At 60.6% G+C, this 55,697-nt stretch carries 57 protein-coding genes (1 of these 57 cut by a window edge); 26 read left to right on the top strand and 31 right to left on the bottom strand.

What is annotated here, in order from left to right:
• A protein-coding gene (locus K5Q02_RS12070; RefSeq protein WP_225839534.1) for a TonB-dependent siderophore receptor crosses the window boundary here: on the top strand, positions 1-866 show its end. 1,573 nt of this gene lie to the left of the window's left edge; the window shows 866 of its 2,439 coding nt (coding positions 1,574-2,439); its start codon lies beyond the left edge, outside the window; the stop codon is at positions 864-866.
• Positions 867-1,030: 164 nt separating this feature from the next.
• Here K5Q02_RS12070 and tadA read toward each other — a convergent pair whose 3' ends face one another.
• The 4 genes from tadA to K5Q02_RS12050 all read right to left on the bottom strand — a co-directional run bounded on the left by tadA (position 1,031) and on the right by K5Q02_RS12050 (position 5,652).
• Positions 1,031-1,462, bottom strand: coding sequence for a tRNA adenosine(34) deaminase TadA (tadA, locus tag K5Q02_RS12065; protein WP_230411036.1), 432 nt, complete (start codon positions 1,460-1,462; stop codon positions 1,031-1,033).
• Between the two features lie 74 nt (positions 1,463-1,536).
• Positions 1,537-2,913, bottom strand: a complete 1,377-nt coding sequence (locus tag K5Q02_RS12060) for a multicopper oxidase family protein (protein WP_225839530.1) — start codon at positions 2,911-2,913, stop codon at positions 1,537-1,539.
• Between the two features lie 145 nt (positions 2,914-3,058).
• The gene (locus tag K5Q02_RS12055) at positions 3,059-4,633 is read right to left on the bottom strand and encodes an ABC transporter permease (RefSeq protein WP_225839528.1); all 1,575 of its coding nucleotides are present in this window, start codon (positions 4,631-4,633) and stop codon (positions 3,059-3,061) included.
• Between the two features lie 2 nt (positions 4,634-4,635).
• Positions 4,636-5,652, bottom strand: coding sequence for an extracellular solute-binding protein (locus K5Q02_RS12050; RefSeq protein ID WP_225839526.1), 1,017 nt, complete (start codon positions 5,650-5,652; stop codon positions 4,636-4,638).
• 169 nt (positions 5,653-5,821) lie between these two features.
• On the opposite strand from K5Q02_RS12050, the gene K5Q02_RS12045 reads away from it, so the two are divergent.
• The 8 genes from K5Q02_RS12045 (at position 5,822) to K5Q02_RS12010 (ending at position 12,763) form a co-directional block, all read left to right on the top strand.
• Positions 5,822-6,418, top strand: coding sequence for an NAD(P)H-dependent oxidoreductase (locus tag K5Q02_RS12045; protein ID WP_225839524.1), 597 nt, complete (start codon positions 5,822-5,824; stop codon positions 6,416-6,418).
• Between the two features lie 16 nt (positions 6,419-6,434).
• Positions 6,435-7,034: a TetR/AcrR family transcriptional regulator gene (locus K5Q02_RS12040; protein WP_225839521.1), complete on the top strand. Its 600-nt coding sequence runs from the start codon at positions 6,435-6,437 to the stop codon at positions 7,032-7,034.
• Between the two features lie 173 nt (positions 7,035-7,207).
• A complete protein-coding gene (locus K5Q02_RS12035; RefSeq protein WP_225839519.1) occupies positions 7,208-7,579 on the top strand; it encodes a PH domain-containing protein in 372 nt (123 codons plus the stop codon).
• Between the two features lie 437 nt (positions 7,580-8,016).
• Positions 8,017-8,862, top strand: coding sequence for an alpha/beta fold hydrolase (locus tag K5Q02_RS12030; protein WP_225839518.1), 846 nt, complete (start codon positions 8,017-8,019; stop codon positions 8,860-8,862).
• Positions 8,863-9,114: 252 nt separating this feature from the next.
• Positions 9,115-9,999, top strand: a complete 885-nt coding sequence (locus K5Q02_RS12025) for an alpha/beta fold hydrolase (protein ID WP_442963986.1) — start codon at positions 9,115-9,117, stop codon at positions 9,997-9,999.
• Positions 9,996-10,739 carry an SDR family NAD(P)-dependent oxidoreductase gene (locus tag K5Q02_RS12020; RefSeq protein ID WP_225839517.1) on the top strand — a complete coding sequence of 248 codons (744 nt, stop codon included), beginning with the start codon at positions 9,996-9,998 and terminating at the stop codon, positions 10,737-10,739. The genes K5Q02_RS12025 and K5Q02_RS12020 overlap by 4 nt, the downstream gene beginning before the upstream one ends.
• A 92-nt stretch (positions 10,740-10,831) precedes the next feature.
• Positions 10,832-11,833, top strand: coding sequence for an NADP-dependent oxidoreductase (locus tag K5Q02_RS12015; RefSeq protein ID WP_225839515.1), 1,002 nt, complete (start codon positions 10,832-10,834; stop codon positions 11,831-11,833).
• A 105-nt stretch (positions 11,834-11,938) separates the two neighbouring features.
• Positions 11,939-12,763: an SDR family NAD(P)-dependent oxidoreductase gene (locus K5Q02_RS12010; RefSeq protein ID WP_225839513.1), complete on the top strand. Its 825-nt coding sequence runs from the start codon at positions 11,939-11,941 to the stop codon at positions 12,761-12,763.
• A 271-nt stretch (positions 12,764-13,034) separates the two neighbouring features.
• Here the strand turns inward: K5Q02_RS12010 and K5Q02_RS12005 are convergent, their stop codons facing one another.
• Complete coding sequence (locus tag K5Q02_RS12005) at positions 13,035-15,179, bottom strand: TonB-dependent siderophore receptor (RefSeq protein WP_225839511.1); 2,145 nt, start codon at positions 15,177-15,179, stop codon at positions 13,035-13,037.
• 592 nt (positions 15,180-15,771) lie between these two features.
• Between K5Q02_RS12005 and K5Q02_RS12000 the strand changes: the two genes are divergently transcribed.
• Complete coding sequence (locus tag K5Q02_RS12000) at positions 15,772-17,718, top strand: putative bifunctional diguanylate cyclase/phosphodiesterase (protein ID WP_225839508.1); 1,947 nt, start codon at positions 15,772-15,774, stop codon at positions 17,716-17,718.
• A 373-nt stretch (positions 17,719-18,091) separates the two neighbouring features.
• On the opposite strand, the gene K5Q02_RS11995 is transcribed toward K5Q02_RS12000, so the two are convergent.
• From K5Q02_RS11995 to K5Q02_RS11980, 4 genes are all read right to left on the bottom strand, one after another.
• Complete coding sequence (locus K5Q02_RS11995; protein WP_225839507.1) at positions 18,092-21,736, bottom strand: YobI family P-loop NTPase; 3,645 nt, start codon at positions 21,734-21,736, stop codon at positions 18,092-18,094.
• 959 nt (positions 21,737-22,695) lie between these two features.
• Entirely contained in the window at positions 22,696-23,139 is a 444-nt protein-coding gene (locus K5Q02_RS11990; RefSeq protein ID WP_042552000.1) for a hypothetical protein, read from the bottom strand.
• Positions 23,140-23,143: 4 nt separating this feature from the next.
• A complete protein-coding gene (locus K5Q02_RS11985; protein ID WP_042552001.1) occupies positions 23,144-24,262 on the bottom strand; it encodes a hypothetical protein in 1,119 nt (372 codons plus the stop codon).
• A gap of 1 nt (position 24,263) precedes the next feature.
• Complete coding sequence (locus tag K5Q02_RS11980) at positions 24,264-24,437, bottom strand: hypothetical protein (protein ID WP_156152632.1); 174 nt, start codon at positions 24,435-24,437, stop codon at positions 24,264-24,266.
• A 475-nt stretch (positions 24,438-24,912) separates the two neighbouring features.
• On the opposite strand from K5Q02_RS11980, the gene K5Q02_RS11975 reads away from it, so the two are divergent.
• Positions 24,913-26,097, top strand: a complete 1,185-nt coding sequence (locus K5Q02_RS11975) for a hypothetical protein (protein ID WP_225839505.1) — start codon at positions 24,913-24,915, stop codon at positions 26,095-26,097.
• Positions 26,098-26,149: 52 nt separating this feature from the next.
• Here the strand turns inward: K5Q02_RS11975 and K5Q02_RS11970 are convergent, their stop codons facing one another.
• From K5Q02_RS11970 to K5Q02_RS11950, 5 genes are all read right to left on the bottom strand, one after another.
• Positions 26,150-26,722: a hypothetical protein gene (locus K5Q02_RS11970; protein ID WP_225839502.1), complete on the bottom strand. Its 573-nt coding sequence runs from the start codon at positions 26,720-26,722 to the stop codon at positions 26,150-26,152.
• Between the two features lie 624 nt (positions 26,723-27,346).
• Positions 27,347-28,924: a glutamine-hydrolyzing GMP synthase gene (gene guaA / locus K5Q02_RS11965; protein WP_225839499.1), complete on the bottom strand. Its 1,578-nt coding sequence runs from the start codon at positions 28,922-28,924 to the stop codon at positions 27,347-27,349.
• 78 nt (positions 28,925-29,002) lie between these two features.
• A complete protein-coding gene (gene guaB / locus K5Q02_RS11960) occupies positions 29,003-30,472 on the bottom strand; it encodes an IMP dehydrogenase (RefSeq protein WP_225839496.1) in 1,470 nt (489 codons plus the stop codon).
• Between the two features lie 254 nt (positions 30,473-30,726).
• Entirely contained in the window at positions 30,727-31,263 is a 537-nt protein-coding gene (locus K5Q02_RS11955) for a sugar ABC transporter ATPase (protein ID WP_225839484.1), read from the bottom strand.
• Positions 31,264-31,381: 118 nt separating this feature from the next.
• Complete coding sequence (locus K5Q02_RS11950) at positions 31,382-31,846, bottom strand: multidrug/biocide efflux PACE transporter (RefSeq protein WP_225839482.1); 465 nt, start codon at positions 31,844-31,846, stop codon at positions 31,382-31,384.
• A gap of 88 nt (positions 31,847-31,934) precedes the next feature.
• Between K5Q02_RS11950 and K5Q02_RS11945 the strand changes: the two genes are divergently transcribed.
• From K5Q02_RS11945 to K5Q02_RS11935, 3 genes are all read left to right on the top strand, one after another.
• Positions 31,935-32,810: a LysR family transcriptional regulator gene (locus K5Q02_RS11945; protein ID WP_225839480.1), complete on the top strand. Its 876-nt coding sequence runs from the start codon at positions 31,935-31,937 to the stop codon at positions 32,808-32,810.
• A 61-nt stretch (positions 32,811-32,871) separates the two neighbouring features.
• Positions 32,872-33,183 carry a putative quinol monooxygenase gene (locus tag K5Q02_RS11940; protein WP_225839471.1) on the top strand — a complete coding sequence of 104 codons (312 nt, stop codon included), beginning with the start codon at positions 32,872-32,874 and terminating at the stop codon, positions 33,181-33,183.
• Between the two features lie 71 nt (positions 33,184-33,254).
• On the top strand, positions 33,255-33,569 hold the full coding sequence (locus K5Q02_RS11935; RefSeq protein WP_225839470.1) for an NIPSNAP family protein: 315 nt from the start codon (positions 33,255-33,257) through the stop codon (positions 33,567-33,569).
• 2 nt (positions 33,570-33,571) lie between these two features.
• Here the strand turns inward: K5Q02_RS11935 and K5Q02_RS11930 are convergent, their stop codons facing one another.
• The gene (locus K5Q02_RS11930) at positions 33,572-33,967 is read right to left on the bottom strand and encodes a DUF488 domain-containing protein (protein ID WP_225839468.1); all 396 of its coding nucleotides are present in this window, start codon (positions 33,965-33,967) and stop codon (positions 33,572-33,574) included.
• A 65-nt stretch (positions 33,968-34,032) separates the two neighbouring features.
• Here K5Q02_RS11930 and K5Q02_RS11925 point away from each other — a divergent pair, with 65 nt between their 5' ends.
• Positions 34,033-34,704 carry a COG3650 family protein gene (locus tag K5Q02_RS11925; protein ID WP_225839466.1) on the top strand — a complete coding sequence of 224 codons (672 nt, stop codon included), beginning with the start codon at positions 34,033-34,035 and terminating at the stop codon, positions 34,702-34,704.
• Between the two features lie 50 nt (positions 34,705-34,754).
• Here K5Q02_RS11925 and K5Q02_RS11920 read toward each other — a convergent pair whose 3' ends face one another.
• The 5 genes from K5Q02_RS11920 to K5Q02_RS11900 all read right to left on the bottom strand — a co-directional run bounded on the left by K5Q02_RS11920 (position 34,755) and on the right by K5Q02_RS11900 (position 37,973).
• Positions 34,755-34,946, bottom strand: a complete 192-nt coding sequence (locus K5Q02_RS11920; RefSeq protein ID WP_225839457.1) for a DUF1289 domain-containing protein — start codon at positions 34,944-34,946, stop codon at positions 34,755-34,757.
• Positions 34,946-35,470: a gamma carbonic anhydrase family protein gene (locus K5Q02_RS11915; RefSeq protein ID WP_225839455.1), complete on the bottom strand. Its 525-nt coding sequence runs from the start codon at positions 35,468-35,470 to the stop codon at positions 34,946-34,948. Before K5Q02_RS11915 ends, K5Q02_RS11920 begins: the two co-directional genes overlap by 1 nt.
• Positions 35,471-35,492: 22 nt before the next feature.
• The gene (locus K5Q02_RS11910) at positions 35,493-36,095 is read right to left on the bottom strand and encodes a CoA pyrophosphatase (RefSeq protein ID WP_225839453.1); all 603 of its coding nucleotides are present in this window, start codon (positions 36,093-36,095) and stop codon (positions 35,493-35,495) included.
• Between the two features lie 193 nt (positions 36,096-36,288).
• Positions 36,289-37,050, bottom strand: coding sequence for an ABC transporter permease (locus K5Q02_RS11905; RefSeq protein ID WP_225839451.1), 762 nt, complete (start codon positions 37,048-37,050; stop codon positions 36,289-36,291).
• On the bottom strand, positions 37,047-37,973 hold the full coding sequence (locus K5Q02_RS11900) for an ABC transporter ATP-binding protein (protein WP_225839671.1): 927 nt from the start codon (positions 37,971-37,973) through the stop codon (positions 37,047-37,049). The genes K5Q02_RS11905 and K5Q02_RS11900 overlap by 4 nt, the downstream gene beginning before the upstream one ends.
• 214 nt (positions 37,974-38,187) lie before the next feature.
• Here K5Q02_RS11900 and K5Q02_RS11895 point away from each other — a divergent pair, with 214 nt between their 5' ends.
• Both K5Q02_RS11895 and K5Q02_RS11890 read left to right on the top strand, forming a co-directional pair.
• Positions 38,188-38,499 carry an I78 family peptidase inhibitor gene (locus K5Q02_RS11895; protein WP_225839449.1) on the top strand — a complete coding sequence of 104 codons (312 nt, stop codon included), beginning with the start codon at positions 38,188-38,190 and terminating at the stop codon, positions 38,497-38,499.
• Between the two features lie 69 nt (positions 38,500-38,568).
• Positions 38,569-39,486: a LysR family transcriptional regulator gene (locus tag K5Q02_RS11890; RefSeq protein WP_225839447.1), complete on the top strand. Its 918-nt coding sequence runs from the start codon at positions 38,569-38,571 to the stop codon at positions 39,484-39,486.
• 15 nt (positions 39,487-39,501) lie between these two features.
• Here K5Q02_RS11890 and K5Q02_RS11885 read toward each other — a convergent pair whose 3' ends face one another.
• The 8 genes from K5Q02_RS11885 to mdcA all read right to left on the bottom strand — a co-directional run bounded on the left by K5Q02_RS11885 (position 39,502) and on the right by mdcA (position 47,217).
• Positions 39,502-40,848: an SLC13 family permease gene (locus K5Q02_RS11885; RefSeq protein ID WP_225839445.1), complete on the bottom strand. Its 1,347-nt coding sequence runs from the start codon at positions 40,846-40,848 to the stop codon at positions 39,502-39,504.
• 254 nt (positions 40,849-41,102) lie between these two features.
• The gene (gene mdcH, locus K5Q02_RS11880) at positions 41,103-42,038 is read right to left on the bottom strand and encodes a malonate decarboxylase subunit epsilon (RefSeq protein WP_225839443.1); all 936 of its coding nucleotides are present in this window, start codon (positions 42,036-42,038) and stop codon (positions 41,103-41,105) included.
• Positions 42,035-42,682 (bottom strand): malonate decarboxylase holo-ACP synthase, encoded by a 648-nt coding sequence (locus tag K5Q02_RS11875; RefSeq protein WP_225839441.1) that lies wholly within the window; start codon positions 42,680-42,682, stop codon positions 42,035-42,037. The genes mdcH and K5Q02_RS11875 overlap by 4 nt, the downstream gene beginning before the upstream one ends.
• A 40-nt stretch (positions 42,683-42,722) precedes the next feature.
• The gene (mdcE, locus tag K5Q02_RS11870) at positions 42,723-43,529 is read right to left on the bottom strand and encodes a biotin-independent malonate decarboxylase subunit gamma (RefSeq protein WP_225839439.1); all 807 of its coding nucleotides are present in this window, start codon (positions 43,527-43,529) and stop codon (positions 42,723-42,725) included.
• Positions 43,526-44,383 (bottom strand): biotin-independent malonate decarboxylase subunit beta, encoded by an 858-nt coding sequence (locus tag K5Q02_RS11865; RefSeq protein ID WP_225839437.1) that lies wholly within the window; start codon positions 44,381-44,383, stop codon positions 43,526-43,528. Before K5Q02_RS11865 ends, mdcE begins: the two co-directional genes overlap by 4 nt.
• Entirely contained in the window at positions 44,376-44,675 is a 300-nt protein-coding gene (locus K5Q02_RS11860) for a malonate decarboxylase subunit delta (protein WP_225839435.1), read from the bottom strand. The genes K5Q02_RS11865 and K5Q02_RS11860 overlap by 8 nt, the downstream gene beginning before the upstream one ends.
• A gap of 2 nt (positions 44,676-44,677) precedes the next feature.
• Positions 44,678-45,556: a triphosphoribosyl-dephospho-CoA synthase gene (locus K5Q02_RS11855; protein ID WP_225839433.1), complete on the bottom strand. Its 879-nt coding sequence runs from the start codon at positions 45,554-45,556 to the stop codon at positions 44,678-44,680.
• On the bottom strand, positions 45,556-47,217 hold the full coding sequence (mdcA, locus tag K5Q02_RS11850; protein WP_225839431.1) for a malonate decarboxylase subunit alpha: 1,662 nt from the start codon (positions 47,215-47,217) through the stop codon (positions 45,556-45,558). Before mdcA ends, K5Q02_RS11855 begins: the two co-directional genes overlap by 1 nt.
• A 170-nt stretch (positions 47,218-47,387) precedes the next feature.
• Between mdcA and K5Q02_RS11845 the strand changes: the two genes are divergently transcribed.
• Positions 47,388-48,917: a sigma-54-dependent transcriptional regulator gene (locus K5Q02_RS11845; RefSeq protein WP_225839430.1), complete on the top strand. Its 1,530-nt coding sequence runs from the start codon at positions 47,388-47,390 to the stop codon at positions 48,915-48,917.
• 55 nt (positions 48,918-48,972) lie between these two features.
• Here the strand turns inward: K5Q02_RS11845 and K5Q02_RS11840 are convergent, their stop codons facing one another.
• Positions 48,973-49,239 (bottom strand): hypothetical protein, encoded by a 267-nt coding sequence (locus K5Q02_RS11840; RefSeq protein ID WP_225839428.1) that lies wholly within the window; start codon positions 49,237-49,239, stop codon positions 48,973-48,975.
• Positions 49,240-49,489: 250 nt separating this feature from the next.
• On the bottom strand, positions 49,490-49,942 hold the full coding sequence (locus tag K5Q02_RS11835; protein WP_225839426.1) for a flavodoxin: 453 nt from the start codon (positions 49,940-49,942) through the stop codon (positions 49,490-49,492).
• 139 nt (positions 49,943-50,081) lie between these two features.
• Here K5Q02_RS11835 and K5Q02_RS11830 point away from each other — a divergent pair, with 139 nt between their 5' ends.
• Positions 50,082-50,564 (top strand): PAS domain-containing protein, encoded by a 483-nt coding sequence (locus K5Q02_RS11830; RefSeq protein ID WP_225839424.1) that lies wholly within the window; start codon positions 50,082-50,084, stop codon positions 50,562-50,564.
• A gap of 63 nt (positions 50,565-50,627) precedes the next feature.
• Positions 50,628-51,197 (top strand): PilZ domain-containing protein, encoded by a 570-nt coding sequence (locus tag K5Q02_RS11825; RefSeq protein WP_225839422.1) that lies wholly within the window; start codon positions 50,628-50,630, stop codon positions 51,195-51,197.
• A 10-nt stretch (positions 51,198-51,207) separates the two neighbouring features.
• On the opposite strand, the gene K5Q02_RS11820 is transcribed toward K5Q02_RS11825, so the two are convergent.
• Entirely contained in the window at positions 51,208-52,161 is a 954-nt protein-coding gene (locus tag K5Q02_RS11820) for a MerR family transcriptional regulator (protein ID WP_442963985.1), read from the bottom strand.
• Between the two features lie 382 nt (positions 52,162-52,543).
• On the opposite strand from K5Q02_RS11820, the gene K5Q02_RS11815 reads away from it, so the two are divergent.
• The 6 genes from K5Q02_RS11815 (at position 52,544) to K5Q02_RS11790 (ending at position 55,663) form a co-directional block, all read left to right on the top strand.
• Positions 52,544-53,116 carry an antibiotic biosynthesis monooxygenase gene (locus K5Q02_RS11815; RefSeq protein WP_225839418.1) on the top strand — a complete coding sequence of 191 codons (573 nt, stop codon included), beginning with the start codon at positions 52,544-52,546 and terminating at the stop codon, positions 53,114-53,116.
• Between the two features lie 153 nt (positions 53,117-53,269).
• A complete protein-coding gene (gene folM / locus K5Q02_RS11810) occupies positions 53,270-53,980 on the top strand; it encodes a dihydromonapterin reductase (RefSeq protein WP_225839416.1) in 711 nt (236 codons plus the stop codon).
• Between the two features lie 21 nt (positions 53,981-54,001).
• Positions 54,002-54,562 (top strand): GTP cyclohydrolase I FolE, encoded by a 561-nt coding sequence (gene folE, locus K5Q02_RS11805; RefSeq protein ID WP_042552074.1) that lies wholly within the window; start codon positions 54,002-54,004, stop codon positions 54,560-54,562.
• 2 nt (positions 54,563-54,564) lie between these two features.
• The gene (gene folX, locus K5Q02_RS11800; protein WP_225839414.1) at positions 54,565-54,936 is read left to right on the top strand and encodes a dihydroneopterin triphosphate 2'-epimerase; all 372 of its coding nucleotides are present in this window, start codon (positions 54,565-54,567) and stop codon (positions 54,934-54,936) included.
• A gap of 86 nt (positions 54,937-55,022) precedes the next feature.
• Positions 55,023-55,325: a DUF1244 domain-containing protein gene (locus tag K5Q02_RS11795; protein WP_225839413.1), complete on the top strand. Its 303-nt coding sequence runs from the start codon at positions 55,023-55,025 to the stop codon at positions 55,323-55,325.
• A complete protein-coding gene (locus tag K5Q02_RS11790) occupies positions 55,322-55,663 on the top strand; it encodes a HopJ type III effector protein (protein ID WP_225839411.1) in 342 nt (113 codons plus the stop codon). Before K5Q02_RS11795 ends, K5Q02_RS11790 begins: the two co-directional genes overlap by 4 nt.
• The last annotated feature ends 34 nt before the right edge of the window (positions 55,664-55,697 follow it).

Genomic DNA, 55,697 nt, shown 5'->3' with positions numbered 1-55,697 from the left:
ATCGCGGCTCACAAATCGACACCCTGCAAAAGGGCGTTTATCTGCAGGATCAGATCAACATCGACGACCGCTGGGTTGCCGTACTCGGCGTGCGCCACGACTGGGCCGACCAGGATCAGCGTCAGCATCGCAACGGCGTACGCACCAGCCAGAACAATGAAGCCACCACCTACCGCGCCGGGCTGGTGTACAAGTTCGATAACGGCCTGGCACCGTACCTGAGCTACAGCGAATCGTTCTTCCCGGTGTCAGTGGCCGTTGCCGGCGGGCAGAGCTTCGTGCCCACAGAAGGCAAGCAATACGAGGCGGGGATTCGCTACCAGCCCGACGGCCGCAACCTGCTGCTCAGTGCGGCGGTTTTCGAGCTGACCCAGCAGAACGTGTTCAAGCAGAACCCTGCCACCAACATCGCCTCGCAGACTGGCGAAGTGCGCTCGCGCGGCTTCGAGGCGGAAGCCAAGGCCGACCTCAGCGAAGCCCTCAGCCTGATCGCCTCCTACGCCTATATCGATGCGCGCATCACAGAGAGCGTGATCCCCGGCGAAGTTGGCCAACGCAGTGAAGACACGCCCTATCACCAGGCGGCGCTGTGGCTCGACTACAACTTCATGCGCCTCAACCTGCCGCAGCTCACCGTTGGTGCTGGCGCCCGTTACAAGGGCACCACCCAGGCCTCCGAAATGGACTCGGCGATGCCCGCCTACACCCTGTTCGATGCCATGGTCAGCTACCAGCTCGACGCGAACTGGGACGTCAGCCTCAACGCCAACAACCTCACCAACAAGCAGTACACCTACTGCGAGTTCGCCACCTGCACCTATGGCGACGAGCGCCAATTGGTCGGCTCGGTGAATTTCAGCTGGTGAGGTGAGATTCGTCAGCCGCCACCTCAGGTGTGCGGCTGAACCTGCCTTGCAGCGCTCTTGGCGTGCCGAGCAGGCCTATCGAGCCGGGATTACCAGAACCATGGTTTGGCAGCCTGTTGCGGCACACCTAGAGCGCCGCTCACAAAGACAGCAGACGAGCAGGCCTACCCCCGCCGCGCCTTGAAAAAGGTCTTCAACATCGCCCCGCACTCCTCTGCCAGCACTCCGCCTTCGACCAGCACGCGGTGGTTGAGAAAGCCCTGGTCGAAGAACTGGCCGCGACTCACGGCCATGCCCGCGCGGGGCTCGCTGGCCCCGAACACCACACGCTGCACCCGCGAGTGGACGATCAGCCCTGCGCACATGGCGCAAGGCTCCAGAGTCACGTACAGGGTGCTGCCTGGCAGGCGGTAGTTGCTGACGGCCAGGGAGGCGGCGCGGATGGCGACCATTTCGGCGTGTGCGCTGGGGTCGTTGGTGGAGATCGGGCAGTTGAAACCGCGGCCGATCACCTCGCCGTCCTGCACCAGCACGGCACCGACCGGCACTTCGCCGCGTTCGGCACCTTTCCCTGCAAGCTCCAGCGCTTCACGCATAAAGCGTTCGTCGTGGCTGCGATCGATGATCAGCGGGGCTCTCAAGTTAACGCTCCCAAGTCAGGACTCTCACGTCAGGCGATCTCGATGGCGGCCATCAGGCCGGTTTCCATATGGTCGATGACGTGGCAATGGAACATCCATACGCCAGGATTATCGGCCACGAAGGCGATGCGCGCGGTCTCGTTCTTGCCGAGCAGAAAGGTGTCGGTGTAGTACGGCTCGATCTTGCGGCGGTTGGAATCCAGCACCTTGAAGATCAGCCCGTGGAGGTGGATCGGGTGCTGATACTGGGCCATGTTGCGCAGCACGAAGATGTAGTGACCATCCTTCTTCAGGCTGGCGATGGGCCGGTCAGCGCAGGTCTTGTCGTTGATGTCCCAGGCCTGGCCGTTGATCTGCCAGTACTTGTAGCGGCCAGCGGCTTCATCGGCCGGGGATGCCAGTGACGCCGCCCACTCGAAGTTGAAGCGCAGGGTTTCGGCGCGCTGCAGATCCGGCTCGGCCACCGGGTTGGCCGGCAACGCAGGCGGCCACTCCCCCGCCGCTTCGCTGCTGGCCACCGGTTTGATGGTGGCCAGGCGCAGCGGCCCGTTGCGCAGTGACAACGCTTCGCTGCCGACGTCCGGCACCTTGAGCGCCAGGTCGATGCGCATACCCGGCCCCAGCCAGTATTCCTTGCCCAGCGGGCGCGGCTGGATCGGGTTGCCGTCCAGCGCGTAGATGCGCGCATCGCCCTTGGGCAGGTTGAGGCGGTAGGTGATGGTGCTGTCGACGTTGATCAGCCGCAGGCGTACCACCTGCCCAGCCGGCAGCTCCAGGGTCGGTAGCGAGATGCCGTTGATGGTCGACAGGCGCCCACGGGTGCCCTCGCGGGCCGCCTCACGGGGAACGCTGAATGCCGTGAAGGCCCCCTGTTCGTCCACATGCCAGCTTTTCAGGCACAGGGTGCGCTCGTGCTGGAACCCGGTGGGTTCGCGCTCTTCGATGATCAGCGGGCCGACCAGCCCACGACCCAGCTGTTTGGCACTCGACTCATGAGGGTGGTACCAGTAACTGCCGGCATCCGGGGTGACGAAACGGTAATCGAAATATTCGCCCGGGAGCACCGGCAACTGGGATACGTAGGGCACACCGTCCATCTCCAGTGGCAGGCGAATGCCGTGCCAGTGAATGGTGGTGGCTTCGGGCAGGTGATTGATGAAGCGCACACGCAACTCGTCGCCCTGACGGCAACGCAGCTCGACGCCGGGGGCCTGGCCACCGAACGTCCAGGCAGGCGTGACATGGCCGGGCACCAGCTCGATATCGTGGGGCGCGGCGATCAGCTCGTAGTCGTGGGTCTTGCGGTCGAACGGGCGCCCCAGCCAGTAACGCGCGCCACCAGCGCCCAGGCCAACGACGCCAAGGCCGACCAAACCGCCCAACACCTGTCTACGGGTGAAACTCATGAAGCCTGCTCCTGAAGCGGGACTGCGGTGACACTAATCAGGTCTGAACGACTGCGCCTCTGCGGGCGCTGGAGAGCTGCGCACGATACACCTTGAACGCGGGGGCGTTAAGCCGCGACACCGCGACATACCGCCCGGCCCGAGTTCAAGAACGCCGGTAAGCACGCGTGGTCAGCAGATACACCGGTAGCCCCGACACCAGCACGATCAGCGCGGCATAAGGCGCAGCGCCGGCGTATTCCAGGTTGCCGGTGTGCGACCAGACCTTGGTCGCCAGGGTCTCCAGACCGGTCGGGCCGAGGATCAGGGTAGCGGTCAGCTCTTTCATGCAGTCGAGAAATACCAGTACGAAGCCGGCACCGATGGCGGGCGAGATGATCGGCAAGGTGACTCTCAGAAACGTGGCAATCGGCGTATGCCCAAGGGTGCGTGCAGCCTCTTCCAGTTGCGGCGAAGCCTTCTCCAACGCCACGCGGATCGGCCCTTGAGCCATGGGCATGAACAGCAGCGCATAGGCCACCAGCAGCAGCATGCTGGTCTGGTAAAGCGCCGGCACGTAGCCGAGGGCGAAGAACACCAGCGACAGAGCGATCACCAGGCCCGGCAAGGCGTGCAGCAGGTACGGCAAGCGATCCGCCAGCGTGGCCATGCGACCGTAGTAGCGCACCACCACAAGACACACCGGCAGCGCCAGCAGGCAGCTGAGCAAGGCGCCACCAAAGGAATAGGTCAGCGACGACCACAGCGTCTCGGCGATTTCCACCACCGGGAAGCTGGCCGAGCTGCCTTCGACGATCCAGAACCCCAGCATCACCAGCGGCACACCGCAGCCGATGGCCACAAGCGCCAGCAGAAGTACCTGAGCCAGCACACTCCAGCGACCCAGGCGCACCCGTGCCGCGCTGCGTGCCACGCCCTGGCCGGTACGTGCATAGCCGCGCCCGCGCAGGCGAAACTCGCCCCACAGCAACAGCATGCACAGCGCCAGCAACAGTGCGGACAACATCGCCGCGTTGCTGCCGCTGAACTCCAGCTCGAACTGCTGGTAGATGGCGGTGGTGAAGGTCTGGTAACGCATGATCGACGGCGCGCCGAACTCGACCAACATGTGCACCGCGACCAGCAAGCTGGTGGCCATCAGCACCGGGCGCAGCAGCGGCAGCGTGACCCGCCAGAACACCTGGCGGCGACTGCAGCCGAGCATCCGCGCCGACTCTTCGAGGGCCGGGTCGAGATTGCGCAGCACCGCGACCACCGGCAGGTAGATCAGCGGGTACTTCGACAAGATCATCACCAGTACCGTGCCGCCCAGGCCTTCGAACATCGGGCTGATCGACACCCAGGTGAAGCCGCTGACGAACGAGGGAATGGCGAACGGCAGGCACAGCAGCACGTTCCAGTGCCGGCGCCAGCGCAGATCGCTGCGCTCCACCAGCCAGGCCAGCGCCAGCCCGAGCAGCGCACAGCCCAGGGTCACCAGCACCATCAGCTTCATGGTATTGGCCAGCAGGCCGAATACGAACGGCCGCCAGAGCAGCGCGAAGGCTTCGTGCAGCCCAACCTGCGCCGCACGGGCGACCACGAAGAACAGCGGCAATGCGGCGAGCAGCAGCAAGACCAGGATCGGAAGCTGCAGCCAGATCGGTGGCGCCTTGCGGCGCCGCGTGGTGACGTTCACCGGGGGTAACGGCAGTTCAGGGGTTACCGCCTGAGGCTGCATGGTCAGTTCATTCCAACTTCGCGTTGCAGCTCCAGCGCATCCTCGGCTAGGCCGATCTGCGCGGCGGTGATGGCCGGCGGCTTGAGCTGATCATAGGGTTTGAGAAGCGGATCGGCCTGCACCTTGGGGTTGACCGGGTACTCGGCGGATTTACTCAGAATGGCCTGCTGCCCTTCTTCGCTGATCATGAAGGCGAGAAATTGCTGGGCCTCTTTCGGGTGCTTGCTGGCTTTGACCACGGCCGCGCCGGACACGCTCGACAGGCCGCCGGCATCGCCATCGGCGAAGTAGTGCAGCTTGGATTTCAGCTCGCCCTTCTCTTTCTTCAACGCAGTCCAGTAGTAACTGTTGACCAGCGCGGCACCGACCTCACCGTTCTCCACGGCCTTCATGGCGATGACGTTATTGGTGTAGGTGCCACCAAAGGCCTTGAGACCAGTGAGCCATTCCTCGGCAGCCTCGCGACCATTGATCCGGATGACCGCTGCCGTCTGGCCAAGGAACTCGCCACTGCTCGGCACGAAGGCTATCTTGCCGGCCCATTCGGGGTCGGCCACCTCCAGCACGCTTTTCGGCAGCTCGGCTTCGCTGACCAGATCCGGGTTATAGGCCAGCACGCGCACGCGCGAGGTGATGCCTATCCAGTTGCCGTTGTCGTCGGAAAACTTGGAGTCGATCTGCTTGAGGGTGCTGTCATCGACCTTGGCCAATAGCCCCTGGCTGCCGAGCTTGATCAGCGGCGGCGCCTCTTCGGTGTAGATGATGTCTGCCGGCGAGCGCTCGCCCTCTTCGGCGATCTGGTTGGCCAACTGGCCGCCACCGCCCTTGCGGATCAGCACCTTGATGCCCGTCTTCTTCTCGAAGGCAGCCGCAACCGCCTTGCCGGTAGCCTCGTGCTGGCCGTTGTACAACGTCAGGGTCACGGCATCGTCAGCGTGCACGCCACCGGCGAACAGCAGGGAGGACAGAACACCCGCGGCAATCGCGCGCGCCAGACCGGTTACTCGATGAGCTGACATTGACCACTTCCTCTGAAACAAAAAGTTACCGGCGATTATACGGGCCAACTGCGGCTGATTCTCAAGCGATGCATTCATCAACCCGTACTGACGGCATGAATTATCCAACACTCGACAACCTACCAAAAGTAGGTTACCAATAGTAGGAAGTAACTATTGGAGCTAACCCATGCATGCCCTTATCGTCGTTGCACACCCGGACAAACACTCCCTGACCCACGCTATCGCTACAGGTATCGCCGATGGGCTTGTCAGCACGAAGTCCAACCACTCGACCGAGGTCGCCGATCTGGCTGCGGAAGGCTTCGACCCGCGCTTCAACGCGGCGGACATCGCCCTGTTCCAGAAAAAAGCCTCGGCACCTGCAGACGTCGCTGCCGAACACGCGCGGCTCGAGCGTGCCGATGCGCTGGTGCTGGTCTACCCGATTTACTGGTGGTCCTTCCCTGCCCTGCTCAAGGGCTGGATCGACCGCGTGTTCACCAACGGTTGGGCCTATGAAGAAGCCGATAACGGCAAGGTCGTTAAGAAGCTGCAGCGCCTGCAGGTTCACCTGGTGGCCGTTGGCGGTGCGGACGCAGGCACCTTCACGCGTCACGGTTATGACCAAGCAATGAAGACGCAGATCGACCACGGCATCTTCGACTACTGCGGCGCACCGGTAGCCACATCGCAGTTTCTACTCGCCTCGGATCCCGGCTTCCCGGAAGCGCATCTGGAGACGGCACAGGCGATTGGCCGTAAGCTGTTCGCCGAGCAATCCTGAAACGCCCGGAGTACCGATGAGTTCGCAGCCCCCCGTATCGCCACGTCGCCGCCTGCCAAGGGAGGAGCGCACGCGTCAGCTTCTCGAGGTGGCCTGGCAACTGATCGGTGATGAAGGCACCGATGCCCTGACGCTGGGCAGGCTGGCCGAAGCAGCGGGCGTGACCAAACCGGTGGTATACGACCACTTCGGCACCCGCAACGGGCTGCTGGCGGCGCTCTATCAGGATTACGACGAGCGCCAGACCAGGGTCTTCGACGCCGCAATCGAAGCCGCTGCCGCGGATCTGCAGGAGAAGAGTCGCGTCATCGCAGCCAGCTACGTCAATTGCGTACTGACTCAGGGACGAGAGATATCCGATGTCGTGGCAGCCCTCAACGGTTCCCCGGAGCTGGCAGCCGTGAAGAAGCAGTACCAGCATGCCTTCATCGAAAAATGTGCCGCGATCCTGGCGCCCTTCTGCGCCCCCAAGGGCGCTTCGTCAGCCGGCATGTGGGCCATGCTCGGCGCGGCCGACTCACTCTCGGACGCAGCCGTTGCCGGCGACATCAGCGAAGAACAGGCTCAGGATGAGCTGCAGGCGATCATTCTAGGGTTGGTCGAGCGAAGTCATTAAGTCGACCGGAGAGAGCGGGAAGCACCGGACACCTGATGAACATTCAGAGGGTCAGAGCCGACGCCCAAGTGACTCCCGCCGTGCCCCGGATTGCAGCTTGCCAAAAGCTCTCCGCGGCGGTCTTCTAGGCGGGAAGACTCAGACGTGTTCCCACCTCACAGAGATATCCCCGGATGATCGATTTCAACAACAAAGGCTTTTTCAAACTCAAACAAAACGACGAGTACGCCCAGCGCGTAAGCGCCTTGCTGCTTGAAAACGAGCACGTCATCGACGCCTACAAATCCATGCGCGACGGCGTGGTATTCACCAACAAACGCATCATCGCAGTTAACGTGCAGGGCCTCACCGGCAGCAAGAAGGATTTCACCTCCCTGCCCTACAAGAATATCGTCGCCTATTCGATCGAAACCTCCGGCACTTTCGATCTGGACTCCGAACTGGAAATCCATTTTTCGTCACTCGGCAAAGTGAAGTTCGAGTTCACCGGCAAGACCGCGATAGTGGAGATTTCCAAGCTTATTTCTGCGCATATCTTCGTCTGACATCACCGCGTAGCGCATCCGGCGAAACCACGTTCGCTATCTGTCAGGCGTGATTGAAAAGATGCAAATACAGCCTGGGCGCCTGAAAAATGGACAGCCGCTTTTTCGCGGCTTTTTACCTCCCAATCCCAGCCGCTATCCCGCGCCAGAGCGCGGTTATCCGCCTACCCCGTGACGGGGGGATTACTCGCCGAAACACAGTCCCCGCCATAGGCAAAGACTGCGCGCCACCATCACGCCCGCAAGTCTCTTCTGCGCCCGCTCGAACCAGCACAGAGACACCTCGGCAATGTGTGCCCGGCTCATACCCAGCCTTCCCCTTCGATACGCCACCAGCATCGGCGCAAATTATTGATGTCGATCTACATCTAATTGCTTGACAGCAAAAATGATGATCGACATCATTAAGACAATCCCCTCTCGGAAGGTTTCTCGACATGAACGATAGCCACCTGACCGCCTCCACCCGTTTCGTCGAAGTGGATGGAGAAAAATTCGCTTATCGTCGCTGGGGCAATGCCTCTGTCGGTCAGCCCCCTTTGTTCTTCGTCCAGCATTTCCGCGGCGGTATGGATCACTGGGATCCTCTGCTGACTGATGGCCTAGCGGCAGGTCGCGAAGTCATCCTCTACAACGGCCGCGGTATCGCCTCTTCAACCGGTACGCCGCGCAACCGCATCGAAGACATGGCAGACGACATCGCTCTGGTGATCCAAACGCTGGGCCTATCCCAGGTCGACCTGCTTGGTTTCTCGATAGGCGGCTTCCAGGTACAAGAGGTGGCGCTGCGTCATCCACACCTGGTTCGTAAACTCCTCCTGCTCGGTACCGGGCTGCGCGGCGGCGATCCGAAAATGGAACCCAGAGTGCTGGAGGTTGCGCCGAATCCGGTGCCCACGGCAGAAGACTTCCTCTACCTGTTCTTCGGCCGCTCGGAGGCCGCGAAGCAGGCTGGTCTGGCTTTCTGGAAGCGTCGTCACCTGCGCGCAGACCAAGACCCACCCAGTTCGCTGGCAGTCGCTCAAGCCCAGGCCAAAGCGCACGCCGCTTACCTGCAGCCGTTGCCAGGTGCGAACCCCTATGCCTTCCTGGGCGCCCTCACGCAGCCGACCCTGGTACTCAATGGTGTCGACGACATCATGATTCCCACGATCAACTCCTGGCATCTGCTGCAGAACATTCCCAACGCGCAGTTGCTGATCTACCCCGATGCCGGTCACGGCGCGCAGTTCCAGTATCCCGAGCGTTTCGTTAAGCACGCGATCCAGTTCCTGGAGGAGTGATGTCGTTGCTCGCCTGATGCGTGCCGACATTGCGGAGATCGGCACGCTTGGGCGAACCCGCAAGGGAATTGGCTTGGCGCAGGTTTCTGGAGTCGCCAATCAGGTTCTCGCAGGAAAAATCCAAGGCCGCACCCTTGTCGATGTGAATGGGTGACCGCCAATTCGGCGACACCTCATTCCCCGCGCATCTGCGCACCCAACAAACACAGTGAAGAGACGATGATCCCTACCCACAACCCTAAAGGGTCGAGCATGCCCTACATCGACTCCCCCACCCGGTCTGTCGATGTCGACGGGACGGCATTCGCGTACCGCGATCTCGGGCCGCGTGATGGCAGGCCGCTGATCCTACTCAACCACTGGGGCGCGGTTCTCGATAATTTCGACCCGCGTATCGTCGATGGGCTTGCCCACAAGCATCGCATCATCGCCATCGACTACCGAGGGATCGGCGCTTCTGATGGAGCGGCACCGGTGACCGTCGATGCAATGGCGCGGGACGTGATCGCATTGATCCACGCACTGAGTCTGGATAGGGTCGATCTGCTCGGTTTCTCCCTCGGTGGGTTCGTCGCACAGGACATCGTGCTGAAAGCTCCCGAACTGGTACGCAGGCTCATTCTGACCGGCGCGGGGCCTGCAGGCGGTATGGGTATCGAGCAGGTCGATAAGGTTTCCTGGCCGCTGATGCTTAAAGGCCTGTTGACGCTACGTGATCCCAAGACTTACCTGTTCTTCACCTCCACGGCCAACGGCCGGCAAGCCGCGAAAGCCTTTCTGAAGCGGCTGAAGGAGCGCAAGGAGAACCGAGACAAGGGGCCGACGCCCGCTGCCTTGCTGCGGCAACTGAAGGCCATCAAGGCCTGGGGTCGGCAGTCGCCTCAGGCACTCGGCAACATCCGCATCCCGGTGTTAATCGCCAATGGCGACAACGACATCATGGTGCCCACACAGAACAGCCGCGACATGGCGCGGCGCATCCCCAACTCACAACTGGTCATCTATAAAGACGCCGGGCATGGCGGGATTTTCCAGTATCACGGCGAGTTCGTCGTCACGGCGCTGGCTTTCCTCGCTGCCCAAGACGATTTCTTGGCGACAGCCCGTCCCACCCTCACAACGGAAACGATGAAATGAGTCAGCCAACAGCAATCGTGTTCGGCGTGGGATCGGTACGGGGCGTCGGTGGCGCCGTGTGCAAACGCTTCGCGCGCGAGGGCTACCACGTCATCGTGGCAGGCCGAACGCCGGCCAAGATCGAGGCGGTGGTGGCAGAGATCGCCGCGCTGGGCGTCGGCAGTGCCGAGGCATTGCCAACCGACGTGACCGATGAAGCCCAGGTGATCGCGGCATTCGACCGCGCCATGCGGCCCGGCCCAGGGCGCGAGCCCGCCGATGTCGTCATCTCCAACGCCGGCAACAACGCCATCATCGATTTCACCCAGTTGACTGCCGCACAGTTCGAGGACTTCTGGCGCGTTGGCTGTTACTCAGGCTTCCTGGTCGGTCGTGAAGCTGCACGCCGGCTGGTGCCCCTGGGGCGTGGCACCGTCATTTTCACAGGGGCCTCCGGCAGCCTGCGCGGCAAGCCCGGCTTTGCTCATTTCGCAGCCGCCAAGGCGGGGCTACGCATGATCGCGCAAAGCATGGCGCGCGAGTACGGGCCTCAGGGGATCCACGTCGCACATGTGGTCATCGACGGTGGCATCCTCGGCGACCGTCTGCAGAACGCCTTTCCCGCGCGGGTGGAGCATGCCGGCCCGGAAGGCCTGCTCAGCTATGACGCCATCGCCGAGAACTACTGGATGCTGCACCACCAGCCAAAATCAGCATGGACACAGGAACTCGACCTGCGGCCATTCAAGGAAAACTGGTAGCTGCGTCGACTCTAGCGAAAGACTCAAGGCTGCCCCTGCGGATGGGATTGCCTGATGCCCATTCATTCAAGAACTGCAGAGAACAATCCCACATGAAAGCGTTCATCATTGATCGTTATGGAAAGAAGCAAGCCGGTCGCATCGCCGAAATCCCCGAACCCGAGGTTCGCGATGACGACGTGCTGATCCAGATCCACGCGGCGAGCATCAATCCCCTGGACTCGAAGATCAAGAGCGGCGAATTCAAGCTGATTCTTCCCTACCGCCTCCCGCTGATTCTGGGCAACGACGTGGCCGGCACGGTCGTTCGGGTCGGGGCTCGCGTTCGCGGCTTCAAACCAGGCGACGAGGTCTACGCACGGCCAGATGATGATCGCATCGGCACCTTTGCCGAACTCATTGCCGTAAAGGAATCGTCCCTGGCACTGAAACCCATGAATCTCGATATGGTCGAGGCCGCCACCCTTCCTCTGGCCGCCCTGACGGCCTGGCAGGTACTGGTCGAAACCGCCAAGCTGAAAAAGGGCCAGAAGGTGCTGATCCATGCTGGCTCCGGCGGAGTCGGCAGCATCGCCATCCAGCTTGCCAAGCACCTTGGCGCCTTCGTGGCCACCACCACGAGTACGGCCAACATCGAGTGGGTCAAGGCCCTGGGCGCTGATGTCGTCATCGACTACAAACAGCAGGACTTCGCCACGCAGCTGCATGGCTATGACGTGGTATTGAACAGCCTGGGCAGCGACGAGCTGAAGAAATCCCTGCAGATCCTCAAGCCGGGCGGGCACCTCATCTCCATCTCCGGGCCACCCACCCCGGCGTTCGCCGCCGCACGAGGCCTGGCCTGGCCGCTCAAGCAGGTACTGCGCCTACTGAGCAGTGGCATTCGCAAGAAGGCCAAGCAGTCGAGCGTCGAATACAGCTTCGTGTTCATGCGAGCCGATGGCGCGCAATTGCGCGAGATCACTGCCCTGATCGAATCAGGCGCCATCCGCCCGGTCATCGACAAGGTTTTCCCGTTTCAGGACACCGCCAAGGCCTTGGCTTACGTCGACAGCGGGCGCGCCAAGGGCAAGGTCGGAGTACGCGTGATCTAGCAGCCGAGCAGGCCTGCGCTGGCGTCGCCGAGCAGGTCTTCGAGCCTGGTGGCGTCACGCAGGTTCTGGGTTTCCCTGATAACTCCGGAAGATAAGGAGAACGATGTGAGCACATCCGCAACTGCCAACCTTGGCAAGCGCGCGCTAGTGACTGGCGCATCCAGCGGCATTGGCGCGGCAATCGCACGTGAGCTTGCCACGCTCGGCGTTGATCTCGTTCTGACGGCCCGACGACGCGACGCCCTCGATGCAGTCGCCGCAAGCTGCAAGGGCGTCAAGGTCGAGATCATCAGCGCAGATCTCGGCAAAGCCGATGCCGCGCACGCCCTGTGGGACGCCGCGACTGCCAACGGCCCGATCGACATCCTGATCAACAACGCCGGCTTCGGCTACTTCCGCCGGTTCGACGAGGTCGACTGGGCGCGCGACGCAGAGCTCGTACAACTCAACATCACCTCGCTGGTCGCGCTCGCACGGTGCTTCGTTGACGCTAACACGACACGTATCGACCCCGCGCAGCTGGTCAATATCGCTTCGACCGGTGCGTACCAGTCCGTACCGAACATGGCGTTGTACGCCGCGTCGAAAGCCTTCGTGCGCAACTTCAGCGAAGCGCTCCATGACGAGCACCGCGGCACGCCGCTGTCGGTGACCTGCATCTGCCCTGGCGGCACCGAAACCGCGTTTCATGCTGCCTCTGGCGGTGGTGACTATTCATGGATCGCGAACGCCTCGACGAAAAGCGCAGAGTTCGTTGCACACGCCACAATCCGCGCGATGCTGCGCGGCAAACGCACGGTTGTGCCTGGCCTGTTCAACAAGCTGACGTGCTTTGGTGTGCGTTTCTTGTCACGCCGACTCGCGTCGCGGGTGGCGACTCACGTGCTTGGCAAGCCGCGGTTGGCGCTGCCGGTGCGAGGAGCGACTTGAGAGAGCGACATGGGCATTGGTCGCCAACCAGCAGCACAGGCCTGCCAGGTCGCAATAGCCAAGCTTGCCTCTGCGCATTTTTTGGCTGAGACCAACAAGCTGCACCCTTTGCGATACCAGCCCAAACTGAAAAAGGCGCGAATCGATTAACGATTCGCGCCTTTTTCATTAGCGGTACATTTCCACTATTGCCTGGTCTCAACGGAGGCCTGCGGCAATCGCGGAGCATAGCCCGAGCAGTAAGAAGACTCTCGGGCGACGATCTACCGGCTTACCAGTTGTAGCTCAGCTTGGCAGTAACTTCGCGGCCAGGGTTGTAGTAGTTGGCGGTACCGGAGCCGACCACATGCTGCTCGTCCAGCAGGTTGCTGACGTTGAGTGCCAGATCAGTGCCTTTGGCGATGTTGTAGTTGAAAGCAGCGTCGAAGAGCGTAGTTGCGTCGCTTTTGCTGGTATTAGCAAGGTTGAAGTAATAGGCGCCTACATAACGGGCACCCAGGCCAGCGCTCATCTTCGTGCCTGGAAAGCTGTAATAGCTCCACAGCGACGCAGAATGCTTCGGCGCAACATCGAATTCATTACCCTCTCGGGATGGGTCGATGTCACGAATGATCTCCGACTCCATGTAGGAATAACCACCGACCAGACTAAGATTTTCGGTGATATCAGCCTTGGCTTCCAGATCCAGACCACGCGTGCGTGTCTCACCAATCGTTTGCTGCTCAATGCGGTTATCCGGCAGGGTGACAGCGAAAGTTACGTCATCCTGGGTAAGGTCATAGATAGCTGCCGAGAACAACGCGTTCATGCCGATGGGCGAATATTTCACGCCGACTTCATACTGCTTACCACGCTTAGGCGTTACGCCGATTTCAGGCGGTGCGACCGACTCGACCATGCTGACATAGGTGGAAACTTCGTCGGAGACGATATAAGTCAGCGCGCCGCGGTAGGAAGTCTCGGAAAAGTTGTCGTTATCATCAAACACAACAGGGGTTGGAGCTACGTTGAATGTGTTGAACCCCTTGCTGGAGAGATCCATGAAGTCTCTGCGCACACCGGCAGTGACGATGAAGCGCTCATAGAAAGACAGGTTCTGCTGGAGGAAGACGGCAGTCGTCTTGGCGTCCTCTTTGCGGGACGTGAAGGGCGCGGCTCCGCGAGCCACACCGGTGAATACAGGGTTAGCGATGTCGATCGAGGACGCACCGGTAAATATTGAAGTGGATTCGGTCGACGAATCGAGATACTCGATACCCACCAGAGAGCTGCTGTCGACGTTCTCGAAGCGGTGATCGTATTGAAGCATCACGTTGCCGTTGAGCTGATCCGCCTCACTGTCCGTGGCAAATTGAACACGAGGGATAGTGGTTCCAACACGCCCGGCGGTATCGCTCAGGTACACGTAGCCAAAGTCGTCGGTCAATTTGCTGTAACGCAGGTTACTGCGCAGCACGAAGCCGTTGTCGAAATCGTGGGTGATGTTACCGCTGAGACTGGTGCGCTCCACATCATGAAAGTTGTAGCTGGGCTCGCCAAAGAATTCGTCGCGGTCATATTCCCTGTCCAGTGGATAACCGCCACTGTTGGGCGAGCTTTCAGTTTTCAGGTGATCCAGAACTATGGTCGCCGAAGTGAATTCAGTCGGTGCCCAAGTCAGACCGCCCATCACTAGCTGATTATCATCTTGCGAATGGTCGTACTCGCGTTCGCTGTCTTGCTTCTTGGCGGTGAAACGGCCGGCCAGAGTTTTGCTGTCGTTGAGCGCATCGCCCACATCGATGCCGACTTCCTTGTGATCGAAGGAGCCATAGGTGACATAGCCCTGGCCAAACGAGTTGAAGCGCGGCTGTTTACTAACGAAGTTTACCGAGCCGCCTGGGTCTGCTGGGCCAAACAGGGTGGAGTTGGCGCCACGCAGTATTTCGATGCGCTCATAGGCGAATGGATCTTCGCGCACACCGCGCATCGAACTGAGGGTCAAGCCATCACGGTAGGTAGTGGCCTGAAAGCCGCGGATCTTAAAGTAGTCGTTGCGGTCATCGGAGCCGTAGTAGTCAGTGATAACACCCGGAGTGTATTGCAGCACTTCTTCAGTGGTGCTTGCGCTGCGTTGCTCGATTTCTTTCTGGGTCACGACTGAGACAGAAGCCGGCGTGTTGAGGATGCTGGTGGCGACCTTGCCGCCAACCCAAAGCTCCTGAGCAACTACAGTGCTGGCGTCATCACTTGCTGCAGCCTGGGAATTAACGATGATCGGCGCAAGGCGATAGCTCTCCTCCTCACCGATGGTAATCGCCTCCTGAGCATTCGCGCCCAGAGGAACAGCAACCAGCGGAGCGCAGAACAGAGCGGCCGTAGCAGTTCGCTGCCAGGACACAGTTGTAGGGATAGCCCTGGGTTTGCAATGAGTCATGCTCAAGATCCTTGATTGTTTTTAAGGCTTCCGCCGTTAGCCCTTTTAGCTTTTTCGCAACGCACCGGCAGAGGTCGTACAACAATGATATTCGAAAACATCTATCACAACGATAGTCATTATCAATAAAGTTCCCAGCTGTTACATAAAACCGAGTCGGTTGGATAGGAGCAGATAAAACTTCATTAGGTCGACACGCTGAGGTCGTCAGGAAAAGCGCCGCTCACACATACGGGGCTCGTCGAAATGCGGAGTCCAAAATGCACAAAGCCCGCAATCAAGCGGGCTTTGTGTTTTCTACTAATCGCTGCCGATAAGCGGCAGACGCCGGTCAGGTTGCATGCTCCTGCAGAGCGACTGAATAAAACGTCTAGTTCGCCTTTTGAATTCGCCACCGGCGCTTGCCTCGCTTACACCTATCGCGACCGGCTGACGGAACGAAAGCAAAGTGCCACTAGTCGTAAAGATTGCAGAAACCTGGGGATCGGCCGACACGATCCCAATGAGAGCAGCGTTTAGCCCTGCTCGATCCAGGCTGGAAAGGATGATCCGCTCGGTTATTTATCTGGTCTTATTTTCAGAGCGTCGCCTGATGAACAAAACACTGCTCGGCGTGCGAACTTTGATGTCCGTGCCCAAGGACAATCCTGGTCTGGTCAAGGCGCAATACCTCGCTCTGTCTCGCCAATTGCCCATGATGTACTTCATCCTGCTGATCAACACCCTGATGCTGGCGGGCACCCACCTCGCGGTCGCGCCGCGCTGGCTCGTGGTGTATTGCCCGTTGATCATGACGGTGTTCGGCGTGATTCGTGCGGTGGAATGGATACGCACGCGAGGGCAGACGCGCAGCCCGGCGCAGATGCTGACGGCGCTGAAGCGCACCAATATGCTCGCGCCTTTTGTCGCCGTGGCGTTCACCGCCTGGTCGCTGGCGCTGTTTCCCTATGGCGATAGCTACACCCAGGCGCATGTCGCGTTCTATATGGCGATCACCGTCATCGGCTGCATTTTTTGCATGATGCACCTGCTGCCAGCCGCCCTGGTCACCACGGCAGTGGTCAATACGGCGTTCGTGGTGTTCTTCGCGTCCACCAATATCATTACCTTTATTGCCACTGCAATTGACGTGCTGCTGGTGTCCATTGCCATGCTGATCATTCTCAAGGCGCAATACACCGACTTCACCCGGTTGGTGAACATGCAGGCGCATACGGCAAAACTCAGCGAGGAAAACCTTCACCTGGCCAATCAGGACAGCCTGACCGGGCTGGCCAACCGGCGGCAGTTCTTTTCCCGCCTCGATACGCAGCTGTCCCGCGCCCGCGAGCAGGATATTCGCCTGGCCGTAGGGCTGATCGACCTGGATGGCTTCAAGCCGGTCAACGATCTGTATGGCCACAGCATTGGTGACAAGCTGCTCTATCAGGTTGGCCAGCGCCTGAGCGGGCTGCTCGACGACGATGTGCACCTGGCCCGACTGGGCGGCGACGAGTTCGCTCTGATCATTACTCAGGCCATGAGCGACGACCAGTTGCGGGCGTTTGGCGAGAAAATCTGCGCCAGCATGCGCGAGCCATTTCTGCTGGTGGACATCCCTATTCAGATCAGCGCCTCACTGGGGATCGCGACCTTCCCGGATCAGGCATCCAGCGCCACGCAGGTGTATGAATACGCCGACTATGCCCTGTATCAGAGTAAGCGCCACCGCTCCGGCACGGTCTGCCTGTTCAGCGCAGCCCATCGCCAGCAGCTCAATCGCGAAGGGCAGACCGAACAGGCCCTGCGCAGGGCCGATCTGGATAGTGAGTTTCACGTGGTGTTCCAGCCCATCGTAGATATTCACAGTGAGCAAACCGTTGCGTTCGAGGCACTGGCACGCTGGGAGAGCCCGGAGTTGGGTAACGTGCCGCCCAGTGAATTCATCCCGATTGCCGAGCGCGTCGGCATGATCAATCGCCTCACGCTGCCATTGCTGAGAGAGGCGATGGACGTGGCCGCGAGCTGGCCTGCGGGTATGCGCCTGTCATTCAACCTGTCCGCCCACGACTGTGGTTCGGAGGACGCCGCCCAGCAGATCGTCGAGCTGATCAAGAGCAGCCGTTTCGACCCGACCTGCCTCGATCTGGAAATCACCGAAACCGCAGCCATCCAGGATCTGCCGCAGACCCAGCGAGCGATCAGCCGGTTTCGCGAGCTGGGCTGCGGCATTTCCCTTGACGACTTCGGCACCGGCTATTCCAGCCTGAGCCAGATCCACGCGCTGTCGCTGACCAAACTGAAGGTGGATCGCACCTTCGTCACCAACATCCACCTCGACCCGGCCAGCTTCAAGATCGTCAAATCGCTGGTTGCCCTGTGCCAGGACATGCAGCTGGAATGCATCGTCGAAGGCGTGGAAACCGCCGCAGAACTCGGCGCCCTGAAAAACCTCGGCTGCGCCTGGGCCCAGGGCTACCTGTTCTCAAAACCCATGCGCGCCAGCGACATCAGCACCTGGCTCGAAGGCGAGCAACTAACCAAGGTACAGGCGATTTGATCCGCCGATAGGGCAAGGCGCAGCTCGCGCTCATGCCCCGGCGGCAACCCCTGATTCAACGCCGCCCCCTCGCGACAGTAATCCCGGCCGGGAGCGAAATAGATACCGTGCTTGGCGACGCAGAACACAACCTGAATTAGCCAACCCCAAAAAGCCAGAAGCCCGCTGTTACGCGGGCTTCTGGGCATTTTTGCTAGATCGTACCGGGCAGTGCCGGACGCGGGGTCATTTACATTCGATTATGATTTGAAGTCTGGCGTGAACACACGACGTTGTTTGGCATTAGACACCAGAATTCTCGCCCTAAATGGGTGCCTAGGTGCAGTAGGCCACTACGATTCCAATCGTTGAGTTTTGGATAAACCCGCAGATCTCATTTGTATTTCTTGTTCACCTTGATCGGTGACTCGTGCTCGTCAAACTTACTGACGATTCCGTCCCGTTTGAGACGCTCAAGCAGTGCGCGATCGGCGGAGGTGTTCGGGATGTGCGGCTTATCGCGCCCCACCGTCGTCAGCTTCGGATAGTCGCCGTCGAGCGCCATCAACACCGTGAAGAGCTGCTGGCGACTGATCGACGCTAGGTGAGGTTCGAGTAGCAGTACGATCTGCTGCGCTGTGACGCCTCCTTGCGCCATTTTCTGCACGGCAACTGGAGGGAGCTGGTACCTATTCTGAGTAGCGAATCTGGCTAGCTCTTTGAGCCCTCGCGATTCAGCCACTTCCGCGTATTCAGCGGCCTGCTTTAGTATCACCTCCTTGATTGCGGAGTTGACCTCATCGCTTGCTAGGAGCATCGCAAGATCAGGCTGCACAATTTCCGGTGTCATGTAGCTGGAGAACTTCTTCGACTCACGAATAAATGCTTTGCGCGTCGGCCAATCCGTCTGTGCAAGGTGCTCATAGGAATCCGCATCGTCCGCAATGATGTCGTGTTTGAGTAGCAGCGGGAAGAGTTCTCCTGCCTCCGCCTCGATATCATCAACATCAAGGTAGCTATCCAGGCTCAAACTCGCGACCAGCTTTGAGCGTAGCGCTGCGGATGGAAGCTGATCCGTTGCCGCAAGTATGGCGACCGCCAACGAAGTCTTCGACACCTCGTCAGCGGTGCTGATCTCTGTAATCTCGCCAGCAGCAGTCAGAATCGTCGCCAGCGCTGCATCGACCGATCCAAGGGTCTCGACGTAGCGGCTGACGTTGCTAAATGTTGCTGGAACTCGCTTATGTTCGGCCAATGCCGGCCACGCACCTTCAGACACTTCTGCGAGATCAGCAACTTCACAATCTGGGGCTGCACGCTCGATCACAGCACCAAGGTTAACCGCATCCTGCTCAAGCACATCTTCGATCACCCAGAGGAAGTTGTCGTTTGCATCGATTGTCGCAGACGCAAACTCAACAGCCTTCAGGTAGGTGCTCACATGCTTGAGCACATAATCGTACACCGTCTCGTTGGCTGCACTGATGACGTCGAGCGCAACGGTTACCGTATTGCCGATGGCGATCGCAAGGTTCTCATGCGTTACCTCGTACAGGTTGCGTGATACAAACGATTGGCGAACTTGCAGCCCCAGCGGCTTCAGACGAGGCAGAATAATGCTCGCTGCCGCGAAGAGCCTGCTAATACGCTCTGCCTGGGCCGGATCAGTGGAGTCCGACGTAAGCGCCGAAAACTCAACATAGTGTGCTGACAGGTACTCAGACACCGCAGTATCAGTTCGTGGCTTTGGAACTGGGAGGTGCGCCAAGGCAACGTTTACCAACTCCAGTTTTGAAGCATCATCCAAGTAAGCTTGGCTCACAAGATAAGTAAGCGCTTGCGTTGAGACTACCGCAAACTGCTGAACAAACAGCCTGCGCTGCTCCCCAGTCGCGAGGTACGCCTGCAGAAACCTCGTCTGGCTATGCCCGAATTCAACCAGGGAACGGGTCATTATTTCGGCTGCCTGAATGTCGGTCGCCAGAAGGCGGTCGAATATGGCGATGTTATAGAGCGCCGGCTCCCTCAATGCGTTCTTACCTCGCTCACGAACCACGGCATCCACGTCGTCCGGGAGAAGTTCGAAATGCTCGTCCATCAGGCCTCGTTCGACGTGGTGGATGATGAAGTTAGTCGCAGCAGTGCTCACGCGATTCCCGTGGAACGTTGACGTGTACAGCGTGAAGTTGCTGTTGATGTACTTGGCCCGGACGAGCTGGTAGGCCAGGCCCGATTTCAGCAACGCCCTCGCGGTCGTATCTAAAGACTGCTTGCTCGACTCATAATCGACGAGAAACTCCGGTCGCTTTACGAGATCGCCGAGGTCGGCGCTCCGCAGGAACTTGATGTCCTCCACCCCCACTTCGATCTGCTCACTCAGCGCCTCACGATCCACCTCGTTCCAGCTGTCGACGTTTAGAGAATCACCAAGCGCGGCTGCAATGCTGTCACGGCTGAACGACAACACCTGACCGTAATTACGGTTTCGCCACTCAAAGACTTCGTTACCGTCGAGCAAAGCTAGGTCTTTCCAAAATGGCGCCCCTTTGAGATCGTCTAACGACCTCACTTTGCCTGCAAGCGTATATGTCGAACCCTGGTTGTAATAACCGACAGCCTCAATTGTCCGTAGCACATGCGCGATCAGGCGCTCACCCAACTGCACGCTGCGTGTAGCGGCCCCATCGATCTGTGTAAGTCGCTGGCGAAGCTCGCGACGCTCGCCCTCAATTCGCTTGATGTTCTCGGTCACAAGCTTTCGGCTTACCTCATAGAGGATGTCCAGCTTGCTCGTACCGAGCCGGATCGTTTCGAAATCCGTCAGGTGCGTGCTTTTGTAGAGCATCATCGCAAACAGGTCGGTCTCGCTCAACTTGAGCTGTTCGCCGTCGCCGGAGAAGATCCGGTCGTGAAAGACGATAAACTCGTTACGGACGTTCTTGAGCAAGCGCATATCCGGGACATACCGCGCCGCCAAATCGAGTAGCTCCGGAGCTATCTCATACTTGACCTCACCTAGCAGCTGTACCGCCAAGTTGCGAGCACTCCGGTGCGTGATAAAGGGAACAACCGGGATGACCAGATCGAAGAATTTTGTGCGGTTAGCACGCACAGTCTCAGCCTGCGCCGGATCGTCCATTTCGAGCACGTTCGGCTCAAGCTTGCGACCTTCCCCCTCCAGACCGATGCGGTCGAAGATGCTGTCCTTGATGGCATAGATGAAACGGATCGGTTTCTCGACCTGAGGCGAAGAATTAAGCAACGTGTTCAGTGCTCGGAGCGTCTCGAAGATGTGTGAGTCGTTGAAGCGGTCGATATCCTCGAAGATCACGACGTCACGGTCTGAGACATCAAAGAAGTAGACGATCTCGTCGAGATACTGATCGAAGTACGATACGGAGTTGTCTTCGAGAGTTACCGTTGCCGAGCCTGCTGAAAACTGCTTGATGTGGAGCTTTCCGTAGTAACGCCAACGCACCAGCAGCGCAGCGCCCGCAGCCACGCCCCACGCAATCATGTGAGCCCAGAGCCCTACATCTGCCAGCGGAGTGAGTACAGAGGCAATCTGTGCTGTCCACCCGGTGAGCAGGAAGATGACAGAGATGGCAAGCCCCAACAGCGCCGCAGTCCCTATCTCCCGTATCCATCGAAAACGCTCAATCCGTCGAAACCGGGATGCAGGTGTCTTGCTCGGATCTTCTCGGTAGAGCAGCTGCTTGACGATCTCCTGTTGGATACGGTTGGTCGGCGTTGTCGCCTGGATAGGTACCGACTCATCAAGTTTGGATGCTTCGATCGGCGCAAGTGTCGACAACGAGATCTCGACGACACGACTTTCCTGTCTTCGAGCGACTTCCCGCAAGATGCTGCTTTTGCCTACTCCGTAGTTTCCCGACAGCGCGATGTTACGGATCTGATCGTCCGCAAGGGCAGCTTCGATGGCTGCGACATAAACGCCGTGCTCCCTTTGTAGGTATTTAGGCGTAAGCGGAACCAGGTTCCACGACTCCCCAGAGGCAGACTCCTTTTGAGCACTCATGCTGCTTTCAACTCATCGTTGAAGTAGCGTCGCGACGTCATCACCAGATAGGAAAGCTGTCGCTCCCGCAAAGACTTGACCAAGTTTGGCGTCCAATGGCTATTGTGCGTCTCGCACAAAGGTACCCCACACAATCTGCCGTGCATCACATGCCCTCCTGGCTACAACTACTGGATTGCGGAAATATCGCACATCTTTCTTGATAGTCGGGCATATCGATCCGCTGTGCATGAGAAAATCAGGCCCGCAATCCGTCCCGGTCAGGAAGGCCTGCCCCCCTGCTCGACGCCGTTGCAATGCGGAACATGTCGGCAGGCGCTCATGCGGAACGAGGGAGTCATCGGGAATAAGAAACGGGAAGTCAGAAAGAAGAAAGCCCGCAATTAAGCGGGCTTCGTGTTTCCTACCAGTCGCTGCCGCTAAGCGGCAGACGCGGGATCATTCCCACTCTATTATCAACAGACGCCATGAAAGCATGTATTTAGTGGCTTTCAAGGAACTAATTTTTTCAAAACCATGAAAAATACCCTGAAGGATAAAAATCACTTCTGAGGGCTAACGTCGCCAAGATACATGCAGCAGAAAGGAGACGCATCAGCACGGCAAGCTCAAAAGCTGCTCCCTCAGCGCAGACTTCGGCAAGCAATACGATGGCATCGACGGGCCAGCCTGAAAAGCCTCTGCCACTGCCTCATCGTGACCAAGATCTCTCACGTTCTTATCTCTGGCATATCATCTGAATGAATCGCCCCCCATTTCCAGAGATCCTCAAGCCTCAAGATGGTCCCCAACGGCGGTGAGACCGTCCTCTTTTCGCCAGTTTCAAGCCACAGCGAAGGGCCGCTTCTGGCCGACTCCTGCCTGTCGAGGGAGCAAAGCGTGCTGGTCAATTCCAATGGATATAAACGGCTGGCCAGTCGCTGCAACTTTCAAACCCAGCGACATAATCCTTTTAGCCTCTACACGACACCCGCTTTATTGTCGGTCTCATAAGCGCCCACCAGCAACACACCGCGCTTGGGCGTACACGCCAGCAACGCCGTGGCGCCAAGCAAGGCTTGTGCTTCCTGCAGGCGCTCTGGCAGCAGCAGGCCTTCGGCGGCATTGAAATCGCCCGCCAGTATCAGCGTGTGCTCATGCTCGGCGACAGGCACCCAATCCAGCTGGCTCAGGCGCTGGCGTAAAGCCGCCAGCGCAGACTGATGAAAGTCTGCCCGCTGCGCGACATCCACCTCACTGGCCGACACATACGCCACGGTTTCGCCCTGATCGATGGCATACGCCAGCAACGGCGCCTGGGCGGGCGATACCGACACAGACAACGGCGAAAGAAGCAGACCATGCTCATTGGCCTGCTCTTGCCAGGTGGCGGCTTTCAACAACGGCGTGACGACGTTGGACATCCCCTCAACCCCGACGATGAGGTGACGAATAGGGCTTTTTCCAGGTGAAGCACTGAATATCGCCGGCAGGCTGGTGGTAGACCACCCAGTCGCCACTCACCTCGATGGTATTGGCAATGGTCCCGGCCGATGCCTGCCAAACCTCCGCGCCGGTGTACTTGTCCCAGGCGCGGGGTCGGCGCTCCTCCAGACCGAACACAAGGTCGCCATCGGTATTCGCGGCGAGCATTTCATCGTTGCTTTTGCGTGCCCAAAGCTGGACTCCATCAACCGTGGATAAGCAGAGTACGAAGCCGCTGCTGTTGACGTTACTCAAGAGGACGGTGCCGCCACGGGCGCTGATGTAGCGCGGAAATGCCTGATTTTTGTACTTCATGCCAGCCAGTAGCGTTTGCATGAACGCGGTATTGAAGTAAGCAAACTCGCCGACGAGGGTGAAAGAGGTCAAATCAATGACCAGTACATGATCACCTGCCAGCACGTAGAGCGTGTCGCCGTCACGCGAAGTCGGAGCCAGGGTAACGCCAGGCGCAAACTCGAAACGGTCCAGAGGAATTTCGAGCTTCACGGTTTTTTCAGTGAGTGAGTACACACAGAAAACCGGAGCAGACAGTCGTACTCCGTAAATCAGGCCGTCAGCGGCCGGCATGAAATACTGGATATCGATGTCAACATGATCGACCACCTTGCCGTTCTCGACGATATCCAGGCCACGGCTGTAGTCATTCCAGCCAAAAGCGCGGTAAATCCGTTTGCCGTCGTAGACAAAGCGGCCGTCGATTGCCCATTCAGGGTTGGCGACCGCTTCATGCTCGCTGTAACGCGGCTGCCAGTCAGTCACATCGATCAGTTCGGGGGATTCCCCATAGACATACAACAAGCCACTCTTCAGAAACATCGGGCGCCAGCGTGGCTCCGACTTGCGGCTCAGACGTGCCGGCACATCGTCCTCTAGGCCGTTGTACCGAGGCAGGTCAAAAGCCTTGAAGTAACGCTCACCCTCGGCGTCTTTACTGCTGTACAGCACATACAGTTGATCACCACCAATAGCGGTGGATACCACACCGTTGAATTTCTGCGCAAAGCGAAAGGTCGCTTTTTTCGCGGGGATACCTACTGCCATTTTATTTGCCCTTAGTCGTCAACGGGTCAATGACCTCGGAAAGCACTTTAAAGGAAATATCTTTCTTGCAATCAAAACCCGCGCTCGGGAACGGCTTGATCGCCTGCAGGCAAGCCTCAATAACCCACGTCTTGCGCTGGTTAACCTTAGCCGGTGTGTCGAACGCATCCTTCATCCACTCAGCTGTAGATAGACATTCGTCATCTAGGGCAAGCTGATGTGGCAGGCAGTTATTAGCTTCGTGAATCTAGCTGAAAAAGGGCAGCGGATCCGTCCGACAACAAATGGAATTGACCGCCCTTACAAGGTACAGAGCATACTGCGAGCAAAATGGGGGCTGCGGCTAGCATTGACCGCTATAGGCCAACCCCGACCCGCTGGCCACAGGCGGAAACCGGCCTATTGGCGACCGGCAGCTTTTGGCCGATAGCGGCCTGTCATCTACATCTGCTCTTGGCCGGTAGTTGCCCCTCGTCACCGGCGACTGCTATCGACCCAAAACGAACATCCGTCGCAGCGCACGCTCTGCACCACGTTGGGTCCGGTTATACCTCGGCTTGTTAGCCGAACCGAGCGGCTCTAAGATCGAACCATCTCAAGGTCATAGCCGGCCATGCGCTGCGCTGTGGATGGCAACAAAGGATCCTTCAGTGAAAATTCGAGAAATGTTTTGCGGGCTGGCCATATTGGCGATGGCCAGCCCGGTACTGGCGAACAAGTACATCATCGACATGCAGGGTGAATCGCCCAACCGCGTGATCGTGTATGCCAATGCGGAGGATATCGCCAGACTGGGTGGCAGTGCATTCTCCCAAACGCTGATCCGAGGGATGGAGCTGGAACTGGTCTACGAGGCGGCGGACAAGCCTCATTGGACGGTCATGGCGGCGCAATTCGAATGCCCCAACATGAATCGCATGATCATGCCGGACTTGAACGGAAGCAATGTGCGGGTTCCGAAAGATGTCGAGATCAAACTTGCATCCTTGCCGGAGGTAGACACCATCAGGTTCCGTTCCAATGGAGGTGGAACCTGGTCCCGGAAGAAGGACAGGTACGATGCAACACAACCCACGGATTGGCAGACGACCTCGAGCTACACCTTGCTGCAGGCCTATCGCATTGCCTGTCAGCCGGATGCTTTCTCGAGCGCACTGCAGGCGTCGGGTAACCCGGACCGCTCCATCAATAACGAACTGCTTGCAAAAAATATGGAAGGGCTGGGCATCCATGTTTTGGGCGCGGTTCCGATAGGTACTGGTGAGGATGCGGCGGATTTCACCTGGAAGCACATCTGGAAGGACGCGGTACGTCCACCCTCGGTAGCCGCGCGGGAAATGACGCCGGATGAAATCGCCGGACTCAAACGAAACATGGCCGAGCTCAAGTCGAGAGTTGACCGTGAAGCAGATGAGACCAATGCAACGCTCAAGAAGCTTGGCGGAGAACTTTCCTTTACCACCAAGGCTGCGCAATTGCGCGGCAAGCGCAAGCTGTCGCGGGCCGAGTCAACGCTGGTCCAGCTGTGGGTGGGGAAGACAGAACACGATGTGGTCGTGGCGAACGGGCCGCCGGCAATCAATGATGCCGGTGGGATGCGCTTTCTTTCCTACGGCAGTTCGTACGACAACCAGGTGCAGTGGGTGAATGCTTTCAATGGCGCCCCAATGGGCACGGCGGGCGGTTGGCAGTATTGCAACGTGCGCTATGTCCTGATGCCGGACGAGTCGGACAACGTATACAAGGTTGCCGATGTCCGGGTGACGGCTGACTCTGCAGGGGATACCCGCGGCATGCATGCCTGCGCCGACATCATGAACGCGCCCGGCCAATAGACGGCACGGTAAGGCGGTGTAACGTACTGCCCCGGAGCTGTCGTCCGGGGGCTTACTTTACCCGCACCGCCATGCATTCCTTCAAACGCCTATAGGCGGCCTGCACGGCAATGGGTTTTATATCGACCATGGACTTGCCATCCATGCCGATGGTGTAGTGGGCAGTGTCGCTTTTATCCTTCAGAACCGAGTCAAACTTGAGCGACAGGATGAAACCCCCTCCCTGGCCGTCACTGCCGGGTATCTGGTAGGCCCCGACATCAGCATTGCCTAGCCCATTGCCGAATGTGACTCTTACGGTCTTAGGGGCTTTTACCTGGGGAATGTCCTTGCTGTTGAACCACAGCATCCCGTCGCCTTTTTTGGCCATGTCGGCATCCCACGGATCTGCAATTTTCAGCGAGGCCGTCTCGGTGATGAAACCTACGGAGCACTGGTAGCCATCGTTCACCGCCTTGTGCGACAGCACCCAAATGCCTTCCTTGCCTTTGTAGAACGGCGTGTTTGCCATTTTCCCATCATTCGCCGAATTGCCACCACCCAACAGTTCCGTTGGTACCTGCGCCATCAAGGCCGTAGGAAGCAGTGCAAGCATGCATGCGGCGATGCGGGGGCGGAGTTTCATGTCGGCGTTCTCTCGAGGCGGTCTGCACATGTGGGAACGACCTGCTGGCCGTCGTGTGGCTTCGGTACATTCTGCTGGAATGCCCTATTAGCGGCAAGCACGGGTGGCCGGCGACCAGCAGCGTAGCCAGTGTAGTGGGCAGTGCACACAGCCGAGCTTGTGCGCGCGGCTGTGCCCCATGGGAGTACCCGTAACTTGGCTGAAGTGATGGACTGGGAATTTGATGGATATGTCCCCGCTTGACGTGACCAGCGAGGGTTGCTGTTCGCTACTACTGGTGTGCTGCGATCACTGGCTCTCCAAAGCAGGGGTCAGAGTAGGAAGCACCCCAGAAAAAAGGGGACAGATTTATTTTCCTCCATTGCTCTGACACTCTGCCCAATGCAGCTGTTGAGATCCGGGCACTTGGCCACGCTCGTTTCGGCCTGATACATCGCAATCATCAGAGTGTCCGTCATGGCGTTAATCAGGTGCTTCCTATCTTCCACGGTGATGATCCCTACGAGATTGGCGGTTGCCTTTTGACTTACTAGGGCTACGAGAATATCAGACGCAAAAAGCCCGCAATTACGCGGGCTTTTGGTTTTCCTGACCACTTACTACCGGCTTACACCGGACGCGGGGTCATTCCCACTCAATGGTCGCTGGCGGCTTACTCGACACGTCATAGGTGACGCGGGAGATGCCGTCGATCTCGTTGATGATGCGACCGCTGACGGTTTCCAGCAGTTCGTACGGCAGGTGCGCCCAGCGAGCGGTCATGAAGTCGATGGTTTCCACCGCACGCAGGGCCACGACCCAGGCGTAACGGCGGCCGTCACCGACCACACCGACCGATTTCACCGGCTGGAACACCACGAACGCCTGGCTGACCTTGTGGTACCAGTCGGCCTTGCGCAGTTCTTCGATGAAGATGTGGTCGGCACGACGCAGCAGGTCGGCGTACTCCTTCTTCACTTCACCAAGGATACGCACGCCCAGGCCCGGGCCCGGGAATGGGTGACGGTAGACCATGTCGTACGGCAGGCCCAGTTCGAGGCCGAGGCGACGCACTTCGTCCTTGAACAGCTCGCGCAGCGGCTCGACCAGCTTGAGGTTCATTTCCTCGGGCAGGCCGCCGACGTTGTGATGCGACTTGATCACATGGGCCTTGCCGCTCTTGGCGCCAGCGGACTCGATCACGTCCGGATAGATGGTGCCTTGCGCCAGGAACTGGATGTTGTCGAGTTGGCTGGCCTGGGCATCGAACACGTCGATGAAGGTACGGCCGATGATCTTGCGCTTCTTCTCCGGGTCGGCTTCGCCGGCCAGGTTGTCGAGGAACTGCGCTTCAGCGTTGGCGCGGATCACCTTGACGCCCATGTTCTCGGCGAACATGGCCATCACCTGCTCACCTTCGTGCAGGCGCAGCAGGCCATTGTCGACGAATACGCAGGTCAGCTGATCGCCGATGGCCTTGTGCAGCAGCGCCGCGACCACCGAGGAGTCCACACCGCCGGACAGGCCGAGCAACACGTTGGCATCGCCAACCTGAGCGCGCACCTGGGCGATGGCGTCTTCGGCGATCTTCGACGGCGTCCACAGGGCTTCACATCCGCAGATGTCGATGATGAAACGCGACAGAATGCGTTCGCCCTGCTTGGTGTGGGTGACTTCCGGGTGGAACTGCACGCCGTAGTAACCGCGCGCATCGTCGAACATGCCGGCAATCGGGCAGCTCGGCGTGCTGGCCAGCACGTGGAAACCAGCCGGGATCTCGGTGACCTTGTCGCCGTGGCTCATCCACACGTCCAGGCCGAATACGCCATCGGCGTCGACATGGTCTTCGATGCCGTCGAGGATGCGGCTCTTGCCGACCACATCGACGCGGGCGTAACCGAACTCGCGCAGGTCGGAACCGGCCACTCGGCCGCCAAGCTGCTCCGCCATAGTCTGCATGCCGTAGCAGATGCCGAATACCGGCACGCCGAGGTCGAATACCGCTTGCGGGCAACGCGGGCTGTTGGCTTCGTGTACCGACTCCGGGCCACCGGCGAGGATGACACCGCGCGGTGCGAATTCGCGAATCGCGTCATCGTCCATGTCGAACGGGTGCAGTTCGCAATACACGCCGATCTCGCGCACGCGGCGAGCGATCAGTTGGGTGTACTGGGAACCGAAATCGAGGATCAGGATGCGGTGAGCGTGAATGTCGAGGGCCATGACTAGTTCTCGTCAGTGGTAAGCAGAAACAACGCGGGGCTGTCGATAACAGCCCCGCTTACAGGTATTACCGAAGCATCAACCTACCCGGTAGTTCGGCGCTTCTTTGGTGATCTGCACGTCGTGGACGTGAGATTCAGCCATGCCGGCACCAGTGATACGGACGAACTCAGGCTTGGTGCGCATCTCTTCGATGGTCGCGCAACCGGTGTAACCCATGGAGGCACGCAGGCCGCCCATCAGCTGATGGACGATGGAGCCCATGGCGCCCTTGTAGGCCACGCGGCCTTCGATGCCTTCAGGCACCAGCTTCTCGGCACCGGCAGCGGAGTCCTGGAAGTAGCGATCCGAGGAGCCCTGAGCCTGGGACATGGCGCCCAGCGAGCCCATGCCACGGTAGGCCTTGTAGGAGCGGCCCTGGAACAGTTCGATCTCGCCCGGAGCCTCTTCGGTACCGGCCAGCATGGAGCCGATCATCACGCAGGAAGCACCGGCAACGATGGCCTTGGACAGGTCACCGGAGAAACGGATACCGCCATCGGCGATCAACGGAATGCCACTGCCTTCCAGCGCGGCGGCAACGTTGGCCACTGCGGAGATCTGCGGCACGCCAACACCAGCGACGATACGAGTGGTGCAGATCGAGCCAGGGCCGATGCCGACCTTGACTGCATCAGCACCTGCTTCGGCCAGTGCCAGTGCGGCGGCGCCGGTGGCGATGTTGCCGCCGATCACCTGGATGTCCGGGAAGTTCTGCTTGACCCAGCGCACGCGCTCGATCACGCCCTTGGAGTGGCCGTGAGCGGTGTCGACGATGATCACGTCGACGCCGGCATTGGCCAACGCGGCAACGCGGTCACCGGTGTCGGCGCCAGTACCGACAGCAGCACCCACGCGCAGACGACCCTGGTCATCCTTGCTGGCCAGCGGGTAGGCCTTGGCTTTTTCGATGTCCTTGACGGTCATCATGCCCTTGAGGGTGAAGGCATCGTCGACGATCAGGACTTTCTCGATACGGTGCTTGTGCAGCAGATCGCGAACGACGTCCTTGGCAGCACCTTCCTTGACCGTGACGAGACGCTCTTTGGGCGTCATCACTTCACGGACGGTCGCATCCAGGCGGTTTTCGAAACGCACGTCACGGGAGGTGACGATACCGACCAGCTCGCCATTGCTCAGCACGGGTACGCCAGAGATGTTGTTCTGGCGCGTCAGTTCGAACAGGTCACGTACGGTGGCGTCGGCTTCGATGGTAATCGGATCCTTGACCACACCGGCTTCGAACTTCTTGACCTTGCGCACTTCGGCAGCTTGCTGCTCGATGGTCATGTTCTTGTGGATGATGCCGATGCCACCTTCCTGCGCCATAGCGATGGCCAGGCGGGCTTCGGTCACGGTATCCATTGCTGCGGACAGCAGCGGAATATTCAGCTCGATGCCGCGGGTAAGGCGAGTCTTGAGGCTGACGTCCTTCGGCAGAACATCGGAGAAACCGGGGATAAGTAAAACGTCGTCGAAGGTAAGAGCTTCTTGACTGATACGCAGCATGGCGGGGGCTCCCAGACGGGAAAATTGGAAGCGCGCCATTATACCGAGTCAGCCCCTGTCACTCAATGTAAAGAATGGATATCGACCGTTCGGCAATTAATATCAATGATTCTCAGCTGGCGGGGAACCGATGAGAATTCCCGCAGCCTGATCTATTCAGGCTCAGGGAAGAGCACCCCTTTCTATCGCGGCACCACGCCGCAGGCTGGACTGAGCGCCAGCAGGTCACGCGCAACTACTTGCAATCGCCGCTCTCAGGCCTGCACCGCCGCAACCGGATACCCCAGCCGCTCGGCGAACTCTTCGAGAAAGGCCGGCGTGAACCGTGCATCCGCCCAGCCATTGAAGATAAAGCCCAGATTGGAAAAGCCGCAGGGCTGCAGGAACAGAAAACCGTTGATGTCGTCTTCGTGCCTGCATTCGGGGCACGTGAAGTTATCGGTTTCCCCCGGCGTCCATTCGTCCAGGCTTTCGAACAGCGCCTCGCCGACCTCCTTGCGGCACTCTGGGCAACCGGCTTCTTCGAGAAAATCATCGACGGGCGTATAGATGCAGCGCCGGTAGATGACTTCCAGCCCATTGACGGGCTGACCAAATGGCAGCCGCTCGGCGAACTCGACCACTCTGCTCGCCCCTGGCGCGATGGCGTAGGCCATGCCACTACGCCCGCAGGTGGTTGGCAGTGCCTCGACGATATCGCGCTTGGCCAGCCAGCGAAGGATCTGCTGCGCCTTGCGCTCATGGCCGGGGAAGTTGGAAATCCGCGGAACGACGATACTCTGAGTTGCCATGCCCTTGCCTTCCGGGAACCTTAAACCGCGAAGCTTAGGGGTTGCCGGCAGCGGATCACAAGCCGCATGACGCTGGGCCGACGGCCTGCAACGTGGCAGGCCGTAGGGAAAGCGGCGGTTAGCGGCAGGCCAGTTCGCTGGCCTGGCGGCGTTGAAAGTAGCGCTCGCGCAGGTTGTCGTAGGCCAGGTTGTAGCCCAGGGTGTAGGGCAGGAAGAACAGGATCAGGCCGATATCCAGGAAGAATGCCGCCACCAGGCTGATCGACAGCCACCAGGCCGCCAGCGGCACCAGCACCAGAATCAGGCCTGCCTCGAACAGCAAGGCGTGGCTGATTCGTGCCCACAGGCCGCGCTCGAAGCCCATGCGGCGCTGGGCGGCGTCGAACATCACGTTGAAGATCATGTTCCAGAGCATGGCGATGGCCGAGAACATCAGCGTCAGGGCGCCCATGTGCGCCAGGGACTTGCCCATGGCCCAGGCCAGCAGCGGTGCGCACACCACCACGGCGATCACTTCGAACAGGGTTGCATGCAGCACGCGCTCCTTAAAAGAGCGGCGGGCGATATGATTGGACTGACTCATTTCTGATGACTCGCAAGGTAACGTCGATGGCGCTATCCTCATCGGAAAAACAGCCAGAGCAAAGTTGCCAGCCATCGGCAAAACCGATATGAACCTCTCTCCCGAATCTCTCCAGGCGTTCGCCCAGGCGGCCGCCACCGGCTCGTTCAGCGCGGCGGCCAGGCGCCTGGGCAAAAGCCAATCGACGGTCAGCGAATCCATTGCACGACTGGAAATCGACCTCAACGTCAGCCTATTCGAGCGTGGCGCACGCAAGCTCACCTTGACCGAGGCGGGCTGTAGTCTGCTTAGCCGCGTACAGGATGTGCTGGCAGCTTCCGACCGCTTGCTGCGTCAAGCTGGGCAATTGGCTGCAGGCCTGGAGCCCAAGCTGACGCTGGTTTTGTCAGATGCCTACCAGGCCAGCCAATATCAGGCTCGCCTAGTGGAGCTCGATCAGCGCTACCCGGATCTGGAGTTCGAGTGTTTTTTCGCCGAGCACGCTGATGTTCTCGACTTGGTCGGCCAGGGCCGGGTCAATCTTGGCCTGCTCGCTGCCCAGCCCAGCTACCCGCCGGAACTGGCCCACGCCAGCCTGGCCGATTGTGCAGACTTCGGCCTGTTCGTCGCCAGAGGGCATCCGCTCAGCCAACTGCCACGAGTCACTGCGGATGATCTGGCCCACTGGCGCGTACTGCGCCTGAGCACTGTGGCGAAGCAGGAGGAAGAACTGGACGATCTGCCGGGCAGTGGCGGGCGCTGCTGGTCGGCGCCGGACTACCTGCTGCTACTGGAGATGGCCACGCTGGGCTTTGGCTGGGCTGCCCTGCCTCGCCAGTTGGTGATCGGCCATGGCGGCGACCGCCTGCAGGAACTGGCCATCAACGGCTGGCCCAAGCAGGTTTCGGTGGACGTGGTGTGGTCGCGGGAACGGCCGCTGGGCCCGGCAGCGGCCTGGTTGCTGGAGCGGTTACTGAGCAACTGAATGCTCTATCGCGCCACGAAACACCTCGCACGCACTCACTTACCAACAAGAGCCCATCGCCATGCTCACGGTCATAGCCCAGGATTTCATCAACGTTGAACACATCGCCGACGTACTGCCGCTGTACGCCGAACTGGTTCGCAAAACACGCGAAGAACCCCTTTGCCTGTCTTACGATTTGCATATCGACCAAAAGGATCCAGGACACTTCGTTTTTATCGAAACCTGGCCGGACAAGGCCGCGTTGGACGTGCACTGTAGAACCGAACATTTCAGGACGCTGGTACCGAAAATCGACAGTTACCAGCGCCAGCCTGGCACCTTTCTGTTGATGGACACCTTTGCCGAACCAGGCAGCAAAACCGAGCGCTGACCTGAAAGCTGTGCCCATCTGGAAGCCTGCAACCAGCCTGATATGCTGCGCAACCCGTCAAGGAGACACCCATGATCACCTGTTACCTGCGCTACATCATCGACCCTTACCAACTGGCCGAATTCGAGCACTACGCCAAGCTGTGGATACCGCTGGTGGAGAAATTCGGCGGCCAGCATCACGGCTACTTCCTGCCCTCGGAAGGCAGCAACAACGTGGCCCTGGCGCTGTTCAGCTTCCCCAGCCTGGCCGCCTACGAGGAGTACCGTGAGCGTTCAATGCAGGATGCCGAGTGCCTGGAAGCCTTCGCCTATGCCCAGCAGAACCGCTGCATCATCAGTTACGAGCGCAGCTTCATGCGCCCAGTGGGCATAGCGCCTCGATAACGTCAGAACTCACCGGCGTAACAAACCGGTGAGCTGCTGTCCCCTCGCCGCTCCAGCTCATCCTCGAGAAAATCTTGCAGCACCTTGGCGTTGTTATGCTCGGTATCCCGTGCGGCGTACAGCAAGGTCAGGTTTCCCTCTGCGGCGCGGGCCAGCAGCCCCTGCCAGAACTCAGGGTGAGCGGCCAGCTCGCGGCGATAGGCATCGCGAAACGTCTCGTACGCCTCGACCTGATGCGCGAAGCTACGGCGCAACTGCGCTGACGGTGCCACGTCACGCAGCCATTGATCATGTGGCAGTACATCCTTGCGGCAACCTCGTGGCCATAGGCGGTCGACCAGCACCCGGTAGCCGTCACCCTCCTCCTCTAGTTCGTAAACGCGTTTGCAACGGATCATCGTCAGCGTCCCTTGAGATTGCCAGGCGGCCTCGGTAACGTGGCCGCTCGCAAACGGAGAGCCACATGCCTATCAGCCTTAAACACCTAGTGTTCACCCTGCTGCCACTGTTCGCCAGTTGCGCGGTGTATACGGGCAAACCCGTGGATCCGGAAAAATCACAGACACGCCTGCAGGGCGAACTGACCCGTGAAGCCGATCAACTGTGGTTCAAACCATGCGAGGATCCACGCCGCTTCGCGATCAGCGAAGGCAATACCGGCATCACCCAGGACAGCAGCGAGCTGCTCGGCGATGGCCATTCGGCTCTGTTCGCCGACCTGCGCGGGCAGATGGGGCCGACCAAGGTCAGCGGCGCCGACGGCGGCTTCGAGCTGAGCCGCGTCTATCGGCTGCAGGGTGAGGGCCACGGCTGCGACGACCCCAACTTCAAGCGCACACTGCTGCGCGCCAGCGGCCAGGAGCCGTTCTGGAGCGTGACCGTGAGCAATCAGGGCATGGTACTCAGCGGCCCGGATCACGAGCCCCTGGCACTGCCCTACATGGAAGAGCAGCTGCCCGATGGTCGCACCAACCTGACCAGCGAAGCCAATGGCCAACGCGTCGAGCTGTGGATCGCGCCGCAGCGTTGCGTCAACACCATGAGCGGCGCGGTACAGCATCTGAGCGCCGAGCTGCGCCTCAATGGCAAGCTGATGCGCGGCTGCGCGGCATTCGGCGGAGCGCGTAACGACTGATCACAGTCACTGCTGGCACGGGATGTGTCGCAATCGGGCGGCGCATCCCGCTAGAGCAGGATGCCTTTGTCTTTGGCACGCTCATGGCACAGCTGCAGCACCTGACGGCGCTCGGTGTTTTCCATGCGGCTCCAGCGGGTGATCTCGTCGACGTTGCGCTGGCAACCGATGCAGATGTCCTCCTCGTCCAGTGCACAGACATGCACGCAGGGCGAGGCGACAGGACGTTCGACGGTTTGCATCAGTCTTCCTGCTCGGCCAGCTCGGCGGCGTAGCGCCGTGCGTTCTGCACATAATGCGCGGCGCCGGCTTCGATCAGTTTCCTCTGCTGTTCGGTGAGCTCACGCACCACCTTGCCCGGCGAGCCCACCACCAGCGAACCATCGGGAATTTCCTTGCCCTCGGCGATCAGCGCATTGGCGCCAATGATGCAATGCTTGCCGATGCGCGCACCGTTGAGCACCACGGCATTGATACCGACCAGGCTGTAATCGCCAACCGTACAGCCATGCAGCATGGCGTTATGACCGACGGTCACGCCCTTGCCCAAGGTCAGCGGCGAGCCGAGATCGGTGTGCATCACCGCGCCGTCCTGCACATTGCTGTTCTCGCCGATATGAATCAGCTCGTTGTCGCCACGCAGTACGGCGCCGAACCACACGCTGGCGCCTTCATCGAGGCGCACGTTGCCTATCACCGTGGCATTGGGAGCGATCCAGCTTTGCGGGTGCTGTTCGACGCGGGCGTTGCCCAGACGGTATTTCATGGCAGAGGTCTCGGAGCAGGGCTCACTTGAGGTGAATGTAATGCTCGGGCGGGCGCTGCATGTCGATGCCAGCGTCGTAAACCAGATTGACCAGTTCCACCAGCATGATCGCCGTCAGCCCCCAGATCTTGTACTCGCCATAGCGATAACTCGGCACGTACCAGCTGTGCCCGAGATAATCGATACGATGGGTGACCTCGCGGGGGTCGTTGCGAAAGAACGCCAGTGGCACGGAAAACACCGCAGCGATCTCGCCATCGTTGGCCTGGTAGTCGACGAAGTCAGGCACTATCCCGACATAGGGTGTGACCTGAATGCCGTGCCTGGAGACCAGCGTACTAAGCGGCCCGACGATCTCCACCAGCCCGGGCGGCAGGCCGATCTCTTCCTCGGCCTCGCGCAGGGCGGTGTCGATCAGGTCGCGGTCTTCCGGGTCGCGGCGGCCACCGGGAAAGGCGACTTCGCCGCCGTGGGTGGACAGACCACTGGCGCGCAGGGTGAGCACCACTTCGGGCTCGTCGCTGCGGGTGATGGGCACCAGCACCGCAGCCTCGGGAAAACCCTCCTGGGCTTCCATGAAGTGCGGGCTGTAGCCTCGAACGCGTTGGAGTAACTCGTCCAGCATGACCATTCTCGGAATTCTTCTGCGCCGGATAATGGCATGAAAAAAGCCTGGAACCCACCCTTTCACACCCTACGAAAAACTCGTGAGCTAGGATCATGCAAGGCAAAAACAGGCGAGAAAGCGGAATGTACTTTTGTACATGAGCATTTCGAGCCTGTTTTTAACGCAGCAGGGCCGACGCGCAGCAGTTTTTTCAGCTTTTCAGGCGATAGCCGGTTTTAAAGATCCAGCCAACGGTAAGGATGCACACCAGCAGAAAGCCGAGAATCATCCCCAGGCTGACCAGCACGTTGACGTCGGATACGCCATAGAAGCTCCAGCGGAACGCACTGATCAGGTAGACCACCGGGTTGAACAGGGTCACCGTCTGCCATACCGGTGGCAGCATGCTGATCGAGTAGAAGCTGCCACCGAGAAAGGTCAGTGGCGTGACGATCAGCGCCGGAACGATCTGCAGCTTCTCCCAGCCGTCGGCCCACACGCCGATGATGAAGCCGAACAGGCTGAAGGTCAGCGCCGTGAGCACCAGGAAGGCGAGCATCCAGAACGGATGGAGAATCTCGAAATCGACGAACAGCCGCGCTGTGGCGAGGATGATCAGGCCGAGCACGATTGACTTGGTGGCCGCCGCGCCCACGTAGCCGAGGAGAATTTCCAGGTAGGAAATCGGCGCCGACAGCACCTCGTAGATGGTGCCCGAATACTTGGGCATGTAGATGCCGAACGAAGCATTGGAGATGCTCTCGGTCAGCAGCGCCAGCATGATCAGGCCGGGGATGATGAAGGCACCGTAACTGACGCCGTGCACCTGGGTCATGCTCGAACCGATGGCCGAGCCGAACACCACGAAGTACAGCGAGGTGGTGATCACCGGGGTGGCGATGCTCTGCAGCAAGGTGCGCCAGGTACGGGCCAGCTCGAACAGGTAGATGGCGCGGATCGCGTAGAAATTCATGTCCGATCCCTCACCAGACTGACGAATATGTCCTCCAGCGAACTCTCGCTCGACTGCAGATCCTTGAAGGCGATGCCGTGCTGCGCCAACGCCTGCAGCAATGCGGCGATGCCGGTGTCCTCCTGCTGGCCGTCGAAGCTGTAGACCAGCTCATAGCCGTCGTCGCGCAATTGCAGGTCATAACGCTGCAGCGCGGGCGGCAGTTCGCTCAACGGCTGCTGCAGGTGCAGGGTCAGCTGTTTCTTGCCGAGCTGGCGCATCAGGGTGTCCTTGTCCTGCACCAGAATGATCTCGCCCTTGCGGATCACGCCAATGCGATCGGCCATCTCCTCGGCCTCCTCGATGTAGTGAGTGGTGAGGATGATGGTCACGCCGCGCTCGCGCAGCTTGCGCACCATTTCCCACATGTTGCGGCGCAGCTCGACATCGACCCCGGCGGTCGGCTCGTCGAGGAAGAGGATTTCCGGTTCGTGGGACAGCGCCTTGGCGATCATCACCCGGCGCTTCATGCCACCGGACAGTTCGAAGATGCGTGCATCCTTCTTGTCCCACAGCGACAGGTCGCGCAGCAGTTGCTCCAGATACGCGTTGTCTGGCGCCTTGCCGAACAGGCCACGGCTGAAACGCACTGCCGCCCAGACACTCTCGAACCCTTCGTTGAACAGCTCCTGGGGCACCAGGCCGATCTTCGAGCGGGCCGCCCGGTAATCGCGCAGGATGTCGTGGCCACCAACCGTCACCGACCCGCTGCCGGGGTTGACGATGCCGCAGATGATGCTGATCAACGTGGTCTTGCCAGCGCCATTGGGGCCCAGCAGCGCGAAGATCTCGCCCTTGTGGATGTCCAGATCGATGGATTTCAGCGCCGGATGGCCGGACGCATAGGTTTTGTTCAACTGCTGAATAGAAATGACCGGTTGCACGGCATTGCCTTGATCCTGAAAACAGTCGGCCATTGTAAAGAAATGCTACAAGCACCGCTGCCCCACTCGGCGGCGCAAGCGTAATCACTGGAGTTTAATGCACCTCAACAGTGCCCGGATGGGCTGAATTCGGAACACGGGCACGACAAGGCAGTCCGATAAAAGGCACACTCCCGCACTTCACAATGAACCCTTCAGATACAAGGATCATGCAATGGCTTTCAAACACCTGATTGGCGGCGCTGCTCTGCTCGCCGTGCTCGCCGGCTGCAGTTCGACCGACACAGCGCCCACCCAGGCCTCGAAACCCGCCCATAGCGATGGCACCTGCAGTGCCGCAGCCGCCCAGGGCCTGCTCGGCCAGGAGGCCACCGCCGAAATCGTCGAACAGGCGCGCCAGCAGTCCGGGGCACGCACCGCACGGGTACTCTCGCCTGGCGACATGGTGACCCTGGAATACGATTCCCAGCGCCTGAACATCGACATTACCGAAGCAGAAGTGATCGAACGCATCGCCTGCGGTTAAGAGCACGCAGCGCCTACTAATCTGCGGCACAATCGGGCCACCTCCCCCGCCAAGGATCGGATCTGGCCCATGCAGATAGATGAAGAACTGACGCTGAAGAAGCTGGAAATTTTTCTGGCCTTCATGCGTAGCGGCAACCTCTCCCGGGCGGCCAATGACTTGGGCACCAGTAATGTCAGCGTCCACCGCGCCATTCATTCGCTGGAAAGCGCCTTGCGCTGCCCGCTCTTCAAACATGAAGGGCGTAACCTGATTCCTCTGGAAAGCGCTTACGTGCTCGAGGAAAAGGCTCAGAAACTGGTACAGGACGTCGTCGACACAGTGCGCCTGACCCGAGAAGCCGCTGGGTTCTCGGCAGAACGTTTCAAGCTCGGCTCACTGTATTCGCTGACGGTAAAAACCGTGCCGCAGTTGATCATGGGCCTGAAGATACGGCGCAGCGAGTTGAATATCGACCTGATCCTGGGCTCCAACATCGACCTGATGTACAAGCTCAAGAACATGGAGTTAGACGCGACGCTGGTCGCCCTGAATGATTGCGACCCGCCCTCCGACTGCGAGCAGTTGCCGCTATTTTCCGATGATATTTTCCTAGCCGTACCGGTCGACTCACCCTTCGCCGAGCAGGCCGAAGTGGATCTGGCTGATCTGCGCGAATCCACCTTCATCACCCTGACCCAGGGTTTTGCCACTCACCAGGATGGTGTGCGGGTCTTTCAACAGGCGGGGTTCGAACCCAACGTGGCCATGCAGGTGAACGACATCTTCACCCTGCTCAGCATGGTCAGTTCCGGCGTGGGTTACGCACTGCTGCCCGGGCGCATCGCGGCAGTCTACGAGAACCGCGTGAAGCTGATTCCGCTGCAGGCCAAATATCACCTGCAGCAGCATATCGGCGTGGTGTTCCTGAAAGCCAAGGAGCGCGATCCCAACTTGCTCGCGCTCCTTGCCGAGTGCCGCATGTACAGCCTCGGGCTGAATGCCTGAGGTCAAACCGGTGGGTTACATCCAGCCCGGCACGACGAACAGTAGCCAGGCCAACAGCGGATCGAAGGCCACCACCAGCCCGCTATAGACGAGGAAACGACGGAACAACGCTTCGCGTTCTTCCTTCGCCGCCGAAGCCACCACCAACGCGCCATTGGTGGAGAACGGGCTGACGTCCACCACCGTGGAGGACACCGCCAGCGCACAGATCACGCCCGCCGCGCTGAGCTGGCCCTGCATCAGGAACGGTACCGCCAGCGGGATCGTGGCACCCAGTACGGCCGCCGAAGAAGCGAAAGCGGAGACAATGCCACCGACATAGCAGACCAGCAGTGCACCCAGGAGCGGAATGCCAATGGCACTGACGCCATGGCCGACGAAGTCGACCGCACCGGCCTTCTGCAGCACGGCGACATAGGTCACCACGCCGCTGATCAGCAGTACCGTGGACCAGCTGATGCCGTCCACCGCGCCCTTTTGCGCGGACGGCGAGATTATCGCGATGGCGACGGCGACGGTGATCGCCACCAGGCCCACGTTGAGGTCATACGCCAGTGCAGCGATACCCAGGCCCAACAGACCGACCAGCGTGATCAGGTGATCACGGTTGATGCGTACTTCGTCCAGCGCCTGCGGATCATTGGACAGGGTGCCACCACCGGCACTGACCACCGCACCATGGCCCTCGATAGCGAACTGCCGCGACGACGCCTGCACGCCGGCGATCAACGGCTCATCGGCCACAGCACGGCCGCGGCGCAGCAATGCGATGCCGCCGAAGGCGAAGAAGCAGATGAACGCCATCAGCAGGTTGAAGCCGAGACTGGTGAGGAAAACGGCCATTTCCGTGACCTCCAGCCCTGCCTTTTGCACCACCTGATTGGTGATGCCGCCATACACGCTGATCGGCGAGAACCCGCCTGCCTGCGCGCCGTGGATCACCAGCAGGCCCATCATCAACGGATTGATCTGGTACTGCTTGGCAAATCGCAACGCTACCGGGCCGATGATCGCGACCGCCGCCGGGCCCAGTGCGCCAAAGGCGGTAAGCACGCCGGTGACAATGAACATCACCCATGGAATGGCCACGATGTGCCCTCGCACCGCCTTCACCGCCCAATGCACCAACAGGTCGATGGTGCCGTTCTTCTGGGCGATGGCGAACAGATAGGTGATACCGACCAGGGTCAGGAACAGATCGGCGGGGAACCCTCCAAGAACCTCCTTGCCACCCATGCCGACCCAGATGCCGCCGACGATGAACGCCAGTGCAAAGCCGACGGCGCCCATATTGATGGGCAGGGCCGTGGCCACGATGAACATGATCACCAGACCGATGATCGTTGCAATTTCCGGACTCATACGCCCTCCCCAGACACCTGGTTCGCTTCATCCGATGGCGACCCGCCATCCATGGGTACCGCCTGGCTGTGCGATCCTGCGCGCCCGCTCATGCGCGCACCCAGGCCGCCTGCCCCCATTCCAGGACGCCCTCCAGCGTGATGACACCGGCCAGGTGTACAGATGGCAAGTAGAGCTACACCGTAGATGACCATTGTTTTTATCCTCGTTGACGCATCGAAGTTATTGTTCTTGTGCTTCGGTAATCGACGTTGCTATCGGCTGCGGTTCACCTCCTGACGCAGCAGGGCGTCCAGCGTATCCAGGCGAGCCCCCTGAAAGGCGACGGCCATGCCCGGCTCGAAGACGCGCCGGGCCAGCCCGCTCAGAATGTTGCCGGGAGGCAGTTCGAGGTGCAGGCGAACGCCCCGCTCGAAAGCCGTTTGCAGAGTGCCGGACCAATCCACGATCCGGCACATGTTGTTGGCCAGGTCGTCGCGCAGCGCATCTGGCTCGCTCAGCAGCCGCGCGCTGCTGCCACTCAGGTAGCGGACAGCGGGACGCCGCAGGGTGACATCGGCGAACGCTTCGCCCAAGCGTGCGGCGGGCTCGGTGAGCAGCGCGCAATGTGAGGGAACACTGACTGCCAGGGTTTTCACCGCGCCCGCACCGGCAGCCCGGGCACGCTCGCCCACGGCCTGCATCGCGGCATGACTGCCAGCGATCACCAACTGGTTTTCAGCATTGATATTGGCCAGGAACACCGGTGACTCCGGCCCGTTCACCTCTGTCAGCAAGCGCTCGATACGGTTCAGGTCGAGGCCGAGAATCGCCGTCATGCCGTAGCCCTGGGGATAGGCTTGTTGCATCAACTGGCCACGCAGAGCGACCAGACGCAGCGCATCGGCAAAACTCAGTGCATCGGCGACTACCGCAGCGGCGTAGGCCCCGATGGACAGCCCGGCGACATAGTCAGCCGCCAGACCCCGTGCCTTCAGCAAGCGGGCGCCGGCCACGCCGGCAATCAGCAGGCACAGTTGCACGGCGCGGGTGCCCCGCAAGGCCTCGGCACAATCCAGGTCGGAGAGCGTCTCGCCAAGCACTGCTTCGGCTTCCTCCAGGCAAGACTGAACGGCGGGCTCAGCCGGCAAGTCATGCAACATGCCGGGCTGCTGAGCGCCCTGGCCGGGGAATGCCCAGAGCGTACTCATGCCACGGATCGCTCTGCAGCCCAGGGATCACTGACCAACAGCGGCCCGGCATTGCTCTTGAGCAGAACCCTTGCCGCGCCACTGGCCCACTCACGCAAGGCCAGCGCACCGTAAGGGGTTTCCAGCTGCACGTCGATGCTGCCCGGGGCCCGGTCGATCAGCCTGCAAAGTTGTTCGGCCCCCGCACGGGATACTGGCTGGGTGGCGCGTATCAGCAGATCCAGGTCGCTGGCCGGGTGGGCGGCGGACAGCCCGCTGGCCAGTTCGAAGCCAAGGCTTCCGGTCACGCCCCAGCGTAGGCCGGTACGGTCGAGCTGTGGCGCGAGCCAGGCCAACGCACGCAGTGCCGGCCAGGCGCCGTTGGCATGGCGCATCCAACGACCGGTACGCGCGACGCCTTCAGGGCTGACGCGTCGGCGCACGTCGCCAAGGCGCATCCAGGTAGCGAAACGCTCTTCCCGGGTTCTGCCGCGAACGCCTACGGCCACCCAGCCTGGCTCGGCCAAGGCACGGCGCACCACCACCGGAGCGTGGCGCCCCAAGGCGCCACGTACCCAGGCCGGAGCGTCCAGTGGCAACTGTGCGACAGCAAAGCCCCACAGCAAATCATGGGGGTTGGGCACCATCGACGCTTCATTGATCATCAGAGACTCCTCGCCCCATGCAACGACTGCCGAGCACCTGCTACCACTCGGCGCGTAACAGCTCGCGTACCCGTGAAGACGCCGCTCGATTGGGCGCACCCAGACGACTGCGCAGATCCTTGCTGCCACCGGCGATATCCGCCAATGCTTTGATCAGGCAGCCCTCCACCCGCGTGCGATCGTCGCCGGTGGGCTGCGCGATGTTCTCGACCGACAGGGTTTCCCAGAGCAGGCCGAGGGAGCCGTAGCTGTCCAGGTCGTAGGCCATCGGCGGGATGCTGGCTGCCAGGCTTTCCAGTTCCTCGATGCTGCGTAGCGTGATCCGTGCAGCCGCCGCCTTGCCCATGGCATGCACCATGACGCCAGGATCGCGCAGGGCGATGAGCCGCTGCGCCTGGTAACCGTGAGCCAGAAAAGCACCGGACATCGCCTTGCCGACCAGCAGGCCGATCACCGCATGCCCCGCCAAACGGGCACGGGCATAGCTGTCGACCGCCGCGGCCAGAGCCTGGTGAATGCCGTAAGCCTCCTCCCGGCGGCCATAGGCCTGGCTCGGTACATCGACGATGGCGATCAGCGCTCGCTTGTGCGAGCCATTGGCGTCGGCCTGGATGACGTCATCCACGGCCTTGGCCAGCCCCCAGCCCTCGAGCAGCCCTACCTCACCATTACGGGCGCGGGGAAACGGATTGCTGCCATCGGCTACCACCGCGAGGTAGCGCACCGGCTGCTCGCCAAGTACGCCGTCGGCCACTAGCAGCGAAGCCGGCAGGCCTTCCAGCGGGGTAGCGCCTGCGGTCAATACCTGAAACCAGCTACGCCCGCGTTGTTCGCTTGCTCCGCTCATGGCTGTTCTCCTTGAAAGGCGCTACGCACTGCAGCGGCATCGGCCTGAATACTGGTATCGACGCGCTGCAGGCGCTCGAGGAACCAGGCATGCCGGCGGCTGCGTTCAAGCGCCGGCTTGCCCTGACGCAACAGCTCGATCACTGCATGGCGAATCGGCTCGACGTCGTCGGCCACATAGCGATCCACCAACGCGCTGGCATAGCGTTGTTCACCACCGGTGAGGCTCCAGATGAAGGGGCGATCCCGTGAGTCGTACTCATCAATCCCCGCCTCCTGCTCGATCACCTGCGGGCCGTTGAGCCCCAGGCGAGCCTCACGGGTCACCAGCAGATAACTGCACAGGCCTGCGGCGATCGACATGCCGCCAAAGCAGCCGACCGGGCCGGCCACCAGGCCGATCACCGGCTGGTACTGGCGCAGATCGACGATCGCCGCCTGGATCTCGGCAATCGCCGCCAGGCCGAGGTTGGCCTCCTGCAGGCGTACACCGCCAGTTTCCAGCAGCAATACGGCGCGGGTCGGCGTACCGTCACGGTTGTCCTGCGCGGCCAACTCCAGAGCGCCGGCAATCTTGGCCCCGCCCACCTCGCCCAGACTGCCACCCTGAAAGGCACCTTCGATGGCGATGACCACCGCTGGCTGCGCGTCGATCAGCCCCTTCGCAACCACCACACCGTCATCGGCCTGGGGCACGATGCCCTGCAGGGGCAGCCACGGCGAGACCACCCTGGCGAACGGATCGACCAGTTCGCGAAAACTGCCCGCATCGAGCAGCGCGCGAGCCCGCTGGCGTGCACCGAGCTCGGTGAAGCTGCGCTGCTCGAGCAACCGTTGGATCGTGGCGTCAGTCATGGTTCAGCTCCTCGAAACCTTGCTCCAGCCGCAAACGCACTACGCCGGGCGTGGCACCAAAGTCGTGAATTTCGATATTCATGGCCGGCAGCAGCTGCTCACGGAACATGCGCTCGAACAGCTGCTGCCAGCGCGGCGCACTACCGTTTACCGAGGTCACCACCTGAATCGCCAGGGTGCCGTCGGCACCGGGTTCCAGCAGTACCTCGAGATCGCCAGAGCCGACACAGCCGACCAGTGCGCGGTTACGGGCCGGCGCCCCGGCGGGGAATTGGAAGGACAGGGTTTCCATGTTCAGAGACTCCCAATCTGAGCCGGCAGACCACGCTGCAGGCGGTCGAGAAACAAGGACGCAGCGAGCAAATCCGCCGCGCCGCCTGGCGAGGCACGTAGCCGCAACATCTCGCCTTCCAGCTCACGCAGGCGGCGGCGCCCGGCCAGGCTGGCAACGCCACCGGCATCGAGCACGGCGCGGGCACCGTTCTGCATGCAGCGCAGGCCCTCGAGGCCCGCGCGGTAGAGCACACAGGTGTCGGCCAGCTGACTCATGATCGCCAGCAAGGCATCCAGCCGGGCGTTCTGCTCGCCAGCGCCAGCAGCGCGGCTGCTGGTCAGCTGTGGCAATGCATGATGGATGACCGATGGGAAAGCCAGTTGCGCCTCCTCCCGAGCACCATGAACACCATAGAGCCGGCAAACCTGGGTACCGTGGCTGTCGTCGCTGACCGGCAATGCTCGGTCGTCGAGCAATGCGATACGGGCAGCACGCACCACCACAGAGCTGGCGGCCAGCTGCCGGCTATCCAACGCAGCGCCAGCACACAGCAAGCCCAGCGCCCAGATAGCGCCACGATGGGTGTTGACGCCAGCGGTGACGCGCAGCATTTCCTGCTCACCTTCGCGGCCTATGCGGCCAAGCGCCTCGCGTAGCGTCTGATTGATTTCGCCTTCGGCCAGCGCGGCCTCCGCCATCGCCTTGAAGCAGGGCCATAGCGCCAATGCCGAGGCGTGCATCAGGCCCAGATGCAGATCGTGGTGGGCCCCACTGCCGCGCTTGTCGACCAGCCCCGGTTTGGGCGACAGGTCGGCTTCGTCGATCAGGGCGTCTACCGCCAGATCCGCGAGATACTCGCCGAGCGAAAGCTGCGGCTGCTTGGAATGGATAGCGCTCATCACCAGCTCCTGAATTTGGCGGGAGGGTTGTAGAGGCCGCCGGACCACTCGACCAGTTCGGCAATGCTCTTGGCCGCCAGCAGTTCACGGCTGGCGTCAGCGCGGCGGATGCCGAGGTCTTCCGGCAGGGCGATCAGTCCCTCGCGGCGCATACGCTCGGTATCTTTCGGGTTGTGACGCAGGCCGATGCTGGTGACGCCGGCGACCGCAGCAATCATCGCCTGGCGCTCCTCCAGCGATCGCGCCTTGTACAGGTAGGCGATGCCTTCCTCGGTCAGCAAGTGGGTGACGTCGTCGCCGTAGATCATGATCGGCGCCAGCGGCATACCAGCCTTCTGCGCTACGCCGACGGCATCGAGGGTTTCCACGAAGGTCGGCTTGCCGCCCTCCTGAAAGGTCTCGACCATCTGCACGACCAGCTTCTTGCCACGCTCCAACAATGGCGCATCGCTCTGCGCAGGGCGCATGTCCAGCCAGGCGGGTGTGCTGTGACGGCGCCCACGCGGGTCATGGCCCATGTTCGGCGCACCGCCAAAACCGGCCAGGCGACCGCGGGTCACGGTGGAGGAATGACCATCACCATCGACCTGCAGCGTCGCACCGATAAACAGGTCGACGGCGTACTGTCCGGCCAACTGGCACATCAGCCGGTTGGAACGCATGGAGCCGTCGCGGCCGGTGAAGAACACGTCCGGACGCTGGGCGATGTAGCCCTCCATGCCCAGCTCGGTACCGAAGCAGTGCACGCTTTCGACCCAGCCGGTCTCGATGGCCGGGATCAACGTCGGATGCGGATTGAGTGTCCAGTTGCGGCAAATCTTGCCCTTCAAGCCGAGGGACTCGCCGTAGGTCGGCAGGATAAGTTCGATGGCGGCGGTATTGAAGCCGATGCCATGGTTGAGCGACTGCACGTTGTGCTTCTCGTAGATGCCGCGGATCGCCATCATCGCCATCAACACATGCACGGGCTTGATATGGCGCGGATCACGGGTGAACAGCGGCTCGATGTAAAACGGCTTGTCCGCCACTACCACGAAGTCCACCCAGGATGCGGGAATGTCCACACGCGGCAACTCGTCGACGATCTCGTTGACCTGAAAGATGACGATGCCGTCGCTAAAGGCGGTGGGTTCGACCAGCGCCGGCGTGTCTTCGGTGCTCGGCCCGGTATAGATGTTGCCGTGGCGATCGGCCTGGAAACCAGCAAGCAGGGCAACATTGGGAATCAGGTCAACCAGCAGCCGCGAGTACAGCTCGATGTAGGTATGAATGGCGCCTACTTCGAGTAACCCATCTTCGAGCAGTTGGCTGATGCGCAGGCTCTGCGGGCCGGCAAAGGAGAAGTCGAGTTTGCGGGCGATGCCACGCTCGAACAGATCGAGGTGCTCGGCACGGCTGACGCTGGGCATGATCATGTGCAGGTCGTGCAGGCGGCTGGGGTCGACCTGAGCCAGCGAGCGAGAAAGGAAATCCGCCTGCTTCTGGTTGTTGCCTTCGAGCACTACCCGGTCGCCGGGAGCAATCAACGCTTCAAGGGCCGCGACGATCTTGTCGCTGGGCAGCACCACGCCATCGGCGAGTGTGCGCACCTGATCGAGACGTCGGGCCTTCTCGGCGCGGCGACGCGACCATTGCGGGGGTGGGGCGATTGTAGTTGTCATTGATGACTCCACGAATTCCGCTGTCGTGGCAGTACAGTAGGAGTGCGGGGAGACCCCATCAATCAAGCACGCTGTCGTATCGTTACGATCAGGTTAACGATGCGCATCGGTTACCGCCGAGGTGCAGACCGGGCATACTGCGCCACTGTTCCCCCGTTGCCCGGCCCACCATGCGCATTCACGTCACCTTCATCGATCGCGTCGGTATCACTCAGGAAGTGCTCGCCCTGCTGGGTGGCCGTAACCTCAATCTCGACGCTGTGGAAATGGTGCCGCCCAACGTCTACATCGACGCACCGACCCTGAGCGCAGCTGTGCTCGATGAGCTGCGCGAAGCGCTGTTCAAGGTGCGTGGGGTGCAAGCGGTGACCGTGGTGGACATTCTTCCCGGGCAACGCCGCCGGTTGCAGCTCGATGCATTGCTGGCAGCGATGAGCGATCCGGTACTAGCGGTCGATGGTGACGGCCGCGTATTGCTGGCCAACCCGGCGCTGATCAGCCTGTGCGGTCGAGAACCCGAAGGCGCAGCGCTGGGTGAGCTGTTCGCCGAGACGGATCTGCAACAGGCACTGCTCGATCAGCATTTCCGCCTGCCACTGCGTGAGGTGACACTGAACGGCCAGGCGCTGCTGCTGGAGGCCACGCCCATCAGCGAAACCGTCGAGACCGGGCAACTGGCCGGCGCCCTGCTGACCCTTTACGAACCCAGCCGTATAGGTGCTCGCTTGGCAGCGCTGCACCATGATCACGCCGAGGGCTTCGATTCGTTGCTTGGCGATTCACTGCCAATCCGTACCCTCAAGGCCCGCGCTCAGCGAGTCGCAACGCTGGACGCGCCTTTGCTGATCCACGGTGAAACCGGCACCGGCAAAGAATTGGTGGCGCGCGCCTGCCACGCCCTCAGCACGCGTCACAGTGCATCGTTTCTTGCCCTGAACTGCGCCGCCCTGCCAGAAAGCCTCGCCGAGAGCGAGCTGTTCGGCTATGCACCCGGCGCGTTTACCGGCGCACAACGCGGTGGCAAGCCGGGCCTACTGGAACTGGCCAACCACGGCACGGTATTTCTCGATGAGATCGGTGAGATGTCGCCGTACCTGCAGGCCAAGCTGCTGCGTTTTCTTAGCGACGGCACCTTTCGCAGGGTCGGCGGAGATCGCGAGGAGCGGGTCGATGTGCGCATCATCAGCGCCACGCACCGCAATCTGGAGCGGATGGTCAATGAAGGAGAATTTCGCGAGGACTTGTTCTATCGCCTGAACGTGCTCAACCTGCAGGTGCCGCCGCTGCGCGAGCGAGGTCAGGACATCCTGCTGCTGGCCCGACATTTCATGCAGCACGCTTGCGCGCAAATTCAGCGCACTCAATGCCGGCTGACGCCTGATACCTACGCTGCCCTATTGAGCAATCGCTGGCCAGGTAACGTGCGGCAGTTGCAGAACGTGATTTTCCGCGCCGCGGCGATCTGCGACAGCAATCTGGTGCAGATTGGTGATCTGGATATCGCTGGCACCGCCGTCGCTCAGCAAATCGGAGGGGAAGTCGGCAGCCTGGAGGCCGCGGTTGCAGCTTTCGAGAAGGACTTGCTGGAAAAACTCTACGCCAGTCATCCATCTACTCGGCAACTGGCTGCGCGCTTGAACACCTCGCACAGCGCCATTGCTACGCGGCTACGCAAATACGGCATCAAGGGCAATCGTTAGCACAGGCTAGTTGGAGATCGGGCAGGCGTTCCCATTGGGAACACCTGCGCCAGAATCATGGCTTACTGACCGCTGCCGCCACCAGCAGCGCCGCCTGCTCCGCTGCTAGCACCGCCGCCGGTACCATCACCAGTGCCGCTACCCGCACCGCCTGTTCCACCACCATTGGTGCCAGTACCACCTGGCATCGGGTCAGTACCGGCTCCAGTTCCATTCCCCGTACCCGTTCCGGTGCCTGGTGCAGTAGTGCCGCCATTGGTACCGGGAGTCGTGGTGCCGCCCGGAAGTGTGGTGCCGTCATCGGTGCCCAGGCCTGGGTCATCTGCTGGCACGGCAGGGGCTGAGGGAGTGGCGGGCCCGGTCTGTGGAGCAGTCGAATCTGCTACGGCAGGAAGCATCGCAGTGGCCAACAGGCCACTGAAGAGGAATGCTGTCATTTTGGTCTTGTTCATTATCATCACCTTTCATCCAGTTTGGTGGAAAGCTCGCCACTTTCATCAATGAAAGCGAACGCTCCCTACACCCGACCGGCTGCGGTTCAATAATGTTCGCCTAGCAGGATAAACGGTCGTTTACCCGCGTAGCGCCTCGGTGAACTCCGCGAGCCAGGGTTCGGCATCCTGTTCTGGAGTGACGCTTTCGCTGGCATCCACACGCAACATGGGCAGCACTTCGCGGACGCCCAATTCGCCATACAGCTCGCGCACCTGCTCGCCACCGCCGCAATAGGTGTCGCCATAGCTCGAATCGCCCAGAGCGATCACGCCACCAGGCAGAGCACTCCACGCAGGCAACCTGTCGCGGATCGCGAAGTACAGCGGCTGTAGATTATCTGGCAACTCGCCCATGCCGGTGGTCGAGGTCACTACCAGAAAGGCCTCTGGGCCGAATGCCAGAACATCCTCCAGGCTCGCCCGCGGGTTGTGCCAGGCGTCGAAACCGGCCTGCTTCAGCAGACCTTCAGCGTGCCGGGCCACCTCTTCAGCGGTGCCATAAACCGACCCGGACAGAATCGCGACTTTCATGAAAACTCCGTATGTTGAGAACTGCGCCGAGCATTATGCCGCATTGCGCAAGAGCTCGTTCAGCGCGGCCACGCGCTAGAAAGAGAGCGGTCAGGCGGGCCTCTGATAAACTGGCGAAAATGGCTGAGGGACGCATGAAATGATCAACGCCAAACTGCTGCAATTGGTGGTCGATGCCTCGAATGACGGCATCGTGGTCGCAGAGCAGGAGGGAGAGGACAACATCCTCATCTACGCCAATCCGGCATTCGAAACCCTGACCGGCTACAGCAGCGAAGAAATCCTCTATCAGGATTGTCGCTTTCTCCAAGCCGGCGATCGTGACCAGCCGTCACTGGCGCTGATTCGCGAAGCCGTGCGCACTCAGCAACCCTGCCGCCAGGTGATCCGCAACTATCGCAAGGATGGCAGCCCGTTCTGGAATGAGCTGTCGATCACCCCGGTATTCAATGAAGGCGATCAACTGACCTACTTCATCGGTATCCAGAAGAACGTCAGCGAGCACGTGCAGAATCAGGAACGGGTCAGGAAGCTGGAGGCCAAGGTGCAAGCCCTGCAAGCCGAGCTGGATGAATTGAAGCGACGGACGTACGGTAACGAAACCGGTGGCGAGTTGTCATAAGGGTGCTCCTACCTTGCGCAGAAAGCCGTCATGCAAGATTCGTCGCTCCTGACACCCCTCGAAATGGAATTCATACAACAACTTACCGAAAATAGCCCTGCCCCGGTCGATGTCGATCCGGGCCTGCAGGTCGATGCCGCGCGCCAGACTGCCGAGCTGCTGGCCAGCTGCGCCGCCATGGAGCAATTGACCATAGAAGCGCATGTCGCCAATCAGCGTTTGTCGTTCACGCCTCATCTGGTCACCGATGAGCAGAACACTCCGCATCTGGAACTTGGCGTGCCGCAGATCTTCGAAGAGGGTTCCTTCGATCGCGCCTGGCGCCTGCCTCTCGACCCGCCGCAACCGTTGCTGGCACGCGATGGGCAGCCAGGCAGCCTGTTTATCCATGAGCTGTCGCTAAGCGGCCTGCTGGTCGCACAAACCGCAAAAGCCTCACCGCCAGAGCGGTTCAGCCTCGACCTGGATGTCGATGAAATGGAACCGATCACCCTGCAAGGCAGGTTGGTGCGTGTGACCGACGACGGCATGTTGGCCTATGAGCTGACGCTGGACGAAGACAACGGCGAACGCCTGCAGAACTATCTGTATCAGCAACACCGCAGCCTGTATCCCCGCGCCCATCACCTCTGAGGCATTTGCCTCAGGTATCCAGGCGACCGCCCAGAAACTGCCGCAAACGTCGACGCATCAGACGGCCTTCGCTGCCCAGGCAAGCGATGGCTGAACCGCGCAGACTTTCCTCGAGCAGATCGGCACCCTCGCCCACCAGCGCGACCGGGCATTCGAGAGTGAGCGCCAGGCGTTCCACAGTCTGCGGGGTATCCGCTACTGGCGCCTGATTGGAAAACACGACCACTGCCACTGGCCGCATCCTGCCGCACACCTGCGGCAGTTCTTCCAGCGACTGGCCGATGCCCAGCACGTGCACGGCGACATCGGCCGGGCTCAGCAGCAGGCCGGTGACCAGTAACTCGAGCTCGCGGCAACGCCCCGGCAGTGCAACCAGCAACAGACGGCGACCAGGCTGATCACGCAGATTGTGCAACCGCTGCAACACGCGGCCACGCAGGAAAGTATCGAAGAACAGCCATTCACTACTGTATCCAGGACGACCATGACGCAGCAGCAGGCGCTGCCAGAGCGGCATGATGATGTCCTGAAAGGTGACCGACAGCGGGTAGCTGGAAAATACCTGCCCATAGACGCGACCCAACTCGGCCTCGTCATAGGCTTGCACGGCGTCCAGCAGACGGCTCTGCCACTGCGCCCACTCACCCGAAGTGGCCGACTCGTAGGTCGGTGCGCTGCTGGTTTCGCTGACACTGTGGCGAGCAAGAATCCGACCGACCTTGCTGACCGGTACGCCGCGCTCGATCCAGGCCAGAACGCTGCGCACCGTCTCGACGTCCGTAGGCGAGTACAGGCGATGACCACTGTCGGTACGCACCGGCTGGATCAACCCATAGCGCCGTTCCCAGGCACGTAGCGTCACAGGGTTCACGCCGGTCAATCGAGCCACTTCACGGATAGGGAACAGTTCCTCTTCCTTGAAAGCGCTTGAATTGAAAGGCATGAAACCAACCAGATCGGACATAAGGAAAACCGCTGCGGGGTCATAATCCTGCAAGTCTACTCCAGCTCGAAGTGCCTTTCATTTTAGTTGTACAAATCCTGTACACAAACTTTCAGCAGCGATGTTGCGCACTATCGGGTATTCGACCACCCCAAAATAGGGCATGGGTGGCCTCAGGAGCCGCTCAGGCGAAATACCTAAAAGGCAATTCTCGACAAGCGGTAGGGGCTCGAAGCCCCTGTAATGGCGGCGTTGAGCCTACTTTTGGCGGTGACACAGAGATTGCTGGATAATTTGTACAAAACAGGAATAATCCTTGCTGCGTTCAAGACGCGACTCACCACCCCGAGCCGCGCCATCCGCCTGACCCTACCCTGGCCAGGTGCTCTGCAGGAGATACACGATGTCTACCGAACCGGTCACCCTAATGGTGGCGCGCCGTGTTGCCAACGGGCGCTATCAAGATTTCATCGCCTGGCTACGCGAAGGCGAGCAACTGGCTACCGACTTCCCTGGCTATCTGGGCTCTGGCGTCCTGGCTCCACCGCCAGGTGACGACGAATTCCAGATGGTATTCCGCTTTACCGACGAGCAAACCATGGCCACCTGGGAGCATTCCGCATCCCGCAGTGCCTGGCTGAGCCGCGGCAAGGGCCTCTTCGCCCAGCCCCATGAACAGCGTGCTCTGGGCATCGACGCCTGGTTCGGCAGCGGCCTACGGCAGCCGCCGCGCTGGAAGCAGACCGTCGCCATCTGGCTGGCCTTCTTCCCGGTTTCTCTGGGCTTCAACCTGTTGTTCGGCGGCCTGCTGGCGGACGTTCCGCTGGTGATCCGCGTGCTGCTCAGCACCCTGGCGCTAACGCCGTTGATGACCTACCTGTTCATCCCTCTGGTCACCCGCCTGCTCGCGCCATGGCTGCAGGGCAACCGCCCTGCCGGCCTGCTGCGCCGCGTGAGCGCTCCAACCGGCCGCTGAGCCGGGAGCGCCATGGCCCCAGTAGGCCATGGCGCTTCGCTTTCCCACACTGTACGAAGGGTTGTACAGCTTCTGTGGCTACTATAACGTTGCGTGGTCAAGGCTACCGACTTTCATGGCGGCGCCTTTCCCGTTCATTCCCGGCCAATTCCCATGAGCGTCAGCAACGCCCAGATCCTGATCACCGGCGCCAGCCAGCGTGTCGGCCTCTATTGCGCCGAACGGCTGCTCGATGACGGCCATTCATTGATCGTCACCTACCGCAGTGACAGGCCTGAACTGGAGAAACTGCGGGATCGCGGCGTGCTGACCCTGCACGCCGACTTCACCAGCGAGGCGAGCATTCTCGACTTCATCGAACGCCTGCAGAGCCATACCGACGCGTTGCGCGCTATCGTGCACAACGCCTCGGCCTGGTTCGCGGAAGCGCCGGGTGAAGAAGCTGCGGCCTTTCAGCAACTGTTCACCGTACACATGCTGGCGCCCTACCTGATCAACCTGCACTGCGCAGCGCTGCTACAGCGCAGCGAACAGGCGGACATCATCCACATCAGCGATGACGTGGTGCGCAAGGGCAGCGGCAACCGGCCGGCGTACTGCGCCAGCAAAGCGGGCATGGACAGCCTGACGCTGTCCTTCGCCGCGCGCTTCGCGCCGGGCATCAAGGTCAACGGCATAGCCCCGGCCCTGCTGATGTTCAACCCGCAAGACGATGACGAATACCGAACCAAGGCGCTCGGCAAATCGGCACTGGGCTTCGAGCCCGGCCCCCATGTGATCTACCAGAGCCTGCGTTATCTGCTGGACACCCCCTACATCACCGGCACCACCCTGACCGTGAACGGCGGCCGCCACCTCAAGTGAGGCGCCGCGAGGACAATGAAGATGAACCCATTACTGCCCAATCATTACCGCGAAATCCTCCTCGGCATCGGCGAGAACCCCGAGCGCGAAGGTTTACTGGATACCCCCAAGCGCGCCGCCAAGGCCATGCAGTACCTGTGCAACGGCTATGAGAAGAGCCTGGAAGAGGTGGTCAACGGCGCCCTGTTCAGCTCCGACAGCGACGAGATGGTGATCGTCAAGGACGTCGAGCTCTACTCGCTCTGCGAACACCACCTGCTGCCGTTCATTGGTAAGGCTCACGTGGCTTACATTCCCACCGGCAAGGTGTTGGGGCTGTCGAAGATCGCCCGTATCGTCGACATGTACGCACGCCGCCTGCAGATCCAGGAAAACCTCACCCGGCAGATTGCCAACGCCATCGAGGAAGTCACCCAGGCCGCCGGCGTGGCCGTGGTCATCGAGGCCCAGCACATGTGCATGATGATGCGTGGCGTGGAGAAGCAGAACTCGGTGATGAGCACCTCGGTGATGCTCGGCGCCTTCCGCGAGTCCTACAATACACGCCATGAATTCCTGCAACTGATCGGACGGAGCAAGTAACCATGCCCAGACTGGAACCCGGCATGGCGCGTATTCGCGTCAAGGATCTGCGCCTGCGCACCTTCATCGGCATCAAGGAGGAGGAGATCAACAACAAGCAGGACGTGCTGATCAACCTGACCATCCTTTATCCGGCCGTTGACGCGGTGCGTGACAACGACATCGATCACGCCCTCAATTACCGCACCATTACCAAGGCTATTATCCGCCACGTCGAAGGCAACAGCTTCGCCCTTCTGGAGCGCCTGACCCAGGAAATTCTCGACTTGGTCATGAGCCACGAGGCGGTACGCTACGCTGAAGTTGAGGTCGACAAGCCCCACGCCTTGCGTTTCGCCGAATCGGTGTCGATCACCCTGGCCGGCCATCGCTGATCCGCGACAATCGGCAGGCGGCCCAGTTGCCGACCTGCCCGCCGGCTTTTATCATCGCCGCCATCCCTCCCGGAGAGAGCATCGCCATGAATGATCAACAACGTCTCGAACTGGAAGCAGCCGCCTATCGTCGCCTGGTTCAACACCTGCGCGAACGGCCGGACGTGCAGAACATCGACCTGATGAATCTGGCCGGTTTCTGCCGCAACTGCCTGTCCAAGTGGTACAAGGCCGCGGCTGACGATCTCGATATCGCGATCACCCCGGATCAGGCCCGCGAAGAGGTGTATGGCATGCCCTACGCCGAGTGGAAGGCCAAGTACCAGACCGAAGCCAGCGCCGAGCAGCAGGCTGCCTTCAACGCCAAGCCCCCAAAAGGAACAGCATGAGCCACCTGAACGACTTCCGCGCCCGCCTGAGCGGCGAGCACTTCGCCTTTGCCGAGACCCTGGCCTTCATCGCTGAGCACTATGACTATCAGCCCAGCGCCTTCCGCAACGGTGACGTCAGCAATGCCGCCGGCCAGAACGAAGGCTCGTGCAAGACCTTGGGCCTAGCCCAACTCGAAGGCCTCACCGATCAGGAAGCTCTGCAGTGCTTCGGCGAACACTACCGCAGCGTGCTGGCCACTCCCGAAGGCAGTGACCACGCCAATATCCGCGCCCTGATGAACAGCGGCCTGGTAGGCGTCAGTTTCGAACAGCAGTCGCTGACCCGCAAAGCCTGAGCCCTCTCGCACCCACGGCTGGGCGCTCGCCCGG

Source organism: Pseudomonas sp. MM211 (assembly GCF_020386635.1).
Taxonomy (GTDB): Bacteria; Pseudomonadota; Gammaproteobacteria; order Pseudomonadales; family Pseudomonadaceae; genus Aquipseudomonas.
This window is presented reverse-complemented; position numbering and strand designations above follow the sequence as displayed.

Excerpts from the sequence above, each read along its gene's own strand:
- tadA (WP_230411036.1), bottom strand. The coding sequence starts at position 1,462 with ATGCGTGAAGCGCTGGAGCTTGCAGGGAAAGGTGCCGAACGCGGCGAA.
- K5Q02_RS12060 (WP_225839530.1), bottom strand. The coding sequence starts at position 2,913 with ATGAGTTTCACCCGTAGACAGGTGTTGGGCGGTTTGGTCGGCCTTGGC.
- K5Q02_RS12055 (WP_225839528.1), bottom strand. The coding sequence starts at position 4,633 with ATGCAGCCTCAGGCGGTAACCCCTGAACTGCCGTTACCCCCGGTGAAC.
- K5Q02_RS12050 (WP_225839526.1), bottom strand. The coding sequence starts at position 5,652 with ATGTCAGCTCATCGAGTAACCGGTCTGGCGCGCGCGATTGCCGCGGGT.
- K5Q02_RS12045 (WP_225839524.1), top strand. The coding sequence starts at position 5,822 with ATGCATGCCCTTATCGTCGTTGCACACCCGGACAAACACTCCCTGACC.
- K5Q02_RS12040 (WP_225839521.1), top strand. The coding sequence starts at position 6,435 with ATGAGTTCGCAGCCCCCCGTATCGCCACGTCGCCGCCTGCCAAGGGAG.
- K5Q02_RS12035 (WP_225839519.1), top strand. The coding sequence starts at position 7,208 with ATGATCGATTTCAACAACAAAGGCTTTTTCAAACTCAAACAAAACGAC.
- K5Q02_RS12030 (WP_225839518.1), top strand. The coding sequence starts at position 8,017 with ATGAACGATAGCCACCTGACCGCCTCCACCCGTTTCGTCGAAGTGGAT.
- K5Q02_RS12025 (WP_442963986.1), top strand. The coding sequence starts at position 9,115 with ATGCCCTACATCGACTCCCCCACCCGGTCTGTCGATGTCGACGGGACG.
- K5Q02_RS12020 (WP_225839517.1), top strand. The coding sequence starts at position 9,996 with ATGAGTCAGCCAACAGCAATCGTGTTCGGCGTGGGATCGGTACGGGGC.
- K5Q02_RS12015 (WP_225839515.1), top strand. The coding sequence starts at position 10,832 with ATGAAAGCGTTCATCATTGATCGTTATGGAAAGAAGCAAGCCGGTCGC.
- K5Q02_RS12005 (WP_225839511.1), bottom strand. The coding sequence starts at position 15,179 with ATGACTCATTGCAAACCCAGGGCTATCCCTACAACTGTGTCCTGGCAG.
- K5Q02_RS12000 (WP_225839508.1), top strand. The coding sequence starts at position 15,772 with ATGAACAAAACACTGCTCGGCGTGCGAACTTTGATGTCCGTGCCCAAG.
- K5Q02_RS11995 (WP_225839507.1), bottom strand. The coding sequence starts at position 21,736 with ATGAGTGCTCAAAAGGAGTCTGCCTCTGGGGAGTCGTGGAACCTGGTT.
- K5Q02_RS11990 (WP_042552000.1), bottom strand. The coding sequence starts at position 23,139 with ATGTCCAACGTCGTCACGCCGTTGTTGAAAGCCGCCACCTGGCAAGAG.
- K5Q02_RS11985 (WP_042552001.1), bottom strand. The coding sequence starts at position 24,262 with ATGGCAGTAGGTATCCCCGCGAAAAAAGCGACCTTTCGCTTTGCGCAG.
- K5Q02_RS11980 (WP_156152632.1), bottom strand. The coding sequence starts at position 24,437 with ATGAAGGATGCGTTCGACACACCGGCTAAGGTTAACCAGCGCAAGACG.
- K5Q02_RS11970 (WP_225839502.1), bottom strand. The coding sequence starts at position 26,722 with ATGAAACTCCGCCCCCGCATCGCCGCATGCATGCTTGCACTGCTTCCT.
- guaA (WP_225839499.1), bottom strand. The coding sequence starts at position 28,924 with ATGGCCCTCGACATTCACGCTCACCGCATCCTGATCCTCGATTTCGGT.
- guaB (WP_225839496.1), bottom strand. The coding sequence starts at position 30,472 with ATGCTGCGTATCAGTCAAGAAGCTCTTACCTTCGACGACGTTTTACTT.
- K5Q02_RS11955 (WP_225839484.1), bottom strand. The coding sequence starts at position 31,263 with ATGGCAACTCAGAGTATCGTCGTTCCGCGGATTTCCAACTTCCCCGGC.
- K5Q02_RS11950 (WP_225839482.1), bottom strand. The coding sequence starts at position 31,846 with ATGAGTCAGTCCAATCATATCGCCCGCCGCTCTTTTAAGGAGCGCGTG.
- K5Q02_RS11945 (WP_225839480.1), top strand. The coding sequence starts at position 31,935 with ATGAACCTCTCTCCCGAATCTCTCCAGGCGTTCGCCCAGGCGGCCGCC.
- K5Q02_RS11940 (WP_225839471.1), top strand. The coding sequence starts at position 32,872 with ATGCTCACGGTCATAGCCCAGGATTTCATCAACGTTGAACACATCGCC.
- K5Q02_RS11935 (WP_225839470.1), top strand. The coding sequence starts at position 33,255 with ATGATCACCTGTTACCTGCGCTACATCATCGACCCTTACCAACTGGCC.
- K5Q02_RS11930 (WP_225839468.1), bottom strand. The coding sequence starts at position 33,967 with ATGATCCGTTGCAAACGCGTTTACGAACTAGAGGAGGAGGGTGACGGC.
- K5Q02_RS11925 (WP_225839466.1), top strand. The coding sequence starts at position 34,033 with ATGCCTATCAGCCTTAAACACCTAGTGTTCACCCTGCTGCCACTGTTC.
- K5Q02_RS11920 (WP_225839457.1), bottom strand. The coding sequence starts at position 34,946 with ATGCAAACCGTCGAACGTCCTGTCGCCTCGCCCTGCGTGCATGTCTGT.
- K5Q02_RS11915 (WP_225839455.1), bottom strand. The coding sequence starts at position 35,470 with ATGAAATACCGTCTGGGCAACGCCCGCGTCGAACAGCACCCGCAAAGC.
- K5Q02_RS11910 (WP_225839453.1), bottom strand. The coding sequence starts at position 36,095 with ATGCTGGACGAGTTACTCCAACGCGTTCGAGGCTACAGCCCGCACTTC.
- K5Q02_RS11905 (WP_225839451.1), bottom strand. The coding sequence starts at position 37,050 with ATGAATTTCTACGCGATCCGCGCCATCTACCTGTTCGAGCTGGCCCGT.
- K5Q02_RS11895 (WP_225839449.1), top strand. The coding sequence starts at position 38,188 with ATGGCTTTCAAACACCTGATTGGCGGCGCTGCTCTGCTCGCCGTGCTC.
- K5Q02_RS11890 (WP_225839447.1), top strand. The coding sequence starts at position 38,569 with ATGCAGATAGATGAAGAACTGACGCTGAAGAAGCTGGAAATTTTTCTG.
- K5Q02_RS11885 (WP_225839445.1), bottom strand. The coding sequence starts at position 40,848 with ATGAGTCCGGAAATTGCAACGATCATCGGTCTGGTGATCATGTTCATC.
- mdcH (WP_225839443.1), bottom strand. The coding sequence starts at position 42,038 with ATGAGTACGCTCTGGGCATTCCCCGGCCAGGGCGCTCAGCAGCCCGGC.
- K5Q02_RS11875 (WP_225839441.1), bottom strand. The coding sequence starts at position 42,682 with ATGATCAATGAAGCGTCGATGGTGCCCAACCCCCATGATTTGCTGTGG.
- mdcE (WP_225839439.1), bottom strand. The coding sequence starts at position 43,529 with ATGAGCGGAGCAAGCGAACAACGCGGGCGTAGCTGGTTTCAGGTATTG.
- K5Q02_RS11865 (WP_225839437.1), bottom strand. The coding sequence starts at position 44,383 with ATGACTGACGCCACGATCCAACGGTTGCTCGAGCAGCGCAGCTTCACC.
- K5Q02_RS11860 (WP_225839435.1), bottom strand. The coding sequence starts at position 44,675 with ATGGAAACCCTGTCCTTCCAATTCCCCGCCGGGGCGCCGGCCCGTAAC.
- K5Q02_RS11855 (WP_225839433.1), bottom strand. The coding sequence starts at position 45,556 with ATGAGCGCTATCCATTCCAAGCAGCCGCAGCTTTCGCTCGGCGAGTAT.
- mdcA (WP_225839431.1), bottom strand. The coding sequence starts at position 47,217 with ATGACAACTACAATCGCCCCACCCCCGCAATGGTCGCGTCGCCGCGCC.
- K5Q02_RS11845 (WP_225839430.1), top strand. The coding sequence starts at position 47,388 with ATGCGCATTCACGTCACCTTCATCGATCGCGTCGGTATCACTCAGGAA.
- K5Q02_RS11840 (WP_225839428.1), bottom strand. The coding sequence starts at position 49,239 with ATGACCCAGGCCTGGGCACCGATGACGGCACCACACTTCCGGGCGGCA.
- K5Q02_RS11835 (WP_225839426.1), bottom strand. The coding sequence starts at position 49,942 with ATGAAAGTCGCGATTCTGTCCGGGTCGGTTTATGGCACCGCTGAAGAG.
- K5Q02_RS11830 (WP_225839424.1), top strand. The coding sequence starts at position 50,082 with ATGATCAACGCCAAACTGCTGCAATTGGTGGTCGATGCCTCGAATGAC.
- K5Q02_RS11825 (WP_225839422.1), top strand. The coding sequence starts at position 50,628 with ATGGAATTCATACAACAACTTACCGAAAATAGCCCTGCCCCGGTCGAT.
- K5Q02_RS11820 (WP_442963985.1), bottom strand. The coding sequence starts at position 52,161 with ATGTCCGATCTGGTTGGTTTCATGCCTTTCAATTCAAGCGCTTTCAAG.
- K5Q02_RS11815 (WP_225839418.1), top strand. The coding sequence starts at position 52,544 with ATGTCTACCGAACCGGTCACCCTAATGGTGGCGCGCCGTGTTGCCAAC.
- folM (WP_225839416.1), top strand. The coding sequence starts at position 53,270 with ATGAGCGTCAGCAACGCCCAGATCCTGATCACCGGCGCCAGCCAGCGT.
- folE (WP_042552074.1), top strand. The coding sequence starts at position 54,002 with ATGAACCCATTACTGCCCAATCATTACCGCGAAATCCTCCTCGGCATC.
- folX (WP_225839414.1), top strand. The coding sequence starts at position 54,565 with ATGCCCAGACTGGAACCCGGCATGGCGCGTATTCGCGTCAAGGATCTG.
- K5Q02_RS11795 (WP_225839413.1), top strand. The coding sequence starts at position 55,023 with ATGAATGATCAACAACGTCTCGAACTGGAAGCAGCCGCCTATCGTCGC.
- K5Q02_RS11790 (WP_225839411.1), top strand. The coding sequence starts at position 55,322 with ATGAGCCACCTGAACGACTTCCGCGCCCGCCTGAGCGGCGAGCACTTC.